Source organism: Streptomyces sp. NPDC111656, assembly GCF_055656965.1.
The window spans coordinates 1-57,671 of record NZ_JBVKCA010000032.1 but is presented as its reverse complement, the minus strand read 5'-3'; the positions used below and the strand labels follow the sequence as shown (position 1 = coordinate 57,671).

At 69.1% G+C, this 57,671-nt stretch carries 50 protein-coding genes and 1 pseudogene (1 of these 51 running past the window's edge); 34 read left to right on the top strand and 17 right to left on the bottom strand.

The window, feature by feature from the left end; translation table 11 throughout:
• The 7 genes from ACZ7M3_RS47895 to ACZ7M3_RS47865 all read right to left on the bottom strand — a co-directional run.
• Positions 1-1,294, bottom strand: partial view of an aminotransferase class III-fold pyridoxal phosphate-dependent enzyme gene (locus ACZ7M3_RS47895; RefSeq protein WP_472072412.1) — the 5' portion only. 11 nt of this gene lie to the left of the window's left edge; 1,294 of the gene's 1,305 nt are visible here — the first part of the coding sequence; its start codon is at positions 1,292-1,294; the stop codon falls past the left edge of the window.
• Between the two features lie 85 nt (positions 1,295-1,379).
• Positions 1,380-2,012, bottom strand: coding sequence for a class I SAM-dependent methyltransferase (locus tag ACZ7M3_RS47890; protein ID WP_472072410.1), 633 nt, complete (start codon positions 2,010-2,012; stop codon positions 1,380-1,382).
• The gene (locus tag ACZ7M3_RS47885; RefSeq protein WP_472072408.1) at positions 2,005-3,372 is read right to left on the bottom strand and encodes a glutamine synthetase family protein; all 1,368 of its coding nucleotides are present in this window, start codon (positions 3,370-3,372) and stop codon (positions 2,005-2,007) included. The genes ACZ7M3_RS47890 and ACZ7M3_RS47885 overlap by 8 nt, the downstream gene beginning before the upstream one ends.
• Positions 3,372-4,796: an amino acid permease gene (locus tag ACZ7M3_RS47880; protein WP_472072464.1), complete on the bottom strand. Its 1,425-nt coding sequence runs from the start codon at positions 4,794-4,796 to the stop codon at positions 3,372-3,374. The genes ACZ7M3_RS47885 and ACZ7M3_RS47880 overlap by 1 nt, the downstream gene beginning before the upstream one ends.
• Before the next feature lie 161 nt (positions 4,797-4,957).
• Positions 4,958-5,989, bottom strand: coding sequence for a hypothetical protein (locus tag ACZ7M3_RS47875; protein WP_472072406.1), 1,032 nt, complete (start codon positions 5,987-5,989; stop codon positions 4,958-4,960).
• Between the two features lie 338 nt (positions 5,990-6,327).
• A complete protein-coding gene (locus ACZ7M3_RS47870; protein ID WP_472072404.1) occupies positions 6,328-6,960 on the bottom strand; it encodes a DUF6302 family protein in 633 nt (210 codons plus the stop codon).
• 295 nt (positions 6,961-7,255) lie between these two features.
• On the bottom strand, positions 7,256-7,684 hold the full coding sequence (locus tag ACZ7M3_RS47865; RefSeq protein WP_472072462.1) for an ATP-binding protein: 429 nt from the start codon (positions 7,682-7,684) through the stop codon (positions 7,256-7,258).
• 272 nt (positions 7,685-7,956) lie between these two features.
• Here ACZ7M3_RS47865 and ACZ7M3_RS47860 point away from each other — a divergent pair, with 272 nt between their 5' ends.
• The 3 genes from ACZ7M3_RS47860 to ACZ7M3_RS47850 all read left to right on the top strand — a co-directional run bounded on the left by ACZ7M3_RS47860 (position 7,957) and on the right by ACZ7M3_RS47850 (position 10,336).
• On the top strand, positions 7,957-9,009 hold the full coding sequence (locus ACZ7M3_RS47860) for a helix-turn-helix domain-containing protein (RefSeq protein WP_472072402.1): 1,053 nt from the start codon (positions 7,957-7,959) through the stop codon (positions 9,007-9,009).
• A 17-nt stretch (positions 9,010-9,026) separates the two neighbouring features.
• A complete protein-coding gene (locus ACZ7M3_RS47855) occupies positions 9,027-9,251 on the top strand; it encodes a DUF397 domain-containing protein (RefSeq protein WP_472072400.1) in 225 nt (74 codons plus the stop codon).
• A 545-nt stretch (positions 9,252-9,796) separates the two neighbouring features.
• Positions 9,797-10,336 carry a hypothetical protein gene (locus ACZ7M3_RS47850; RefSeq protein WP_355312555.1) on the top strand — a complete coding sequence of 180 codons (540 nt, stop codon included), beginning with the start codon at positions 9,797-9,799 and terminating at the stop codon, positions 10,334-10,336.
• 296 nt (positions 10,337-10,632) lie between these two features.
• Here ACZ7M3_RS47850 and ACZ7M3_RS47845 read toward each other — a convergent pair whose 3' ends face one another.
• The 6 genes from ACZ7M3_RS47845 to ACZ7M3_RS47820 form a co-directional block, all read right to left on the bottom strand.
• A complete protein-coding gene (locus ACZ7M3_RS47845) occupies positions 10,633-11,907 on the bottom strand; it encodes a hypothetical protein (protein WP_472072398.1) in 1,275 nt (424 codons plus the stop codon).
• A complete protein-coding gene (locus tag ACZ7M3_RS47840; RefSeq protein WP_472072396.1) occupies positions 11,904-12,137 on the bottom strand; it encodes a hypothetical protein in 234 nt (77 codons plus the stop codon). Before ACZ7M3_RS47840 ends, ACZ7M3_RS47845 begins: the two co-directional genes overlap by 4 nt.
• A gap of 29 nt (positions 12,138-12,166) precedes the next feature.
• Complete coding sequence (locus tag ACZ7M3_RS47835) at positions 12,167-14,812, bottom strand: SUMF1/EgtB/PvdO family nonheme iron enzyme (RefSeq protein ID WP_472072460.1); 2,646 nt, start codon at positions 14,810-14,812, stop codon at positions 12,167-12,169.
• 5 nt (positions 14,813-14,817) lie between these two features.
• Complete coding sequence (locus ACZ7M3_RS47830; protein ID WP_472072394.1) at positions 14,818-15,594, bottom strand: class I SAM-dependent methyltransferase; 777 nt, start codon at positions 15,592-15,594, stop codon at positions 14,818-14,820.
• A gap of 276 nt (positions 15,595-15,870) precedes the next feature.
• A complete protein-coding gene (locus tag ACZ7M3_RS47825; protein WP_472072392.1) occupies positions 15,871-16,134 on the bottom strand; it encodes a hypothetical protein in 264 nt (87 codons plus the stop codon).
• Positions 16,135-16,146: 12 nt separating this feature from the next.
• Positions 16,147-16,392, bottom strand: coding sequence for a DUF3761 domain-containing protein (locus ACZ7M3_RS47820; protein ID WP_165854251.1), 246 nt, complete (start codon positions 16,390-16,392; stop codon positions 16,147-16,149).
• A 746-nt stretch (positions 16,393-17,138) separates the two neighbouring features.
• On the opposite strand from ACZ7M3_RS47820, the gene ACZ7M3_RS47815 reads away from it, so the two are divergent.
• From ACZ7M3_RS47815 to ACZ7M3_RS47760, 12 genes are all read left to right on the top strand, one after another.
• Positions 17,139-18,818 (top strand): DUF2637 domain-containing protein, encoded by a 1,680-nt coding sequence (locus ACZ7M3_RS47815; RefSeq protein WP_472072390.1) that lies wholly within the window; start codon positions 17,139-17,141, stop codon positions 18,816-18,818.
• Between the two features lie 722 nt (positions 18,819-19,540).
• Positions 19,541-20,434: a hypothetical protein gene (locus ACZ7M3_RS47810; RefSeq protein WP_472072388.1), complete on the top strand. Its 894-nt coding sequence runs from the start codon at positions 19,541-19,543 to the stop codon at positions 20,432-20,434.
• Positions 20,435-20,479: 45 nt separating this feature from the next.
• Entirely contained in the window at positions 20,480-20,746 is a 267-nt protein-coding gene (locus ACZ7M3_RS47805; protein WP_472072386.1) for a hypothetical protein, read from the top strand.
• Complete coding sequence (locus ACZ7M3_RS47800; RefSeq protein WP_472072384.1) at positions 20,743-21,837, top strand: conjugal transfer protein; 1,095 nt, start codon at positions 20,743-20,745, stop codon at positions 21,835-21,837. The genes ACZ7M3_RS47805 and ACZ7M3_RS47800 overlap by 4 nt, the downstream gene beginning before the upstream one ends.
• 17 nt (positions 21,838-21,854) lie before the next feature.
• Entirely contained in the window at positions 21,855-22,148 is a 294-nt protein-coding gene (locus tag ACZ7M3_RS47795; RefSeq protein ID WP_472072382.1) for a hypothetical protein, read from the top strand.
• Positions 22,145-22,753, top strand: a complete 609-nt coding sequence (locus ACZ7M3_RS47790) for a hypothetical protein (RefSeq protein ID WP_472072380.1) — start codon at positions 22,145-22,147, stop codon at positions 22,751-22,753. Before ACZ7M3_RS47795 ends, ACZ7M3_RS47790 begins: the two co-directional genes overlap by 4 nt.
• On the top strand, positions 22,753-25,296 hold the full coding sequence (locus ACZ7M3_RS47785; RefSeq protein ID WP_472072378.1) for an ATP-binding protein: 2,544 nt from the start codon (positions 22,753-22,755) through the stop codon (positions 25,294-25,296). The genes ACZ7M3_RS47790 and ACZ7M3_RS47785 overlap by 1 nt, the downstream gene beginning before the upstream one ends.
• Entirely contained in the window at positions 25,293-27,662 is a 2,370-nt protein-coding gene (locus ACZ7M3_RS47780) for a hypothetical protein (protein ID WP_472072376.1), read from the top strand. Before ACZ7M3_RS47785 ends, ACZ7M3_RS47780 begins: the two co-directional genes overlap by 4 nt.
• Positions 27,655-28,806, top strand: a complete 1,152-nt coding sequence (locus tag ACZ7M3_RS47775; RefSeq protein WP_472072374.1) for a C40 family peptidase — start codon at positions 27,655-27,657, stop codon at positions 28,804-28,806. The genes ACZ7M3_RS47780 and ACZ7M3_RS47775 overlap by 8 nt, the downstream gene beginning before the upstream one ends.
• A 192-nt stretch (positions 28,807-28,998) precedes the next feature.
• Positions 28,999-29,706 (top strand): RNA polymerase sigma factor, encoded by a 708-nt coding sequence (locus ACZ7M3_RS47770; RefSeq protein WP_472072372.1) that lies wholly within the window; start codon positions 28,999-29,001, stop codon positions 29,704-29,706.
• A 168-nt stretch (positions 29,707-29,874) separates the two neighbouring features.
• Positions 29,875-30,060 (top strand): hypothetical protein, encoded by a 186-nt coding sequence (locus ACZ7M3_RS47765; protein ID WP_472072370.1) that lies wholly within the window; start codon positions 29,875-29,877, stop codon positions 30,058-30,060.
• A 129-nt stretch (positions 30,061-30,189) separates the two neighbouring features.
• Positions 30,190-30,615 (top strand): hypothetical protein, encoded by a 426-nt coding sequence (locus ACZ7M3_RS47760; RefSeq protein ID WP_472072369.1) that lies wholly within the window; start codon positions 30,190-30,192, stop codon positions 30,613-30,615.
• A gap of 84 nt (positions 30,616-30,699) precedes the next feature.
• On the opposite strand, the gene ACZ7M3_RS47755 is transcribed toward ACZ7M3_RS47760, so the two are convergent.
• Complete coding sequence (locus ACZ7M3_RS47755; RefSeq protein WP_472072367.1) at positions 30,700-31,071, bottom strand: hypothetical protein; 372 nt, start codon at positions 31,069-31,071, stop codon at positions 30,700-30,702.
• 217 nt (positions 31,072-31,288) lie between these two features.
• Between ACZ7M3_RS47755 and ACZ7M3_RS47750 the strand changes: the two genes are divergently transcribed.
• From ACZ7M3_RS47750 to ACZ7M3_RS47675, 16 genes are all read left to right on the top strand, one after another.
• Positions 31,289-31,762, top strand: a complete 474-nt coding sequence (locus tag ACZ7M3_RS47750; protein ID WP_472072365.1) for a hypothetical protein — start codon at positions 31,289-31,291, stop codon at positions 31,760-31,762.
• Positions 31,759-33,939, top strand: coding sequence for a type IV secretory system conjugative DNA transfer family protein (locus tag ACZ7M3_RS47745; RefSeq protein WP_472072363.1), 2,181 nt, complete (start codon positions 31,759-31,761; stop codon positions 33,937-33,939). Before ACZ7M3_RS47750 ends, ACZ7M3_RS47745 begins: the two co-directional genes overlap by 4 nt.
• A 13-nt stretch (positions 33,940-33,952) precedes the next feature.
• Positions 33,953-34,912, top strand: a complete 960-nt coding sequence (locus ACZ7M3_RS47740; RefSeq protein WP_472072361.1) for a replication-relaxation family protein — start codon at positions 33,953-33,955, stop codon at positions 34,910-34,912.
• Positions 34,913-35,560: 648 nt separating this feature from the next.
• On the top strand, positions 35,561-36,088 hold the full coding sequence (locus ACZ7M3_RS47735; protein WP_472072359.1) for a hypothetical protein: 528 nt from the start codon (positions 35,561-35,563) through the stop codon (positions 36,086-36,088).
• A gap of 230 nt (positions 36,089-36,318) precedes the next feature.
• Positions 36,319-36,975: an ATP/GTP-binding protein gene (locus ACZ7M3_RS47730; RefSeq protein WP_472072357.1), complete on the top strand. Its 657-nt coding sequence runs from the start codon at positions 36,319-36,321 to the stop codon at positions 36,973-36,975.
• Between the two features lie 241 nt (positions 36,976-37,216).
• Positions 37,217-37,702 (top strand): SAF domain-containing protein, encoded by a 486-nt coding sequence (locus tag ACZ7M3_RS47725; protein WP_472072355.1) that lies wholly within the window; start codon positions 37,217-37,219, stop codon positions 37,700-37,702.
• A 2-nt stretch (positions 37,703-37,704) separates the two neighbouring features.
• On the top strand, positions 37,705-38,577 hold the full coding sequence (locus ACZ7M3_RS47720) for a hypothetical protein (RefSeq protein ID WP_472072353.1): 873 nt from the start codon (positions 37,705-37,707) through the stop codon (positions 38,575-38,577).
• Complete coding sequence (locus ACZ7M3_RS47715) at positions 38,570-40,135, top strand: CpaF family protein (RefSeq protein WP_472072351.1); 1,566 nt, start codon at positions 38,570-38,572, stop codon at positions 40,133-40,135. The genes ACZ7M3_RS47720 and ACZ7M3_RS47715 overlap by 8 nt, the downstream gene beginning before the upstream one ends.
• 49 nt (positions 40,136-40,184) lie before the next feature.
• Entirely contained in the window at positions 40,185-41,102 is a 918-nt protein-coding gene (locus ACZ7M3_RS47710; RefSeq protein WP_472072349.1) for a type II secretion system F family protein, read from the top strand.
• Positions 41,099-41,992 carry a type II secretion system F family protein gene (locus tag ACZ7M3_RS47705; RefSeq protein WP_472072347.1) on the top strand — a complete coding sequence of 298 codons (894 nt, stop codon included), beginning with the start codon at positions 41,099-41,101 and terminating at the stop codon, positions 41,990-41,992. The genes ACZ7M3_RS47710 and ACZ7M3_RS47705 overlap by 4 nt, the downstream gene beginning before the upstream one ends.
• Before the next feature lie 28 nt (positions 41,993-42,020).
• Positions 42,021-42,209: a hypothetical protein gene (locus tag ACZ7M3_RS47700; protein ID WP_329296065.1), complete on the top strand. Its 189-nt coding sequence runs from the start codon at positions 42,021-42,023 to the stop codon at positions 42,207-42,209.
• A 48-nt stretch (positions 42,210-42,257) separates the two neighbouring features.
• Complete coding sequence (locus ACZ7M3_RS47695; RefSeq protein ID WP_472072345.1) at positions 42,258-42,674, top strand: TadE family protein; 417 nt, start codon at positions 42,258-42,260, stop codon at positions 42,672-42,674.
• Positions 42,671-43,114 carry a TadE/TadG family type IV pilus assembly protein gene (locus ACZ7M3_RS47690; RefSeq protein WP_472072343.1) on the top strand — a complete coding sequence of 148 codons (444 nt, stop codon included), beginning with the start codon at positions 42,671-42,673 and terminating at the stop codon, positions 43,112-43,114. The genes ACZ7M3_RS47695 and ACZ7M3_RS47690 overlap by 4 nt, the downstream gene beginning before the upstream one ends.
• A gap of 14 nt (positions 43,115-43,128) precedes the next feature.
• Positions 43,129-43,566 carry a TadE/TadG family type IV pilus assembly protein gene (locus ACZ7M3_RS47685; RefSeq protein WP_472072341.1) on the top strand — a complete coding sequence of 146 codons (438 nt, stop codon included), beginning with the start codon at positions 43,129-43,131 and terminating at the stop codon, positions 43,564-43,566.
• An 8-nt stretch (positions 43,567-43,574) separates the two neighbouring features.
• Positions 43,575-47,102 (top strand): LysM peptidoglycan-binding domain-containing protein, encoded by a 3,528-nt coding sequence (locus ACZ7M3_RS47680; RefSeq protein ID WP_472072339.1) that lies wholly within the window; start codon positions 43,575-43,577, stop codon positions 47,100-47,102.
• Positions 47,103-47,441: 339 nt separating this feature from the next.
• Entirely contained in the window at positions 47,442-48,605 is a 1,164-nt protein-coding gene (locus tag ACZ7M3_RS47675; RefSeq protein WP_472072337.1) for a hypothetical protein, read from the top strand.
• A gap of 11 nt (positions 48,606-48,616) precedes the next feature.
• On the opposite strand, the gene ACZ7M3_RS47670 is transcribed toward ACZ7M3_RS47675, so the two are convergent.
• From ACZ7M3_RS47670 to ACZ7M3_RS47660, 3 genes and pseudogenes are all read right to left on the bottom strand, one after another.
• The gene (locus ACZ7M3_RS47670; protein ID WP_472072335.1) at positions 48,617-48,901 is read right to left on the bottom strand and encodes a hypothetical protein; all 285 of its coding nucleotides are present in this window, start codon (positions 48,899-48,901) and stop codon (positions 48,617-48,619) included.
• A gap of 257 nt (positions 48,902-49,158) precedes the next feature.
• A pseudogene (locus ACZ7M3_RS47665) lies at positions 49,159-50,610 on the bottom strand (PP2C family protein-serine/threonine phosphatase); the annotation flags it as partial.
• Between the two features lie 217 nt (positions 50,611-50,827).
• Positions 50,828-51,367, bottom strand: a complete 540-nt coding sequence (locus ACZ7M3_RS47660) for an RNA polymerase sigma factor (protein ID WP_472072333.1) — start codon at positions 51,365-51,367, stop codon at positions 50,828-50,830.
• A gap of 1,115 nt (positions 51,368-52,482) precedes the next feature.
• Here ACZ7M3_RS47660 and ACZ7M3_RS47655 point away from each other — a divergent pair.
• The 3 genes from ACZ7M3_RS47655 to ACZ7M3_RS47645 form a co-directional block, all read left to right on the top strand.
• Positions 52,483-55,833 (top strand): ATP-binding protein, encoded by a 3,351-nt coding sequence (locus tag ACZ7M3_RS47655; protein ID WP_472072331.1) that lies wholly within the window; start codon positions 52,483-52,485, stop codon positions 55,831-55,833.
• 184 nt (positions 55,834-56,017) lie between these two features.
• The gene (locus ACZ7M3_RS47650) at positions 56,018-56,854 is read left to right on the top strand and encodes a hypothetical protein (protein ID WP_472072329.1); all 837 of its coding nucleotides are present in this window, start codon (positions 56,018-56,020) and stop codon (positions 56,852-56,854) included.
• Between the two features lie 521 nt (positions 56,855-57,375).
• Positions 57,376-57,671, top strand: a 296-nt coding sequence (locus ACZ7M3_RS47645; protein ID WP_472072327.1) for a histidine phosphatase family protein, incomplete at its 3' end; no start/stop codon positions are given.

Here is a 57,671-nt window from a genome sequence, read left to right as displayed (position 1 = left end):
CGGCCACCGCGTCGGTGAGCGCGGAGGTCAGGAAGTCGATGTCCTCGCCGCTGGAGTTCAGCGGGGGCGCGACGACCAGGCCCTCGCTACGCGGGTCACCAGCTCCGGTGAACGGGTAGAAGAAGACGCCTCGCCGCTCGCACTCCTCCACCAAGGGCCAGAGCAGGCCCGGAGTGACCTCCACCCCGTACAGGTGGCCGACGCCACGGACGTCCCGCACCGGCGCCCAGGCGGCCAGGGATCGCAGAGACGTTCCGAGACGCTCTCCGCGAGCCGTGAAGGCTCCGAAGTCCAGGGATTCCAGCTCGTCCAGGACTCCAAGGCATGCCGCCGCCTGGAGCGGGTGGGTGGCCATGGTGCCCATCGCGGGCAGCGGGTCCGCGTCCTTGTGCCGCAGCAGCGGCGCGATCTCCGGCGACACCAGCACCGCGCCCACACCGACGTAGCCGGCACCCAAGCCCTTGGACAGGATGACCAGGTCGGGCTTGCATCCGTCCCAGTGATGACTTGCCAGAGGCGTGCCGGTGCGCCATAGCCCGGTCAAGACCTCGTCGTGGATGACCAGGACGCCCCGCTCCTGGCAGATCTCCGACACCCGCCGCAGGTAACCACCCGGGGGCACGAAGGCGCCGCCCGTGGTCCCGTTGATGGGCTCGATCAGGACAGCGGCGACGTTCTCCACGCCCCTGCTGTCGATTGCCCGTGCCACCTCGTTGGCGCACGAGGCATCACACCCATGCCCTTCGTGGGCGTGGCCGTGCGTCGGCGGGTAGGGCGCCGGGAAAGCGGGGCCGAGACCGAGCGAGTCCTCCGGCCGCGGTCGCCTGGCGTGATTCCCTGCGAGAGCGAGGGTCAACGTGCTGTTGCCGTGGTAACTCAAATCGGACGTCAGGATGTCCCCGCGCCGCTTCCCGTTGCGAACCCGCACGATGTTCCGTGCCAGGCCCACTGCGATCTCCACGCCGAGTGTCCCGCAGGTGGCCAGCGCGACTGAGTCGTCCGGGCGTCCAACGGCCACGCACAGGCGGTGCATCAGCTCCATCTGGATGTTGGGCTGTACGACGGCCGGGCCACCGAACGAGTAGGTGCGAAACTGCTGCTCGATACGGTTGAGTACCTTGCTGCTGCTCTGGCCCACGTTGGCACACAGAAGCCCGCTCGATCCGTCCATGATCCGGCTGCCGTCGCCGCGGTGGAGCCACGGTCCCACTGCGCGCTCGACGTCGAAGTCTGGCAGGGGGCGCGACGAAGTCAGCAGCCTTCCGCGGAGCTTGACCTGGGAATCCTGATCCACAGAGAGGTCCTTTCTCAGGTGGGACGGCCCGCACGTCTTTCTGCGGGGCCGGGCCGTTGATACGAGTCGGCCACCGGGCAGGGGTCTATGCCGCCGGAGCGTCTGCGTAGCCGCTGAGGACCACGCACACGTGGCTGGCGTCCAGTGGGTAGTCCGTTCTCGATCTCCAGCCCGCCCCCAGGTTGCGGATCTGCTCTGGGGTGAGGCCCCTTGCCCATCGTGGAGGGGGCGGGGCGCCTGGTTCGACGAGCGGCACTGTGAGGTGGAGTTGGCCCTTGGGGTTCAGCCAGCGGCCGGCGTCGACGAGGAACCGTTCCCGGTCCAGATAGGGCAGCGTGTTGCGGCACATGATCAGGTCGAATGTGCCGGGCTGCAGGCTGGCCGGGATGGACCGGGCGACGAAGTCGTGCTGTGCGTACATGAGGTGGGGTCCGGAGCCCTGCCATCGAGCCATGGCCAGGGCCGTGGGTGAAACGTCCATGCCCAGGACACCCAGGCCTGTCGCAGCCAGTCGACGTGACCAGTGGCCGGTCCCGCATCCTGCATCGAGCGCCAGCATTCCCGGGGCCGCGTCCACGTGCTGGTGGAAGAGTTCCATCTCCGCATCGGTGATGGGCACGCGCATCTTTGCGTCCCTGGCGTACCAGGCGTCCCACTCCGCAGCCGCAGGCAGCGGCACTGTCCCCGGGGCCGCGGGCACGGTCAGGAGGTCAGGCATGGAAGAACCCCCTCGCGCGGTCCACGTCCGTGACCTGGCCGTGGTGCGCGTCGATCTCGGCTCGGGCGGCGCGTGCGTAGTGCTGCACCACCGAGGGGCTGAAGGCGTGCGTGGCAAGCGAGCCCTCCGTGAATGCGGCCACGGCCTCGTCAAGGGTGCGCGGCACCGGCCTTGGGAGCGGGTCGGCCTTATAGGCGTCTCCGATGCAGGGGTCCGGCAGCAGCGGGTGTTTCGTGATGCCGTGGAGGATTCCCGCGAGGACCGCGGCGAGTGCGAGGTAGGGGTTGGCGTCGGCGCCGGGAAGCCGGACTTCCAGCCGGGTGTCCTTATGCCGGCCGGCGACCCTGACGGCACAGGTGCGGTTGTCGTACCCCCACGTGAAGTTCGTCGGTGCGAAGGAGTGGGGAGCGAATCGCCGGTAGGAGTTGGGATAGGGGGCGTACAGCGGTGTCATCTCGGGCAGCGCGTCGAGGAGTCCGGCAATGGACTGCCCGAGGGCCTCGGGAAGATCCGCGCCGAATGCCGTCTCGAACGCGGGCTCGCTGTCACGCCACAGGGACACGTGGAAGTGCAGGCCGGAGCCGATGCCTGTCTCGGGGGCGGCCATGAACGTCGGAGTCATACGCTGCTGCGCGGCAATGGCCCGAACGGCGTGCTTGTGCACGGTGTACGTGTCGCAGGCCCGCATCGCATCGCCGTACGGCCACGTGACCTCGAGCTGTCCCGGTGCCCCTTCCGTCTTGATGGCCTCGATCGGTGCGTCGGCCTGGTGCAGCGCGTCCCGGAGGGCGCCGAAGAACGCGGAGAGGCTGGGGGGATGGTCGAGGGCATAGTCGAGGTTGTGGGGCGACACGGGCCTCAGGCCCCGGTATCCCGCTCGGCGGCTGCGGTCCGCGCTGCCGCGGTAGAGCAGGAACTCACTCTCGATGCCCGCCCGGACCTCCCACCCGAGGTCTGCCAGGTACTTGATCTGTTGGCGCAGCATCTCCCGAGGAGCCACCGGGATGCGGTGGCCGTTGTGGTCGTGGGCGTCGCCGAAGACGAGAACGGTGCCGGGCAGGTAGCTCAGTCGCCGGATGGCATCCAGATCGGGGACGACCCTCAGGTCTCCGTAGCCTTCGTGCCAGCCGGTGAGCCCGAAGCCGTCCAGCGGGGTCATGTTGACGTCGGACGCCAGGATGTAGGCGCACATCTCCGACCCGGCAGGGAGCTGCGTGAGGAAGTGGAGAGCGTCGAAGCTCTTCCCCTTCAGGCGGCCCATCAGGTCCGGGACGCCGAGCATCACCGTGTTGATCTCGTGGGCCTGGACGAGCTCGCCGAGCCTTTCACGGGTGAGACGGTCGTTGATCTCGGCGGTCATCACAGCACATCCCCGGCAAGAGCAGCGTTCTGGGCAGCGGAGCCGAGCGGGGGCACCTTGTAGTCGCGCTTGCCCTTGGTGATCCACGTGATCCAGGCCAGGACCAGGACCACGGTGAGCGCGACGCCTGCGTAGTTGAACGACTCGGCGGTGATCGGGAAGGCCTGTGGCAGGCAGAACACGACCGTCAGGACGATCACGTACACCACGGAGAGGAGCCCAAGGGGGCGGCTCCAGCCTCCGAGGTGCCACGGGCCGGGCTGGAAAGCACGGCCTGCGCGGAGGCGAAGGTAGACGGGGATCGCGTAGGCGGGGGTGATCCCGATGACGTTGATCGCGGTGACGGCGGCGTACGCGGTCGGCGAGTACAGGCTCGGCAGCGCCAGGACCAGGGCGACGCCGACGGACAGCCATACCGCGGCGATGGGGGTGCGGGTGCGGTGGCTGACGCGTCGCCAGGTCGACGAGAACGGCAGGGCTCCGTCGCGGGAGAACGCGTACACCATCCGGCTGGCTGCGGCGGTCTCCGCGTTGCCGCAGAACAGCTGTGCGACGATCACGAGGACCAGCAGTCCCTTGGCCATGCCGGTACCGAGGACGTCGATGAAGATCTGCGCCGGGGGAACACCGGTGCTCGTGCCGAGGGTGCCGTTGTAGTCCTGGATCGCGAACAGCAGGCCTGCAAGGAGGACGAAGCCGGCCGCCCAGGACCAGGCGATCGAGCGGACGATGCCGCGGGGCGCCGCTATCTGTGCCTGAGTGGTCTCCTCCGACAGGTGGGAGGAGGCGTCATATCCGCAGAATGTGTACGCGGCCAGCAGGCAGCCGAGAGCGGCCACGTAGACGGGGCTGGAGAAGCCGGTGCCGTTGTTGTAGTGCCCGAACACGAAGGACACCGGCTGGTGCTGGGCCGGGGCCAGGGTGAGCGTCCCGACGATCAGAGTGACGCCGAAGAGCTGCCACCACACGGAGATGCTGTTGAGGACGTTGACCAGCCGGACCCCGGCGGCGTTCAGCGCGCCGTGCAGGACCAGGATGCCCGCGAAGATCAGGATCGTCGTCTCCGGCGTGGGCGTCAGACCCCACTGCAGGTTGGCGAACGCGCCGACGAACAGGGCACAGCCGTAGTCGATGCCGGCGATGGCACCGAGCAGACCCAGCAGGTTGAGCCAGCCGGTCACCCACGCCCAGCGGGGCCCGCCGAGACGGTGGGCCATGTAGTAGAGGCCGCCGGAGGTGGGGTAGGCGGACGTCACCTCGGCCAGGCACATCCCCAGAATTAAGGTCATGGCGCCGATGCCGGCCCAGCCCCAGATCATGACGGCGGGGCCGCCGGTATTCATGCCGTAGCCGAACAGCGTCATGCCGCCTGCCAGGATGCAGATCACGCTGAAGCTGATTGCGAAGTTGCCGAATCCTCCCATCCGGCGGGACAGTTCGGGCTGGTAGCCATGTGCGCGCAGTGCGGCATCATCGTCAAGGCGTGCACGGGCTCTTCTCGGAGACAACGGAGAAATCCTCTGGTTGCAGGGGGCGGAGTGGTGTGCCAGGTATGGCCCGCATGAGGGCGGAGGTGCCCGGCTGCTCATCGGCGACCGTTGCGGTCTTTGAGGGCTCTCTTGCGTGCGGAGCGGAAGTCGTCCTGCCACCACGCGGGGTTCTGGGTGACGTGGGCCCACGGTGCGGGGGTGGCGTAAGGGCCGATCGCGGTGAAGACGTCTGCGGCGTTTCCTACGCCGGTGGCGCTGAGGGCGTGTGCGAGATGGTTCAGATCCGCCAGCGAGTAGGTGCGCGGGTCGCGCGCCTGCCGCTTCTGGCCGGCTGATGTCGCTCCCGGCGCAGGTGCGTTGAACCACCACTCAAGGCCCCGCCGCGCGTAGTGGGCCTTCTGGTCGGTAGCCCAGAAGGCAATCACTTTGGCCGTCTGGCTGCGCGCGATGGAGCGCCGGTAGGTCTCGACGAATGCGTACAGGGGCAGCAGCGTCACCGCAGCGCCTTCGGGTGCTGTGCTTGCCACCCACAGAGCGAAGTCCAGGTCACCCGCCCCGCGGGCCTGCAGGACCTGAAGGACCCGGTGGTAAGCCTCCCGGTTGTACGGATCACGGACGTGGACCCAGTTCAGCACGGTCCACGGTCCTGGCGGCAGAAATCCGTCCCTGTGCACAAACCAGTTCAGCCGGCTGTGCGGCCATGACTGATCGACGTCGGTCTGCGCCAAAGCGAGGAAACAAACCCCCGGTACCGGATCCTCCGGCCACGCGCTGGCCGCGGCCCTGCACGCCTGGTCTGCGACAGAGGCCGCGCGGCGCAACGTCTCACCGCGCACGCCGTCACGGAAGGCGTAGAGCGCCCGCTGTGTCAGTACTCGGGCCCACATCATCAGCGCGCTCACACTGCCGGGCTCTTCTTCCCGCCATGCTTCGATGGCGTGGCTCCTGGCGGCGCCCACGGCCAGAGCCTGACTGCGCGACGTCCGTAACGCCCAGTTCGTTCCGGTGCTGCGAAGCAGCTGCTGCGCTGCGCGCCAGCGGTCCATTTGCAGGTCTTCCATGGCGAGACGCAGTTCGTGGTCCCGTCCTGCAGAGTGAACGATCAAGTCCATGACGTCGGCGACCATCAGCGCACCTCCGAGTGCACAGATGCGGATCCAGCCGTCTGCGGAACCGGGGTAAATAAGCGGGACATGGGGGTTGGTGTCCTCAAAACGGGATGGCGGAGCCGTCGGACCGCAGGAGGCTGAAGCTCTAGTTCTGGGGGAGCCAGAGCGGCTTCTGCGGCCCGAGGGCCGATCAGGCGGGTCCGGGAGCGGCCGCCGTGGAGACGCGCCGCTGGGAAGCGGCTGGCCATGGCTAGCGTTCGACGTGTTTGCAGCAGAGCCGAGGGCGAAGGGGGCCGTTGGTAGAGGGGCACGCCCCTGACGCGTACAACAAGGCCGTGGAACCTTGAGGCGTGCGGTCAGCGCTGGCCGAGAGGCGCAGACGACTGGACGTGAGCGGCGGTGTATTCGATGACCCCGGCTTCGTGGTAGCCGAACATGCGGCCTCGGACGGGCCAGTCATCGACGGGCGTAGGGGCACCCCAGCAGATGGTTCTCGGCTCCCACGGCGAGCCGAGTGGCTTACGCTGGCGGACCTTGGGATACCGCTCTGGATCTGCTTCCAGCTGCAGAATGACGATCAGTGCCTCGCTCCAGTTCCCGACGGTCACTTCCCCCGCCACACGAACCCCGCCCACCGGCACCGCCAGCCGGCTCACGCCTGCGCCGGACACCCGGGCTGAGCTGAGATCGAGGACGACGCTCTGCTCGAGCAGGCCGGGCTCCGCCAGACGCTGCGCAAGCGCCGCCCGTTCCCTCTCATCGACAGATGTCCCCTGCCCGGCTGCATGGGCAGTGCGTCCGCGCGTGCGCCGGGGTACGTCCCAGGCATCGAACTGCCGCCGCAGCCATCCGATTCCCACACCGTAGTCACGGCAGAGCGCCGCCAGCGACGCGCCTTCGTAGGTGTAGCGGCGGATGACCGTCGCCTTCTGGGCGATAACTGCTGCGCGATTTGCTGAGACCTCGCGCTTGGTGCGGTGATTCGTCATCAGTCTGTCTCCCGTGCGGCCTCGAAGAGACCTGACGGCTGCGGGAACTGGGTCGGGGAATGAGGTCTGTCGGGTGCGCACTGGGGTGGACACCCAACAGACCGGGCCCGCGCCGGGGGCACGCTGGGGCTTCGAATTATGGAAAGAGGAAGAAGGACGGCGGCTCGCTCGATACCGCGGGGGCCCGTGCTTTGCGAATGCCTGGGCGAGCGGACCAGCTCCGCGAAGTCACCCATCTCCATGGCCGGTGCGGCCGCTGACGTCTGCTGCGCTGGCGTGAACTCCAAAGCGGCCATCAGAGGGCAGGTTCCTTTGCTGCGGGCACTGTGAGAGAGCACCAGGTCTTCGTGCAGTCGGGGCTGACACCCCAGGAGCCCCCGTACTCGGAAGCGATGGACTCAACAATCCACAGCCCCCGCCCGCTCTCGGCATCCAGCTCCGGCGCTCCCAGCCGGGGACTCTCTCGCGAGCCGTCGTCGACCGTCAGCCGGACAGTCCCGCCTGAATAGGAGAGGAGCAGGGACACCCCAGGGCCGTCTCCGTGCTCCAGCGCGTTGGTGACCAACTCGCTTGCCAACAGCTCCATGGGCTCAACGAGTTCAGGTAATCCACACAGACGCAGCCGGGCGGCCACGAGCCGGCGCATCTGCGGAACGCGGCGAGCATCCTGCGCCGGGACCGGACGGCCTGCGATCCGATTCTGCCGCTCGAACCACACAGTCATGACGTCGGGCCCGTTCACCGTTGGGCGGGACACGAGGCGACCGGCCGGCGTGGTGAGTGTCACCTCGTACCGCCGCCCTGGCCAGAGGGCCCGACTTGCACTGCCGTGGGCATCGCCACGCACCTTCTTTCGTACCCGTCGCGGAGGGGGCGCGTGCGGGCCGCCGGGGGCTCCTGACAGGGGCCGATTGACGACGGGCCACATGCAGGGGCGCTTCGGCAGGAGAGAGCTGCCACGCTGGTCACGTCCCATGCGCTCCGAGCCTGAACGGGATGTCCGGTTCGGCGCGCACAACCACCGTGCTGCATCTGAGAATTAACCTGCAAGGAAATCTGCAAACACAGGAAAACTGGAATATGCCAGTGCACCTGCATGGCTTGTGGAAGGGGGGACTGGGAGTGGGACACTCGGCACACGCGCGCGCCATGGGTGGACACGGCTTCGGGGAGGACACAGAGGTGGCAGCACGACGGGGTCCGACATTCCGCAGGCGGGCACTGGGCAAGGAGCTTCGACGTCTGCGTGAGAAGGCTGACCTGACGATCCAGGACGCTGCTTCGGGACTCGGTTTCAGCGACACGAAGCTGGGCCGCGTCGAGACGGGGCACAACAGCCTTCCGCGCGTGGAGGATCTGGAGAAGTTGCTTGATCGGTATGGTGTCGACGACATCGACGACCGTGACAGCGTCCTGACCCTGCACCGTGACTCTCTGAGCCGTGACCCGTACACCCCCTACAGGGACACGATGCCGTCCGGCATGCCGATGTACGTTGGGTTGGAATCGGATGCGCGTGAGGTGCGAACGTGGCAGCCCATGTATGTTTTTGGACTCCTTCAGACCGAGAACTACGCGCGCGCTCAGTTCATGGCGGCGAAGCCGGTGGAGGAGACCACGACCGCGTTCGTTGAGAACAACGTTCGCCTGCGGATGGAACGCAAGCAACTCATCACCCGCGAGGACGGCCCGCTGACACTGCGGGTCATCCTGGACGAGTCGGCCCTGCGTCGCATGATCGGCGGTCCTGACGTGATGGGGGAGCAGTACGAGGAGATCAAGCGGCTCTCCGCGCTCGATAACGTGACGATTCAGGTTCTCCCGCAGAAGCTCGTCACCTTCCGCGCCGACATCAACTTCGCGGTGCTGGACTTCGATGCTCCAGTGGACCCGATCGCCCAGTCAGACATTCCAGGCACCATCACGGTCACCGACAAGCCGAGTGAGGTCTGGAAGTACAACCGGAGGTTCGACGCCATGCGCGACGAAGCTTTGGGGCCCTCGGCGACAGCCGGATTCCTGCACCAACTAGCGCGAGAGATCGAGTAGCCATTAACACTCATCTGTTGGCCCTTGAAGTGGCCGCCGAACGCATGTGGAAGAAGTCCTCCTACAGCGACAGCCAGGGGGGATCTTGTGTCGAGATGGCGAACCTGGCCAGCCGGGTCGGTATTCGCGACTCTAAAAACAAGCGGGGCCCGGCCTTGCTTGTCACCGCTACGGCCTGGACTGCCTTCGTCGGCCTCGTCCAATCCGGACAGGTCGGTTTCGACAGAGGAGAAATCGACTAGCCCCAAGCCATGAGGGGGCGGGTGGCGGATGCCTGGTACGGGGGTGCAACGGCGACCGCCGCTCTCGCCTTCAGAAGGCCGACGGTGGGAACTCCGGTGCGCGTGCTCGCTCTTCAGCGAATCAGCGGCTGCTCGACAACCGGCATGAGCCCGCGCTGCTTCCCGGCACGGCTCGCACGCGTACAGGCTCGGATGGCTTCGACGTCGGCAATCGGCCCCATCGAATTGGCCATCGCTGGCGCCGACACGTGTTCGATGACGGTCCGCGGTGGCCCCACCGCGTGGTCACCACCACAGGTGAGCAGCGGTGGGGCCGCTTCGAGACGTCACGCACCGTTCTCCAGGCAGGTGGGGCCAAGTGGCCAATATCGAGGGGCCGCTGAACGACGTCAGAGCCAGGCTCGGACCTGGGCCGGAGTCCTGCTCGATAGTGCACACCAGTGTTGGCGGCCAGTTAGTGGGGAGCTATCTGGCCGCCGAGGTCACGGCCAGTGATCGACTCGCGGGCTGTCTCACTTGCCCCCTGGCTGACAGACTCTTCGACCATGGCGAACAGCGGACTGTGGGTCGGCATCCTCACCGCGCTGACCGCACTCGGAGCCAGCTACATCACCGCGTGGGCGGCCTTGCGTGCAGCACAGGCCCAAGCCCGAACAGTCACGCGGGCGGAGGCCCTTCGTGAGCAGCGAGACCGGCGCAGATCCGCCTATCGGGAGTTGATGAGCTTCGCGCACGCGTTCTCAGCGATCACGTGGCAGATTGATGAAGTCGACGCGGCGCGCGATCGTGAGAGCAAGGACCGGCTCCTGAAGCAGATGTACGAGCGCATCGGTCCGGCCATCGGGGACATGAACAGGGCCATGCATGAGGTCCGGCTCGACGGTCCTCCTGCGGTCTCCGCCGCCGCGGACCATGTGCGGAATATGGCACGGCGCGTGCAGCCGCTCCTCAAGGCGCTCATCGGTGACGGCAGTCCCGAGCGGCGGGACGAGTACGACGCTGCCTACCGGGATTTCCGGGAAGCTTACGTCTCGTTCATCGGCCTGGCGCGAGGAGCACTGGAGGTCAAGGACGAGGACAGATAGACCCGTCTTCCTCGGCACGATCAGATGCGCGCAAGCCGAGCGATTCTTCGTCCGCCGTCGCCAGTTTCACTGAGGCGTGAGGCGGCGGCCGACCGCAAGGCACAACGTCCGGTGCATGCACAGAGTGACGCCGTAGCTGGCCGTACGTGGGGAATCCTAAGTGGCCGCTGTCACACCAGGTCCCCGGTCTGAGAGGACTCGTGGCGGGAGCCGAACAGCCAGAAGTCGGCCGTGGCCAGTTTCGAAACACGCCTTAGTTCGTCAAGGGGTGGCATCCCTGATGGTTTCAAGTCTTGTCATTCCCGCCCCCGCAGCGAGGACAGGACCAGGCGTCCATACCGTGTGGTGAGGGCTGCCGCTGTGGCGGCGATGGACAGTCCGAGTGCGGTGAGCAGGTGTGCAAGGGAGTTGTCGCCGAGGACCTGCAGGATGCTGAGGGCGGTGCCGAGGGGCAGGCCGAGGATGGTGAGGACGCCGAGGGCTCCGCTGATCTGCTGGCTTTCCTGTGTCTGTACGAGCCTGCTGTAGTCGGCTGCTTCGGCGAGGATCTCGTTGAAGCGGGTGGGGAGCCGGTGCTGGTTTTGGAAGGCGAGCAGCAGATCGTTCGCTGCGCCGTGTGCGGTGAGGTGTTGTCGCCAGTAGGTGCTGCGGAAGACAGCGATGTTCCTCTCCAGTATGGCGACGCGGCGTGCCAGCTGGGAGGAGTTGAATACCTCGGAGAGTTCGTCGGTGAGCTCGTCGATGTGGTCGCGTTGGAGCGAGCCGAGGAGCAGGGCGTCGAGATAGACGGTACGGGAGTGCAGCGCTCCGAACTCGAAGAAGTCGCCTGCACCGGTGTCCGGCCGGTGGCCGAGGAAGGCGGCCCCTTGGCGCAGCACCAGGGCGCTCCAGTCCGCCGAGATTCTTACGGCGTCCTTGAGCTGTTCGCCGGCCGTCTCCGGAGGGAGAGGGAAGTCCTCGGGTGTGGAGCGTGACGCCAGTTGCCACAACCAGCGGTCCGCAGTGGAGCTCAGTGCCCCTTCGGGGCCTGCACGGAGGGCGGGAGTGTGCTGCTGGGTAGGGGTCATGAAGGCGATGCTGTAAGGCCGGGCTATGGCGAGGGGTGCGTCGCGGGCGCGGACGTCGGCGATGCCGGCCAGAAGCCCGGCCGGGTCGAAGGGCCCGCTGAGGGGTTCGTTTGCGGGGTCCGGCCGCCGCCCGGCCAGGGCACGCAGGACGGGCAGCAGCGGTCTGTCCACGCTGAAGTGCAAGACGGCGAGGGCGTGTTCGGGATTTCGGGCGGTGGCCGCGTGCAGAAGCTCCATGCCAAGCAGGTGCAGCCCGTCACGCTTGACGTCCAGGGGCAGGTGCCAGCGACGCGGCCGTCCCGGCGCCCCGTAGAGGGCGCGGGCGGACGCGGGGGCGAAGTAGGTGGCCCGGGTCCGGGTGTCGGTGCGGCGGCTGCCCAGCTCGAACGGGAAGGGGCCTTCGGGCCAGTTGGGCAGGCGCCGCAGCCGCACGGGCAGGACGACGGTCAGTTCCTGGCGCGCTCCTGTGACATTCTCGAGCAGTGGAGCCCCATAGGCGGTCACCGGTAGTACTCGGCTGGGTCGGGCTGGTCGAGGCGAATGACGAACTCCGCCCTGTCGGGGCGTTCGGCGCTGACATGAAAGCGGACGTGTTCGCCCGTTCGGATGGTCCGGAACCCCTCGGTCACGATCTGCCGGTAGTCGAAGGTGTAGTACCGCTCGTCTTCGTTGTCCCGGACGATGTAGGAGCCGAGCGCACCGCTCAGCCCTCCGCCATTCGGGCGCCTGTCCACGATGGTTCCGTGACGCGGCCCGCCGCCGCTCATGCTGTCGTCTCCTTTATCGCGGACGTGTCGATGTCCTGCACGCAGCGGAAGCCGACCGCGTTGCTCCCGCCGCGCTTGCGGTAGATGCCTTTGCTGCTGGTCTGCACCGCACGCATCGGGTTGTCGTAGCTGCCGCCGCAGATGACGGCCTCGCCGGGGTCGTCCAGGCTGGTGGATGTCCATTCCCAGCAGTTGCCCACCATGTCGATGACACCGAACGGGGAGCGGTTGCCCGGCCGTTCGTCGATGCGTGTCGCCCCGGCCCGTCGAACGGCGTCGCCGGCGAAGTGGCGGTACCACGCCTGATACGTCACGACAGGCCGGCCGACCCAGGTGTCGGCGCAGTTGACGCAGACGCTGTCGGTTGTGTCGCCCCAGGGGAAAAGGCGCCCATCGGTGCCACGCGCGGCGGCCTCCCATTCCAGGGAGGTCGGCAGGCGCTTGCCTTCGAACGCGGCGAAGGCGTACGCACTCCACCAGTTGACGCAGATCGCCGGGTGGGCGTCGTAGCGCGGATTCTCGTAGTAGTCGGGCTGCCTCAGCCGGTCGGTCCAGGGGCGGTGTGTGACGTCGGCCGGCTGGTCGGGGTGGTCCCACTGCGATCTGCCGTCCGCGTCGAGGGCGTCGAGGAAGCAGCGGTAGCGTGCGACGGTCACAGCATGGCGATCGAAGCGCACGGGACGCTCGACACGGCGGATCAGTAGCCGTTCAGCCGGACCGACCAGGTACGCCCCGGCGGGCAGCACGCAGTCGTCATTCTCCGGACTGCCGGGCATTCCGGCGAGGAATGCGCGCACCTGCTCCGTGAGGAAAGCGCCGCCGAGAAGACCCGCTGCCAGGTCCCGGTTCGCCGGATCGGCCAGAAACCTGGCGGCCAGTAGTTCCTGGTACGCGGTGTGCACGAAGGCGACGTGATCGGGGCCGGCGGGCCGCAGCAGCGGAGCGAGGACACAGGCGTCGAGATCGAGGCGGCCGTCCGTGAAGGCGTCGGCCCCCAACTGCCGATGTACGTCGAGGAGGGAGAACACGGACCGATCGGTGAGAAAAGCGTGCCCGAACGCAGCGGGCAGCCGCTGTTCCAGACCGCCCTGCCCACGCCCGGCCAGCGTCCGCGTGATGTGAACGCCGAGGATGTCTGCGAGCGGCCCTCCCTCAGGAAGGTTCAGGGCTGTGGTGAGGCGCTTCTCAAGCGGGGTTGCCTCGGGTTCGGCCAGGCGTACGACGTGGAAGTGCGGCACCCGTGACGGGTCAACGCCGTTCGCGTACATCTGCTCGACCAGCTGCTCCGAGCGGCCCGCGCCGCTGTCCAGCAGCTGACGTACCTGCGGCGAGTCCGCGAGGAAGGACACCCGGGAACTCATGACGACGGCCGATTCGGCGGACAGGACGGCTGCGAGATCGGTGAAGAGCCGCAGGAAACCGGCAAGACTTGGTTCCTCGACGCCCTCGTCGACGGCATCAAGCACGCACAGCGCTGTCCCGGAACGGATGAGGTAAAGGAAGAGGTCGTAAGCGCGCGAACGGTCCGACGTCATGGCGGGCGCGAGGAGGCGGGCCGCGTACTCGGAGAACGGCTCGTCCTTCGGTTTGAGACCGAGGTCGAAGTAGAAGCGAAAGCGCCGGATCTCCGGGTTGGCAGCCAGCGAGCGCAGCAGCGTGCTCTTGCCGCTCCCCGGACGACCGGTGACCAGCACGTTCGCACTTCCGCGCGCTAGGTGCGTCAGTAACTCCGCCGCGTCGCCGGACTGCTCCATCTTCGACTCGCCGGTGCGTGGGTCAGTGGTCAGTGCCGCCGCGGCGACAGCAGCCCTTGGCTCCTTCGGGGTATCAGCGGAGGCGAGCTCGGCGAGGTGGGCGTCGATATTGACGAGGGTGTCGACGAAACCGTCGTAACGCACGATCCGGAAGTCCAGGCCCAGCATCTGGTGGAGCGCGCCCGGCGCCGCACCGCCGTCGTCGTCCAGGACAACGAACCGGGTGAGCTTGGGCAGCCGGGTGCGTAACAGCTCTCCACTGCTGGCGGCAAGCACGGTACTCAGGTCATCAGCATCACGGGAGAGCATCAGCTCCACGTACTCCAGCCGCATCCCCGACTCGCGGCAGAACAGCTGGTACACGGTGTCCGGGCTGAGAACGAACCGCTTCGCCTGCCGGTAGCCGAGGGTGACGTACAACCCGGCAAGAAACTCACAGCGACGCGCCACCTCAGGCGCCATGTCGGGCTCGCCGCCGAGAAGGGCCGCACTCCCGGTGTCGGTGAACCAGACCAGTACGTCTACGAGCCTGCGGACCGCCAGCAGCCCGTCCTCGTCACATATGTCGTACCCGTCGTGTGTCGACCGGTTGCGCAGCCGTCGAATGTCCTCGAGCGCATCGACAACGGTGCTGCTGCGGATATACGGGCGGCAGCGCTTGACCAGGTCGTTGAGGGCCTTCGTCGAAGGGTCGCCCTCGATTCCGTGGTGGCGCCACAGCTCCTTGAGTAGCTTCTCGGTCAGTTTCCCGACCAGGGCGACCGCGTTCTCGGGATAGCCGTCGTTGAGGGACCGTAACGGCCGTTCCAGATCAAGCCCCAGCCGATCGGCGATCCGCGAGTGGTCGTCGAGTTCACTCCGCAGGCGCCGCAACCGTTCGTCGACCATGGTGTTCACGCGAACTCCCCCCGTCGCCGACCGAGGACGAACGCGAACCGGTCCGGAAACCTCAACACGGGCTCCGGATGAGCGACTCGCATCTCTTCGATGCCCTTGTCGATCTCGCTGTCGCTGAAGGTGGAGAGCAGGGACATGTAGCGGGCGCGCACCATGCCGAAGTACTTGTCCCGGTCGATACGCAGCTCATGCTCGGCATAGGTGAGACCGGCTTCCAGCCCCGCGGCTCGCAAGTGTCCCTCGATAACGGCCGGGTCGGGCTGCAGCTCCTCGAAGCGCGTGAGGGCCGCCTCGAACAGCGGGTACTGGATGCTAGCCGGGAGCATCACCACCAGCAGCCGGCCTCCGGGCGCCAGCCGGTCGGCGAGGCCACGAAGCGTGTGCGCCGGATCGGCCACGTGGTGCACCGACTCTTTCAGCCACATCGCATCGAGCGGCTCATATGGCAGAGGTGTGCGTCCTTCGGCGATGTCCTCGGCGGAAGCAACGATCGGTGTCAGGACGGCCGGAGGCTGCGTCCCGAGCTGGCGCAGCATCGCCTCGGAGGGATCCACGCACAGAATGGGATGACGGGGCCGGAGCTGCTTGGCCACTTCCCTGGCGAACAGACCTGTCCCAGAGCCGACGTCGGCGATCCGGTCCATGCGGCCCAGCTGCAAAGCCTGGGCGATCCGGCCGGACATCCAGGGAACGTAGTCCGGGCCGTAGACCCAGTGCTCATCGTACTCAGCCGCCAACTCCTCGTAGTGCCCTCGCACGTCCCGCCGCTCCACGATCCCCCTTGTGCCACTCACCTGTGCCGTTTGTGTAGCACAGGGCACAGTGCAGGCTATCGCGGGTGCTTGGGCGGCAACAGTTTGTAACCGGACGGTTGTTGGGCTTGATCGACTTGCGCAGGCGCAGCGGGCTCAACAACAAGAAGGACCCGGTGGAGACGAAACGGCACACCGCGGTCTGCGCCGGCAAGGTCAGTCTCGCTGCCGCCCAGCAAGCGATCGTCACTGACTGCCTGGTCACCACGGTCAAGCGGGGGTTAGGCGCGTCTCCATCTACCGAGCAGCTTCCGCCGCGGCGGCATCTCCCAGCCCCAGCAGGTGCGCGACGTACAGCAGAGCGCGAGCTTCTCCGAGCGTCAGCAGCGGCAGCAACTCGCCGCCCTCGTCCAGCAGCGCCGACAGTTCCTCGTCTCCAGGTTCCACGCCGTGACAACGCAACATCGCCGGACGCGACAACGGGCCGCCGATCAGCCCGCTACGCCAAAAACCGGACAGCAAAAGGCCCGCCTCAACTTCCCTGAGGCGGGCCGACGTCATGCCGTTACCAGATCACCGGTACCAGTACTTCACCCCACGGTGATGCGAACACGTCCCCTGAAAGTGCGCCGAGTACGAGTAGCTGGCGTCCTTGCACTTCGCCATCGCACCACGCGGATGCGCACTGCCCGCCCGGCACGAGCCCGTCGTATGGTGCGCGCACGACGCGGCCGCCGCCGGCGTAGCCGCGGCTACGGGCGCCAGCAGAGCCCCGGCGACAACGAACGCCGCCAGCCCTGCCCTGAGTTTGGTGAGCACGGTGTCCCCTCCCGTTTGGTGAGCGCTGATCGTTTCAGGTGTGTTTGACGGCCGGGCTGCGGCAGGGGCCGGGTCACACGAAGAGGGGAAAGGGGCCTATCCCAGCAGGGTTTGCAGGGTGCGTGCGGTATGTGGCGCGGCATGGGCAGCAAACGACCGTCGTGTCCCACGACGTGGTGTGGCGGTTCAAGCGCCACGCGTTCCGGTACCAGGCCCATGACGATCTCCGGAGAGGTGATGGCCCGAGAAGCGGCCCGCTGAGGCGGCTTGAACGTCGGATCGGGCGGAGCCACCGTCCCCGACATGCGGGTTCCGGCGCCTTGATCCCTGCACCACCTGTCGGGACGCCATCCAAACTTGCTGGGCTCGATCCTGAGCCTGCGCAGGTCTGGATCCCGACTGCGGAGTTGATCGTGATCCGTTGCGACAATCAGATGTACGAGGGGGAGTCCTTCGCCACGGTGGCCGCTCGGCTGACGACTCTGCCTCCCTTGTATTTCATGCTGCCCCGAGATGCCCGTGCCGCCTGGCGGCCGCGTGGGCTCCCGGAGACCTGCTGATCCCTTGTCGGGCGCCGGCGCCCCGGTGCGAGGCAAGGTTTGGTGCAACAGTTGATGTGGGAGAGCAGTGCGTGTCACCGGGGAATACGGGTTTAGAGGAACGCTCGTGGGGGATGGGGCCATTTTGCGTGATGTGCGGCTGGGAACGGGCTCGGCGGCAGGGCGGAGTCTTGGAGGCGGGGGACGGTGGGGGAGCACCATCGGTTAACACGCGTGCAGCGGTCCTTGGTTGGTGTGGTCGTCGCCGGTGCGCTCGTCATCGCGGGTATCGGCTTCGCGGGTTCCTACGCGGCTGTGCGCGAGCTGGCTCTCAAGAAGGGCTTCGGGAACTTCGCGTACGTCTTCCCGATAGGCATCGACGCGGGCATCTGCGTCCTGCTCGCCCTGGATCTCCTGCTGACCTGGATCCGCATCCCCTTCCCGCTGCTGCGCCAGACGGCGTGGCTGCTGACGGTCGCGACGATCGCCTTCAACGGCGCGGCGGCCTGGCCGGACCCGCTGGGCGTCGGCATGCACGCCGTCATCCCGGTCCTGTTCGTGGTCTGTGTCGAGGCGGCCCGGCACGCGATCGGCCGGATCGCGGACATCACCGCCGACAAGCACATGGAGGGCGTCCGCCTCACCCGCTGGCTGCTCTCGCCCATCCCGACCTTCCTCCTCTGGCGCCGGATGAAGCTGTGGGAGCTGCGCTCCTACGAGCAGGTCATCAAGCTGGAGCAGGACCGCCTCGTCTACCAGGCCCGCCTCCACTCCCGCTTCGGGCGCGCCTGGCGCCGCAAGGCGCCGGTGGAGTCCATGATGCCGCTGCGCCTGGCCCGCTACGGCGTCCCCCTTGCCAAGACGGCACCTGCCGGACTTCTCGCCGCCGGTATCGACGAGCCCATGCCAGTTCTCTCGGCCCCGGAGGTCGACGAAGTTCCGGTGGCGCTCGCGCCGGAGAGTACGGAGCACCAGCGAGCCCTGGACCCGGGGGAGTCGAGCAACGAGGCGGCAGGCCATCAGGAGGATGCCGAGGCCGCCCCGGCTCCGCCTTCGGACATCGATGCCGATGCTGCTGTGCAGGGCAAGCAGTTCGCCTCGATTGACTATTCCGCGATGCACTTCTCCGGGTTCGCCGACGCGCACGTCGCGTACCTGGAGCAGTTCGGTGAGTATCCCAACGCTCGCCAGTTCGGACGCTACCTTGCCGAAGCCCGCGGAATCTTCGACCTGGCCACAGGCGGGCCTATCGCGGAGGCTCAACTCCTTCCGGTACTGCAGGAGCTGCGGCAACAGGCCGACAGTTTGGGGGAGCGGATGACCGATCCTTCGGTCGCGGAGTACAACGGCCGCGGTCTGATGACCGATCCGACCGGTCAAGTCGCCGCGACCGGCACGCACGGCTTCTTCGGTGTTCCGTCCTCGACGCAGATCTCCGCCTCGCAGGCCTTGCCCGTGGCCGAGCCGGTGCCGGCGCCCAGCGGGTCCGCACCCGACGCGTCGGTGGCAGCGCGCAGGGTGCCTCAGCAGGTTGTGGTGGAGGCGCCTACCGGATCGGTCACGAACCGCGGTGGTGGCGAGGCGTTGACGAGGGAGGCCATGGTGATAGGCACGGGCGAGGCGACCGCCCGCGTTCCAGAGCAGCAGACCGACACGCCCGTTGGTGAGCTGACCGAGGAGCAACGCATCGAGCGGATCGTCCAGTGGCTCGTCGAAGCCGAGGAGACCGGCACGAAGCTGTCCGGAGCTGAGGCGTCCCGCCGCAACGACGTCTCGCCCAGCACTGGGCAGCGGGACATGCGCAAGGCTCGGATTCGGTTCGAGGACCTGAAGCGCGAGAGGGGCCGAGGTCACCTTCGCTCGGTACGCAACAGCCCTCTGAGCTGACCCCTCGCCGGTCTCGCTTGCGAGGTCTGCGTATCTGCTGGAAACGTCGGAATGTGGTTGGGCCTGGACTGCAGAGTCCGGGCCCAACCACATTCATGGGCAGGCCCATAGCGTCACGCTCAGGAGCCGCTGGCCTTGGCTGCCGCGTCGCCGATGACCGGTCACGGACACGTGGACCGTGATCGATTCGCCGGGGGAGCGTCGCGTCACTGCTCGGCTTCGTGCGTGTCGGTCATGACCGATCCGGATCCCGTGACCGATGACCGATGGCCCTTCGACCGGTCATCGGTCATGACCGATCTGAGTGGATCGGTCACGCTTCCAAGAGCGACCCACCAGCCTTGATTCCACGTGCGCGACGCCCCCGATCCTGCCGTGAGCGTGGCTTGCCCGCCCCTGATCGGCTATCAACCGCGGCTTCCGAATCGGTCATGACCACCCTCATCGCGGGGCCCGTACCAGGACTGCCCCCAGGCGGCCGTCCGGTCACGGATCTCGGCCAGTCCACCGGCTTGCCCCGCCTGAGAGACGGGCTTGCCCAGGTTGCACAGCCCGGTCACCGCGGCTTACCCAGGCAATCCGGCGGCTTGCCCACCGGCGGCATGCCCGTCCCGATCTGAAATGGGCAAGCCTGCCACCTGGTCTTTCCGGGGTTTGGGCAAGCCTTCGGGCACGCATCGCTCAGGAGAGTTCACGGCACGAGATCTGAAAGGAGCTGTGCCGTGCTCAACCTGTTGCACCCCGCCCCGACCACTGGCGGGATCTTCGACCGCCTGGATGCGGAGTGGGCGGAGCTGTGCGCGGACTCCTCTGTCCGGGCCGTGGTGACCGACTGGCTGATGACCGATCACCTCGTCGCTGACGTCGCCGCCGTGACCGATTCCTGGGTGCGCACGCTCGGCCCCGAGCAACTCCTTGCCACCCTGCGCCCCGGCCGCGGCGTGCTCTCCGACACGCTGACCGACGCCGTGCTGCGCAGCCTCCTGGTCCGCGCGATCGGTCATGACCGATCGGCCGCGCTCGCCGCGCGCATCATCGTGCAAGCGATGATCCCTGCCGCGGTGCGTATGACCCGCGGCCAGATCCGAGGCTTCGGCGGCCGCTGCTGGGACGACGTCGGCCACATGGTTATCGCCGCGCTCTTCGAGGTCGCCCGCTCCGGACGCATCCACACCCGGCCCGGCCGGCCCGCCGCCAACCTCGCCCTGGATGCGCTCAACCGCGTCTGCCGCGAGCTCGCCGCCGACTCCGAGCAGGGCGGCGAGGACCTGTCCGCCGCCGAAGAAATGGTCGCCCCCGTCGCGGGCCCGGCCGAGCACGCGCACCACGCCGCCATCCGCGCGGCCGCGTTCCAAGCCGGCCTCGAGCCATACGCGGATGCCGACGGGGCGGAGGCAAGCAGCGCCCGCCTGGAACTCCTCGAACTGGTCCTGGACGCGATGGAGCACGGCTCGATCAGCCGGGCCGACGGCCAGGCCATCGCCTGGCACTACACCGCCGCCCCGGTCTCCGACGCCCACGCCGCACAACGCGCGGGCACCTCGGCTGCCGCCTGGCGCCGCCGCCGCAGCCGTGCGGTCGACCGGCTCAAATCCCGGCTGAGCCCCGCGGCCTGACCGCCCGTGACACCGACCCCGCATCCGACAGAAACGGAGAACTGCATGCCCGCCCTCATCAAGGCTCGGCTGGATGACGACGAAGAGCGCGTAACCCGCGCCCAGCGGCTGCTGATCGGCTTGGGTGCCGCCCTGGTCCACACCCCCTTCGACACGACCACCCACGACCAGCTCCGTGCCTTCCTCACCGACGACGCACCCCGCGTACTGGCCTCGCTGAAGGTGCTGCAGCAGCGGTCCGAACCCGAGCTGCGGGCCCGGATCGCCGAACTCGCCGGCCACAGCCTGCTGTCGTCCGGGGGTGTGGCATGAAGCCGCCGCTCAGCCGCCGCCCCGCCAAGACCACGGACCCCGCGCCCGCGGACGCGGTGCAGGAGGACTGGGACAGCGACGGGGGAGCGGAGTACGTCGGCGGCTGGTCGATCGGCGCCCGCGCCAACACCAGCGCGGTAGTGCGGTGGGCCGCCTGGGGCCTGCTGGTCCTCGGACCGGTCCTCGGCGCCGCCGCCTTCGCCAGGGTCTCCACCTCGGACAGAACCACGCCGGCCGTGACGGCGAGTGCGCCAACCGGAACCGGCTCTCAGGGAGCAGCCGGCTTCGCCACCCTGTTCGTCGCGGACTTCCTGCGGGCGGGGGACGGCGACCAGGACAAGCTCGCCGCGTACTACCCCGCCGCGGGCGAGGTGCGGCTGGAGGGCGACTCTGGTCGGCGCCACGGCGAACAGCTCACCGTGGTGCGGCTGCGCCAGACCGACCCCGACGTGTGGGCCGTGACGATCGCCGCCCGCATCGTCTCCGACAGCACGCCGGCCGCGACGAAGACAACCGCAGCCGACGGCCAGACCACCGCGCACGACACGGCCGCCCTCCACTACTTCCAGGTGCCCGTCGCTGTCGGTGCGGCAAGCGGCGGCGCGAGCGGCTACGTGGCCCTGTCGATGCCGGCCGAAGTCACCGCCCCCGCCCGGATCAAAATGCCCGAGCTGATTTACGGGCCGGCGCAGCCCGCCGTGCCGGCCGACCCGCGCACCCAGGCCGTCACCGCGTTCCTCGACGCCTACCTCGCCGGTTCGGGGGAGCTGGACCGCTACCTCGCCCCCGGCACGCACCTCACCCCGATCCGGCCCGCGCCCTACTCCGGCATCGCCGTCGACCAAATGGCCATCGAAGGCGACCAGGGCTCCGAGCCGATCACTACCGTGCCGGCGGACGGCACCCGGACACGCCTCGTGGTCACGCTCCGCGCCACCGGCCGCGACAAGGTCCGCGTCCCGCTCGCCTACGCGCTGACCCTTAAGGCCCGCGGCGGGCGCTGGGAGATCACCGCACTCGACGGTGCCCCGTCCACCGCGCTTCCCGTGAACACACCGGCCGTGAGTCCTGCCCCCACGCCCGCTTCCTGAACGAAGGAGACCCGATCATGCAGAGTTCGCCCGTCACGTCCGCCGCCGACTGGATCACCATCGGCACCGGACTCGGCACCGACATGAAGACCCTGATCTTCACCGTCCTAATCCCGTTGCTGTGCGGCGTTTTCATCCTCGTCGTCGGCTTCAAGACGAGGGCCCCGGGCCCGACGCTGATGGCAGTGATCTTCGCCGGGATCGTGCTGGGCCTGTCGCTGAGCCTCGGCGCTATTGGGGACAGCACCAAGGACACCATCAAGCAGTACAACGGCGGCGGCGGGTTCACCGTCATCCCGGGTGACCAGTGACCACCGCAGCCGGGGACCTGGACGACGAGGTGATCGGCCGCTGCTACACCAAGGCCCGGCGCGCCCCGCTGGTCCACGGAGTGATCCGCAGCGTCAACGGCGGCCCCAACATCCGCCTCCCGTTCGGCCCGTACACCCTCACCCAGCTCGCCGCGATCGTCGTCTCGGTCGGGTTGCTGATTCTGTCCCGCCCGCTGTGGGGCGGCCATGGGCTGGCCGACGTCGTCGTCCTCGTCGCCGTGCCGTTCGGCGCGGCCTTCGCGATGCGGCACCTCCACATCGACGGCCGCAACCCGGCCGCGGCCGCCGCCAGCGTCGCGCTGATGCTCGCCAGCCCGCGCTGGGGCCGCGTCCACGGCCGGCCTCTGCGGCCCGCCCGCTCCCAGCGGGACGCCCCACGCATAACGCTCGCCACGCCCGGCCCCGACGACGGCCCTGACCCCGCGCCCGCAGTTGTTGCGTCGCCTCCCGCGCGACGGCGGGCTCAACCGGCCGCGGCCACACGCGAGACGCCGACGCCCACGCCTGCCACGGCGCCGATGGCGTCCGGTGTGCAGGCCCTGCTCGCCCGCCGCACCTCGGCCCCCACTGACCTGGAGAACTGATGCGTCTGCCCATCCGCCACATCGCCGGAAACTTGATCTTCACCACGCACGGCACCGTGTGGGCGGTGTGGCGGGTGGCGGCCGCCAACTACTCGCACGCCCCCCAGACCGCGAAGAAGCGCCGTCTCAAGGCCCTCGAGTCGCTGTTCAAGTCGCTGACCGAGGAGCCGATGCTGCTCTCGCTGTGCCCGCAGGTCGACCCGATCGTCGTCGTCCGCGCGATGGTCGCCGACGTCGACCTGGCGCGCAGCCCGCGCTACGAGCAGCTCGGGCACGCCGTGCTCGACCAGCTCGAGGCGATGGAGCTGACCGGCCGCACCGACTGGCTGGCGGTGCCGCTGCCGGCGTCCTCCGGCAAGGAGATGCTCGCCTCCGCGTTCCGCGCGGCCAAGGCCGAAGTCGCCCTGGCCCTCGGCCTGATGCCTGCCCCGATCAGCGTCGAGGAGGTCGACGAGCGCACCGCGCAGGCCGAACGGATGCAGGCCCGCTGGCCCACCGGGGTCGCCATGCGCCCCGCGACCGAGGCGGAAATCCTGTGGATCTACGGGCACAGCGCACGCCGAGGCCTGGCCGAGCCGTTCCTCCCGGACGGCACCGAGCCGGGGGTACGCGGCCGCGGCCGTACGGTCGCCGCCCTGGGCGAGATCCTGCTCGCCGAGGGCGGCACCGACTTCGCCGAGCGGCGCAGTGTGCCCGGCAACCCATTCCAACAGCGCTTCTTGCAGATCAGCAGCGAGTGGGGCGACTCCTACCAGGGTCTGCTCGCCCTGTCGGAGATGCCGGAGGCGTTCGCGCTGCCGGGCGCGGCCTACCTGCAGCAACTCGACGACCTCGCCTATCCGGTGGACTGGGCGGCCCGCCTGGTCATCACTCCCGGCACGAAAGCGGAGGCCAAGAGCCGCCGTCGCGCACGGCACCTGCGCTCGCAGGCCGCCGAGTACGAGGGTGATCCGGCCGGCCCGCCCGCCTCGATCGCCAAGAACGAGGCCGACAACCAGGAGTTCCGCGACCGGGTGACCTCCTCCGCGCAGGAGGTCGAGATCCAGGCCATGGTCACGCTCGCCGTGTGGGGCTCCAGCCCGGACGACGTGCAGGACCGGGCGGCCGCGCTCGCCCACGACTTCGGTTCGACCGACTACACGTTCTCCCGCCCGGTGGGGGAGCAGACCAGCCTGTGGCAGGCCATGCTGCCCGGCTGCCGCACCCCGCGGGTGATGACCGGGTACGCGCAGACCCTCCTTGCCCATGACTTCGCGCTGGCCATGCCCTGGTGCGGCAGCGCGCTCGGCGATGACCGCGGCGGCCTGTTCGGACTGCAGCTCGCCTCCGGTGGCGCCCGCCCGGTGCTCGTCGACCCCTCCCGCGGACCCCGCGAGAACAGTTCCGCATGCATGGCGTTCATCGGCGAGCTCGGCGCAGGCAAGAGCGTGGCGATGAAGGCGGCCGTCTACAACGTGCTCGCGCGCGGCCACCAGCCGGGCCGGCCGGACTCCCGCGGCCGCGCCGTCATCGTGGACCGCACCAAGGAAGAGGAGTGGGCCCGGTTCGCGAAGGCGTGCCCGGGCACCACCCAGGTCATCCGCATCGACCAGCAGGCCGAGGTGAGCCTGGATCCGCTGAGGCTGTTCGTCACCGACAGCCCGAAGATCGCAGCCCGGTTCTGCGAGTCGTTCCTGACCCTGCTGCTCGGGGTCAAACCGATGGACCTCGAGGGCGTGGCCCTGTCCGAGGCGGTGGAAGCCGTCCTGGAGAGGCCGAACCCGTCGATGCGGGTCCTCGTCGACGAGCTCGTCGACCGCGGCACGGACGACGTGGCGGCCCGCACCTTGGCCCGCAAGCTCAAAGCGGTCGCGCGCAAGGACCTCGCCGCAGTCGTCTTTGACGACGCCCTGCCCGTGGTCGACACTCACCGCGCCGACGCGGTCGTGTTCAGCGTGAACAGCCTGCAGCTGCCGAAGAAGAGCGAGCTGGCCTCCGAACACCGCATTGAGCGCCTCGAGTTCGAAAAGGTCCTGGGCCGGGCGCTCATGTATCTGATCGCCGCCGTCGCCCGCGAGACGGCCATGGCCTCCAAGCAGGAGTTCGCGGTCGCGGTGTTCGACGAGTGCTGGTGGCTCACGAGCTCGGACGAAGGCCTGGAGCTGCTGCTGGAGCTGATGCGCGACGGCCGCAAGCACAACGCGGCCGCCTACGTCGGCTCCCACGACCCGGACGACATCGGGCCCGCCGGCTCCGAGAAGGGGCAGATCATCCGGGGCCTGATCCCGCACCGGCTGATGTTCCGGCAGACCACCCGCGCCCTGGCCGTACGCGGCCTGGACTTCCTCGGCGTCGACTCCACCGACCCCGACCTGCTCGACCTGGTCACCTCCGGCCTGTCCCCGATCGACCTGCCCGAAGAGGAGCGCCTGGCCCGCGCCGGCGAGTGCCTCTACCGCGACCTGGCCGGCCGCGTCGGGCTGATGAAGGTCCTCATCCCGTTCGACGCGGCCGTCATGCGCGCCATCCACACCACACCCGGCGACTACCGGACCGCGGCATGAACGCGCTCCGGCTCTGGCGGCTGCGCCTGCACACACTGGGCGGAGCCCGGCTGCGCATAGCCGTGCTGTTCGCCGCGCTCGCCGCGACCACGCTGACCATGCTCACCTCCCTGCCCGCGCACGCCGCCCCGTCGCCGACGCCGAGCGCCACCACCAGCACACCGGCCGCGGGCACCACCGGGCAGGACACGCCCACCCCGCAAGAGCTGGAGCAGATCCAGAAGTTCCTTGCCGAGACGCAGGAGAAGCTGTCCAAGTCCGCGCAGGCCGCGCTGCTCGAGGCCCAGGCGGACGATGTGCGCAAGCAGCTGCCCGACGAGGGCGGCATCCTCGGCGTCTTCAACGTCACCGACGCCAACAACCTGCCGATCAGCGTCTACTCGGTGAAGTCGGACACCGGCAGCTTCATGCGCTGGGACCTCGGCCTGATGAACTTCATGACCGAGGGCTGCTACATGGTCACCAAGTGGCTGATCGCCTTCTGCTGCTGGCTCATCCTCTGGTCCCTCAGCTTCGGACTGGCCAAGCTGCTGCTCACCCCGGCCCTGGCCATCTCCAACTCCCTGCACAGCCGCGTGATCATGGAGATGGGACTGCCCAGCCTGTTCCTCGCGGTGTGCGCCCTGATCTGCACCGGACGCATCTTCTTCGGGGACCGAGCCAAAGGCTGGGGAGACGCCGCGCTGTCCATCATCCTGGCCGCGCTCACCACCACACTGCTGTCCTCGACCCCACAGACCCTGCTCGGCGACGACAACGGAGCGATCGCCGTCACCCGCGGATTCGCCCTCGAAGTCGCCGATGTCATCCTCGACGCCGACCCGTCCACCCCATGGGCCAACAACAAGGTCACCACCCCCGCCACGTCGTTCACCCTGTCGCGGCCGATGACCGACGCACTGACCGACGCCTTCATCGTGCGCCCGGCCATGCTGCTGCAGTACGGCCAGGTCTTCGAAGGCGAATGCGCCACCAACTACACCCAGACCCGACTGGCCCAGCTCGCCTACGACCGGCAGATCGACAAGATCACCAAACAGGCCACCCGCATCAACGGCCTGGTGGACTTCACCCCCGGCGACGTCCTCACCAGCGGGCTCAGCTGGCAAGAGCAGTTCGCCATGAAGTGGGTCATCAACCACTACGGCGGCGTGCCGATGGAGTCCTTCGAGGACAAGTGCGTCAAGGGCGACGTCAACGCCGCAAAGAAGGCCAGCCTCGACAAGCTCGGCGGGAGCCTCTTCCTCCTCATCGCCGCGGCCATCGTGACCGTCCTCATCATCGGCCTCGCCGGCAGCTTCCTCACCGCCCAGTGCCGCATCGCCTGGGACGCCATCCGCGGCGAACCCGCCCTCCTCGCCGGCACCATCCCCGGCATCGGCCGCGCCTTCCTGTGGGACTGGGCCGCCTCCGTATGGCGCTCCCTGGCCGAGATGCTCATCGCGGTCACCTCGCTCGCGGTATTCATCCTCATCATCCAGACCGTCCTCGACCCCGTACAGACCGACTGGGGCCGCGAGCTGACCCTGCGGTTCCTCGCTGTCGACGTCGTATGCATCGCCGCCGTCAGGAAACGCAAACAGCTCCGGGCCCGTACACAGCAGATCGCAAACAACCTCAAGGCCAAAATGTCCGGCAGCCGCATCGGCGGCACCCACGGATCCATCTTCACCCCCGCAGCCACCCCGATCTCAAAGTCACCGCACCTGGGCCGCAAGACAGCCCGCTTCCTGGTCCGCGGCGCCCTGACGACCACCGCCCTCGCCACCGGCAACCCGCTCGCGGCAATCGGCTACGCGATGCCCCAGTCCATCGGCGCGACCGCGCTGATGTCCCGCCTCAGCCGCGGCGGCCGCCGCGGCAACCGCCCCCGCCCGGCCCGGCCCACCGGCCGCCGCGGTCCTACGCAACACGTGCCCGCACCGACGCCCCCGCCCGTCCCCACGCCCTCGTCTCCGGGGACCCCGGCCGTGCCATCGCGGCCGGCCAGCGCGCCACCGCGTCCCCTGTCCACGCCCCGGCCCACCCGGGCACCCCGCCCTGGCCTGCCACCGCGTCCCACGCACCGGCCCGGCAGCCAGTCCGCCCGACCCGCCGGCGCCCGCCCGGGCAGCACGGTGGGTCGGCAGCGGCCGAGGCACCAGCCCCCCACCCAGCCGGCCGCCTCCGCAGGCCAGCAGCAACTGCGCCGCCGACTGGACCGCGGCATCCGCCGCACGCCTCCCACCCCTCGCACACCTCCGCCCGCACCCCGCCGCAGCCTGCAGCCCAACCGTGCTTCGCGCGACGAGTACGAAGCGTGGCTGTCCGAGCGGGAGGAGGCCGAGCTGCGGCGCCGCGCATCGGAAGGGCCGGGGGATGGGTGACCGGCGCAAGAAGTGGCTGGCCGGCGGTACCGGCCTGGTCCTGGCTGGTGTGGTGTTCATGGGGGCGGTCGCCGCCCACGTCTCCGGCGTCGCGGAAGCCGCGGCGGCGGCCGCGGCGGCCAAGGTGCGTTGCCAGAGCGCGGGCGGCGCCGGCCTGGACGCAGACACGGCGCACCTCGCCCAGCAGGTCAACGCCGTCGTCTCCGGCAGCACCAACGTCCAGATGTCCGGGCTGCCCGATCCCAAGGAGCAGCTCCCCAACGCGAAGACGATCGTGGCGACCGGGATCCAGCTGGGCATTCCGGCCCGCGGGCAGGTCATCGCGCTCGCCACGGCCCTGCAGGAGTCCGGGCTGCGCAACCTCGACCACGGCGACCGCGACAGCATCGGGCTGTTCCAGCAGCGACCCTCCCAGGGCTGGGGCACCCGCGACCAGATCATGGATCCGGTCTACGCGAGCAAGAAGTTCTACAACGCGCTCAAGTCGCTGAAGGACTGGCAAGAGATGCCGGTCACGGTCGCCGCGCAGAAGGTACAGAAGAGCGGCATGCCCGACGCATACGCCAAGCACGAGCCCCTCGCGACCGCCCTGCAGCAGGCGATCGCCCCCTCGCTCGGCGCCTCCGTGGACAGCCCTACAGGGGCAGTCGCGAACCCGTACGGGCTGAACTGCGCACAGACCGACGGCACCCAGTACGGGGCGATCATGGCGGGCAAGCTGCCCGACGGCTACCAGATTCCCGCCAACACCAAGCCTGCCGTCCGCACCGCGATCCAGTGGGCGCTGCAGCAGCTCGGCACCCCCTACCAGTGGGGCGGCAGCTGCACCAACCCACACGGCGACGACCCCAGTGGGCGGTGCGACTGCTCCTCCCTGATGCAGCGCGCCTACGGCGTCGCCGGCATCGAGATCTCCCGCACCACCTACACCCAGATCCACGACGGGCGTGCCGTACCCGCGAACGCGACCGCCCTGCAGCCCGGCGACCTGATCTTCACCGAAGGCTCGGCGTCCCGGCCCGAACACGTCGCGATGGCGCTGGGTGACGGACTGCTCGTACAGGCCCCGCGTCCAGGCCGGGTGGTGGAGGTGGCCAAGGTCGCCACGCACGGCACGATCCTCATCGTTCGCCGCGTCGCCTAGCGATGGTGCCGTCGGCGGCGAGCGCGCCGGCCTGCACTGACCAGCGCGCCCCGCGCGCCGGAGCTCCGCCCCCGGGTGCTCTCCGACGGCTTCAAGGAACACCGGCTGAAAAAGCTCTCCCCATCCGTTGATATGGCGGCCATCCAGAACTCATAGGCGGTAACAACCCCTCGAGCACCTGGAGTAGCGACCATGACCGACCCGATGCAGGGGGGCAACAGCCCGGCATCCAACGAGGGGCCGACGCGGGCGCGTCCGCAGCCCGAGGGAGTCCAGCTCGATACGGCCGTGGCCGGCACGATCTCAGCGACCAGTCCGCGCGTCCTCTCGCCCGAGGCACGTCAGCAGCTGGACCGCGCGCTTGAACAGGAGGGTCTCCACCGGGGCCGCATGGCCCAATCGGCTGGCCGCCACCAGGCCGAAGAGATGTGGGCGAACATCACCAAGGGGCTCTACCTGCGCCTGTTGAGCCAGGGGCCGGTCGACAACCTCGACGCCTACCTCAACCGGTGCGCGACCAACCAGCTCCGCAACCTGCGCACCGTGGTCGAGGTACTCGTCGAGGACATCGACCTCGAGCTCCTCCGCGAGCGCCAGGGCGATCCCCAGTACGGCCAGGCCGTCGAGCTCAACCACGAGTTGATCGACGCCATCAAGGGCGTCCGCTCCCTGGGCATCCTGACCCTGCGCGAGTTGGAGGTCTACATCATGTGCCAGGCCCTCCAGATGGAGAACGAGCAGGTCGCGCAGTGGCTCGAGCCGCCGACCACCAAGGCGGCGGTCGCCTCGCTCCGCTACAAGGCCCTCAAGAAGCTCAACAAGGCGTGGCGCGCCGGGAAGATGGCGCACCTCGGATTCGAGGCCCCGCCGAAGCGCAGGTTCCGCAACCCGGAGCACTAGAGCACCCCGCTGCTTCTCGGGCCGTGACCACTCGGTCCGAGGAGCGGCGGGGAGGGCTAGCGCCCTTCCACGTCAGACGGCCCCGCGGAGGGCGGGGCCAGTGAGATCGGGGGTAGCCCGCTGCATTCCTGCGAGAGCGCAGCGGGCCGAACAGGACAAGGGGTTCTCGTGGACAGCAGTCTTGTCGCCGCATTCGTGGCGATCATCGTGCGCGTCACCAGCCAAGCGATCCAGTGGTTCTACCGGTTGATCACGCCGAAGCCGGCGTTCAACCTCCCGCGCGCAGTTCTTCCCGCCGAGGAAAACGGCTCTGCAACACAAGCGGGGCTGCCTGGGCAGGTCTTGCGCGTGTAGATCACGACGAGTAGAGAGGGGCTCCCGTTGATCGGGGGCCCTTCTCGCACTCATAGCCAGTACCAAGGCGCGCGGACCGGCCCACCTGGACCGGCGTCCCGCCCGCACCTGCCTTAAGAGGACGGCACCTTGAACGGCTTGATCTCCGACCTCCTCGCGATGGGCGCACCGCTGTGGCTCATCGGTCCGCTGCTCCTGCTGACGGCGCTCATCCTGGTCACCCGAGCCGTCGCCACCGCCGCCGCCACGGTCATCAAGGCCATGCACCCTGGCGAGTCCGCCGACGCGGTCCAGATGCAGGCCAACCGCATCCAGCACCGGCAGTGGAAAGCCCAGCGCCGCGACATCAACCGCCGGGCCCGCGTGGCACGACGAGCGATGATCCGCGCCGGTGTCCAGGCCCATCTGGCGCGCCGCCGTACCGCCCGCTATCTCGACGGCCCTGTCCTCCTGCCGCACGCCGTCCTGCCTCCCATCGAACCGCTCGCGCTGCCGGCGTCGTCCACACCAGTCATCACGGCGTCCCCGAGCGAAGGTGTTGCCGCGGCTGGTTGACAGGCGCCCGTACCAAGGCGGTACCCAGAGATGGCGGCCCCGGCAGCAGCAGCGCCGGGGCCGTACACGTTCGCCGCGGCGACGTCAGCGGTGGATGGTCGAGCAGGCTCGCTCTTCGTGCCCCGCGAACTCCACGCAGAGCTGGCTGTTGTTGGGGAAGGAGCGGTTGTGCAGCTTCCAGGAGGCGTACTCGTACTTGTATCCCGCCGTCTGCTTGGCGTCCGTGTACTTCCAGTTGCGTACGAGACGGACCCACTCGCCGTTCTTCCACAGCGAGACGAGAGCCTTCGCGCCGGCCTCGTGGCCATCCAGGAGGGCGCGTACCTCGTGCACCTTGAGCTTCTCGCCGATCACCCCGATGTGCACCGGGCCGGCGTCCCCCTTGCCGTTGGCGTGCGCGGGAGCGGTCGCGGCAAGGAGCGCGGCAGCGGTCGCGAGGTAGATCACTTTCTTCATGGTGTGCCCAACGCGCTTGCCGCAGGCCCAGGTCACGGCCTCCACGGAAGATCACCCGCCAACACCCGAAAGTAAAGGGGCGGCAAAGTATCGAGGGTGGTGTCACAACGGGTCCTCTGGCCGGACTTGGTCGGAGTGAAGGGAAGTTTTCCGCGACCACCACGGAGGCCACCATGAACCCCACCCACCGCCCGCGTACGAACCTCCGGACGCTGGCATGAGCGCCGCCCGTCTCCCGGACGGTGCGCAGACCCTGCTGGACACCGCGCACTGGATCGCCGTCGCCGCCCCCTACATGTCCGTCATCATCGCGGCTGGCTTCATCACCGCGATCGGGATCTCCTGGCGGCGCGCCCTCCAGGTCCGGGACGCCCTCAGCGGCCGTGTCCGTGTCGAAGCCGTGCCCACCACCACCTTCGACCCGTCCGAGGGCGAAGTGCGTCGATGGGCCCAGCACTTGGGCCGAGTCACCTACTCCGCAGGCGGGGTTCCGGGGCGTGGCGCCGCGGCCCGGCTGCGCTACAGCGCCGAGAACGGCCGCATGCACTGCTATCTCGAGGGCCCGGCCCGGTCCGCAGCCGTGCTGACCATGCCGGGCTTCGCCGAGGTCGAGATCCGTGCCGGCGGGGCCCGTACGGACATCCGCCCGGTCCGCTTCCCGCTGCCCGCCCAGCGCAAAGGCCGCTCGTGACCGCAACCGTAGACCTCGCCAAGCTGTCCGGCACCGCCGGAAGCAAGCACGCCAAGCCTCTGTATGTCGAGCGCGCCGAACTGGTCCTCGCTCTGCACGACCAGAAACCGCTCGCCGCCCTCGGCCTGCATCCCGACCCGCTGCAGCAGCTCGCGACCGCCCTGGCCGGAGTGCGCACCGAGGCCGGCGAGCGGGCGGACGTCGTCCTGGACCTGCTGCCCGTACGGGAGCGTCAACTGGTCCGCCGGCGCCGCAAGCTGCTGGCCGCCTCTCGCCGGCGCGGCCCGTCCGCGTACGGGGAGCGGCTCACCGGCTTGCTCGCTGGGGGAGGGGTGATGTCGTCGATGTCCGCGGCCTGGAGCGGCGGCAGGACCTTGGGCAGTTCTCGTGGTGAGCGGCTGCCGCGGATGACCGATCTGCGCGACGGCGTCGGCAAGTTCGAGCCCGCGGTCGGCCCGGTCTTCGCCGTTCAGCTCCTCCTGCGCACCGCCGCCGCGCACCCCCAGGCCGCGCTCGCCCGCATGCACCAGCTGCTCGCCGTGTTCGCCGCCACGTCCGGCGAGAACTACCTCAAGCCCCGCAAGCCGCGCACCCGCCGCGCCATCGCCTCCTTCGACCAGCGGTTCACCACGGGGGAGTTCCGCCCGCGCAGCCGCCAGTGGATGACCGTGCCGGAGCTGGTCGGCTTCCTCAAGCCGCCCACCGCCCGCTGCAACGCCTCGAGCGTCGTACGCTCCGGCGGCGTCGTCCCTCCTGCACCCGCGCACTTGCCCGTCTACACCGGGCAGCCAGACCTGGTACCGCTCGGCGCGGTCACCTACCCGGACGGCCGTGAGCGCATCGGTGCCGCCCGGGTACAGGACCTGCTGTTCGCGCTGGTGCTGGGCAAGTCCGGGCACGGCAAGACGGAAGAAGCACTCGTCCAGGCCATCGCGCTCGCCCACAACGGCTACGGCACATGGTTCCTTGATCCACACGGCGAGGCCTGGGCCCGCGCGAAGCCGTACCTCGCCCACCCCCACATCGCCGAGCGCATGTGGGAGATCAACCTGGCCGAGGCGGACGACGACCAGCTGGTCGTGTCCTGGAATCCGCTGTCCATGGAGGCGCGCAAGAAGGGAGACGTGCAGAAGATCGTGCGCGCCGTCACCGAGGGCATCGCAGCCGCCCAGGACTGGGGCGACCACGCCCCCCGCGCCCGCACCATCCTCGCCCGCGCTGCCCAGGCCCTCGCCCTGCTCAACCTCAAGGCCGTCACCGAAGGCCACCCCGACCGGCAGTGCACGGTATTCCAGATCCGCAAATGGCTGGTCGACGAAGAGTGGCGCGAGGCGCTTCTGCCCCAACTGCCCACCAGCGTGCGTGACTACTGGGAAAAGACCTTCCCCCGGGTCGCCGCCGACGCGGTGCCCACCGTCACCTACGCGATCGACCGCATCGACACCAGCCCTGCCCTGCAGGCCTTCTTCGGCAGCCCCACCTCCGGCTACGACGTACGCGAAGCCATGGACACCAGCCGCGTTGTTTTCGTCTGCCCATCCGGCTCGGAAGCCGACGCGCTGGTCGCCTGCCTGCTCATCCACGATCTGCACCGCGCCGGCCTGTCACGCCAGGACACCCCCCGGGACCAGCGCGCCACTTTCTGGGCGTGGATCGACGAGCTGACCGCGCTGGACGCCTCATCCAAGGGCTTCCTGGCCGCGATCTGCGAACAGCTCCGCAAATACGAAGTCCGGCTGACCGGCATGACCCAGATGGTGCTCCGGCTCAGCGCGGTCACCCGGCAGGCCCTGCTCCAGAACCGGTCGCTGCTGGCGACCTGCGCCGCCGACCACGACGAGGCCGACTTCGTTGCCCGCCGCTGGAACGGGCAAGTCAGCCCGGACACCATCACCGCGCTGCCCAAGTACCACTACCTCATGTCGCTCAACCTCGACGGGCAGCCCACGGCCCCGTTCAGGGTGCGCGGCCTCCCCGTCGAAGAGATCTTCGCCCACTACGACAACCCCGACAGCGTCGAGGACCTGGACAAGGCAATCGACACCAACATGCGGCGCCGTCCCGTTGGCGACATCCTCGCCGCCCTCGAGGGCCTCGACACAGCAATCCTCGCCCACCACACCCGCCACGGTCCTGGACCGGCCGCGTACAGCGATCCCACCAGCCTCGTCGACTGAATCGAGCACACCGATGCCCTACCCGACCCAGGCACCCGTCGGCGCCACCCTCATCGGACAGCACGCCCTGAACATTCTCTACCAGCACCGCCTCGTCTCCACACTCCAGCTGCACCAGATGCTCACCCCGCACCACACCCGCGCCGAATACCTGCGACGCCAGCTTCACAAGCTCCGCGACCAGGGCCTCGCCGAACGCGTCGGCCGGCGCGCCCACGGACAGACCGATCTGCTGTGGTGGCTCACTGAACAGGGCGCCACCTCCGTCGAGGCCACCGGCCTGCTGCCACAACGCCCCTACCGAATGAGCCCGGAAGCCGCCGCGGGCCCGCTGCAGGAACACACCCTCGCCACCGTGGAAGCCGGCCTGGGGTTCGTCATCCACGCCCGCGCCCTCGGCCACGAATGCGGACCGCTGGACTGGTCACCCGAGATCCCGCACACCTACCGCGACGACCAGCGCCCCGGTGAAGACCTGCGACTGATCCCGGACGCCGTCCTCAACTACGTCCACGTCGAGGGCCGTCAGCGCACCCTGCTCACCTTCATGATCGAAGTCGACCGTACACAGATGACCATCGCGCGGCTCGCCCAGAAACTCCACGCCTACGCCACCTACCAGCGCTACGCCCCACAGGCCGCTCCTGGCCGCGGCCCCAGACCTGCCCGCCGTGCAGCACCAGCGCCAGCCTGGCGCTCCCGCTACCCCTCCCAGGCCTTCCCGCGCGTGCTGCTGGTCCTCACCGGCGCCTCCGAGGAACGCCTGGAGCGGAGGATCGCCGACCTGCGCTGCCTCGCCGCCGCCGACCCCGTCCTCACCATCCCCACGGTGCGCGCCGGCGTCACCACCCTGGACCGCCTCCGTGAACACGGCCCCTTCGCCTGCATCTTCACACCCGTCCTCGGTCCCGCCGAGCCGACCGACGCCTGGCTGCGCCCTGCCCAGCAGGTCACGCAGGCTCCGGCCGCATGACTGCCCCGGGCCCGCAGGAAGGAGATTTGATGTCCGTCTGCCACCATTCTCTCGCTCTTCCCACGAACCGACGGGTTGGAGAGCGAGGTCTCGGTCTTCGCCGAACTGACCGCTGTTGGCAGCGGATTGGAGGTCGCGTGCAGGCTCGGCAAAAATTCGCCATGTTCCTTCTGCCGAACAGTGCCATGTCAGCGACGCTCAACTGCGCTTGTGGGTAGCCCAGCACACCGGCAACCTCCAGATTCTCCTTGACCAGCCCCACCGCTGCGCACACGGCCTCGCAGAACTGACCATTCGGTGGCGACGAAATTCGGCCGAAATCACGGCCTTCGATAAGTCGCAAATGCCTAGGGCAACTTGTCGACTTCATGGTGCTGTTGTGACCGGATTCGTGCCGAGTTGCGAGAGGTAACTTCCTTTACTTGTTGGGAAGTTGGCTGGCATATGCGTAACCTGGCGACTACAGAAAGCGCATCAGCGCAGCTCGACCAAGTTTCATCGGGCGAGTTTTGGGTGGGCGCGCCCGCGTCGGCTGCCCGTTCACGGCGCGCCAAACGGGGAGGCATCGTGAAACGCCGCGCACACCAGACCGTCCATTCCGCTGTTCGCTTCCGAAATTGGACCGCGACGGCCCTGGGAGTCTGTGCGGTGCTCGCTGTCTCCGCGTGCAGCTCCTCTGACAACAGCGACGAGTCGAAGCCCTCCTCGCCGACAACCTCCTCCGCGGCCGAGACGCCCTCGCCGTCGAGCACTGACCCTGCGGCTGCAGCCAAGGATGAACTCCTGGCTGCATACCAGCAGTACCTCGATGAGGTCGCCAAGTCGTACTCGCAGGCCGGTACTGAAGGCACGGAGATTAAGAAGTACGCCACCGGGGCGGCGCTGGCCACGGTGCAAAGCGAGACGAAGGCGATGGATAAGGCCGGGCAGGTCACCATCGGCAAGCCAGGGAGCATGCCTGAGGTCACTGCGATCAACCTCGACCGCAAGGTTCCCAAGGCGACTATCACCGATTGCATGGACGTTTCTCATTGGAAGCTCGTCGACCGCAAGACCAAGAACGAAGTTGAGCTGCCCAAGGAGCGCCTGACCAAGTACGTCGACGTCATCAGCGTGGAGAAGTGGGGGAAGCAGTGGGTCGTCCTCAAGGAGACACCGCAGGAACGCAAGTGCTGAGGCACTTAGCAGCCACGGCAGGGTCCGCTCTGCTGCTCCTAGGATCAGCGCACGCCACGGCCCGCGCGGCGGATGACCCGCACGTTGGCGCAGGCGAGTGCGAGATCGTGCGGTTCTGCGTGAACGTCCACACCGATCCCAAGCCGGGCAGCCAGGGGAATACCTCTGGGAAGCCGGCCAAGGGCGGCAAGGGCATACCTGCTGCGGCGCAGCCTTGCACCGTCAGCAAGTTGGACCCCCAGCCCCCGGCCGGAAGCGAGCTGTGGGAGGGGCACGACCCCAGCGAGGGGGCGATCTATGTGCGAGTCTGCCCCGCCCTGCAGGCTGCTGCGGGCGTCGCCGGCGTCGGCACGGCGATCGCCGGACCACAGGTCTTCTGGGCCGCTCAAGCACCCGCCGCCAACGTGGATCCCGCACAGCTGGCACAGGAGGCCCTGGACAAGATGACGCTCCTCGGCCCGGACATCGGGATCACCCCGAAGCCCGGCGGCAAAGGCGTGGTCGGCATGCCGGTGTACATGTGGACGGCCCAGACCGCCGAGACGTACGGCCCCAACAGCGCCTCCGCCTCCGCGGGAGGAGTCACGGTTACCGCCACCGCGAAGGTCAAACGGATCGTCTGGGACATGGGCGACGGCAACACCGTCACCTGCACCACCGCCGGTACCCCGTACAAGGCTGCGTTCGGGAAGAAGGCCTCACCGGACTGTGGATACCGCTACAACGAGCCCTCCTCTACACAGGCGGGCGGCCGCTACCACGTGACCGCCACCTCGACCTGGCAAGTCGACTGGCAGGTCAACGGCGGCGGCGAGACCGGACAGCTCGCTGCGACCCGAAACAACGCCGTGGACATCGACGTCGCCGAAGTCCAGGTCCTCAACTAACCGGCCCACGCACCCCAAACTCCCTGAAAGGCCCCAGCCTGTCATGGAAACTCCCGCCGCGCCGACGGTGCCGCGTCCGCAGGGCCCGGCCCGGCCCGAGATCCCCATCACGACCACTCCGCCGGTCAAGCGGCAACGCCGCTGGTCCGTGGCCGCGCTGTGCATCGTGCTTGCGGTTGTCGCTGCGCTTGGGGCGGCCGCCGCCGTTAACTCGGCCAGCGACCGCTCTCGGGTGTTGGCCGTGGCACGGGATGTACCGGCCGGCCGCGCGCTGTCGGACGCCGACCTCGTGGTCGCCGAGGTGTCTGCGGACTCCGCACTCACTCCTATCCCCGCCTTCCAGAAGGCCACGGTGCTGGGCAAGCGGCCAACCGTTGATCTGCGCAAGGGTGGGCTTCTGCTGACCTCTCAACTCGGCGCCAGTACGGGGCTGGGTGACAACCAGGAGCAGGTCGGCGTGCAGATCAAGCGTGGCATGGCACCGGCCGGGACGCTCGCCCCTGGCGACAAGGTTCGCGCGGTGACCACACCCGCCCAGGGCGACGAGCCCGCGAAGAAGGGCACCGTCCCGGAGACCGTCGACGCGACCGTCGTCTCCGTCTCCCGCCCGGACGCCACCGGCACCGTGGTCGTCAACCTTGCGGTTGCCCCCGACGACGGGCCGGTCCTGGCCAGCCGCGCCGCCCTGGGCCGCATCGCCCTGGTCCGCGAACCGCGGAGCAACTGACCATGCCCGTCACCTGCATCGCCTCCGCGAAGTCGTGCGGCGTCACCACCGCGGCGCTCGCTCTCACCCTGGCCTCCAGCCGTCCGTCCCTGCTCGCCGAGTGCGACCCGGCCGGCGGGACCATCCGCGCCGGGCTGCTGCAGGGCCAGATCAGCGCCGGATACGGCCTCTACCACCTCGCGGCCGCCGACCGCGTCGGACCAGTCGAGCTGGCCCAGGCGTTTGCCTCGCACCTGTGGCCGCTGGACGGCCAGACCGGCCACCGCAAGGTCCTGCCCGGGCTGACCGATCCCGCCCAGGCCGGATCCCTGAGCCGAACCTGGCCCGCCCTCGCCGACGTCCTGCACGTCATGGCCGACTCCGCCGGCCACGACGTGTTCGTTGACGCAGGGCGCCTGGCCCTGGAATCCGGCCACTTGCACCCCACTCTCACCCCGGCGCCCCTCCTGCACAGAGCCGACCTCGTCCTGCTCGCCGTCCGCGGCACCGAGCAGGGCCTCACCCTGGCCCGCCACCTCATGCGGCCCCTGCGCGCCGAACTCGACGAGCACGGCTCCGGATCCGACGCGCTCGGCCTACTCCTCATCGAGAACGGACCGTTCCGCTCGCACCAGGTCGCCGAGGCCCTCGAAGCCCCCGTGCTTGCCTCACTGCCATGGGACTCGGAGACTGCCGCCTACCTCACCACCGGGGGGAAGCCGCCGCGTGGCTTTGCCCGCAGCCCGCTGCTGCGCTACGCCCGCACCGCCACTGAGCAGTTCGGGGCGCTCGTCGCGCGCCGTCAGATTCAGCAGCACTACCCCAGCGCGCCGGCCCACCCGCAGTTCGCGGGTGTCTTGGACCGGCTGGCCCAGCGGGGAGGTGGCCGTGGCTGACACCCATCAGCGCGGGGGCGTCAACGGGCAGATCCCCCCGCCGATGGGCCGCGATGACATCGCCCATCTGCTCACCGGGAAGCTCGGCGAACGGCGGCCCGCACCGCCCACCGCCCCCACGGCGGCCGCGCCACCCGCGGTGCCCGGCGGCACCGTCAGCCCCACGGTCGTTCCCCGGCTGGCCGGGCTGCCGACGGAACTCCTGCCGGTCGGCTGGGAGGTCATCGAAGCCCTTCAGGCGGATGTGTCCGCCGAGCTGAGCAAGAGGGACCCCGAGCGCACCCTGGCCGAGCCGGACCGGCGCGCCCTGGCCCGCTCGCTGGCCAGCACCGCCGTTGCCGACTGGGCCACCAAGTACGCGCAGGGCAACACCCCGCTGACCCAGGACGAGGAAGGCCGCATCGCGACCGCGGTCTACGACGCCATGTTCCGCGGCGGACGCCTGCAGTCCCTCCTCGACGAGGACGGCGTCGAAGACGTCATGGTCGACGGTTTGACTGCGCACGTGGAGTACTACGACCGCCCGCGTCGCACGATCGACAAGGTCGCCGACTCCCACGACGAGCTGATCACGTGGGTCAACCGGATGGCCCGCCAGTCCGGCCAGGGCGAGCGTGCCCTGACGCAGGCGACGCCGATGGTCGGCTTCCGGATGCCCGACGGGTCCCGCGTCACCGCGAGCCTGCTCACCAGCCGCCCCTCGGTCGTCATCCGCAAGCACCGCATCCGCCAGCACGGCATCGGCGAGCTCGTACAGTGGCAGTCGATCAACCCGCTGCTGGAGCGGTTCCTCACGGCGTGCGTGCAGGCGCGGATGAACGTCCTCGTGGTCGGCGACATGGGCGCCGGCAAGACCAGCCTGCTGCGCGCCCTGGGCCGGGAAATCCCGCCCGCCGAACGGCTGGTGACCCTCGAATCCGACCGCGAGCTCTACCTGGACGAGCCCGGCCCGAAGCCCGGCCCGGTGACTTTCGCCTTCGAAGCGCGCCAGTCCAACGGCGAGCGCAGCACGGGTGACCGGCTCGCCGGGGAGGTCAGCATCGCCGACATGTTCGCGACCGCGCTGCGCTACAACGCCACCCGCGTCATCGTCGGCGAGGTCCGCTCCACCGAGATCGTCCCGATGCTGCAGGCGATGTCCGCCGGTGGGTCCGGGTCGATGTGCACCATGCACGTGCGGCGCCCGCACGCCATCGTCTCCCGCCTGGTGCAGCTGTGCACCGAGGCCGGCATGGCCACCGAGGCCGCCCACCACCTCATCGCCTCCGCCATCGACGTCGTCGTCTACCTCACCTACCTCGACGAAACCGGTGTCGGCGGCCGCAAGCACCGCTTCGTCTCCCACGTCTACGAGATCCACGACGTCGTCGGCGAAGCCGGCAGGCCCACCACCACCGAGTTGTTCGCCCCGGGCGGTGGCGACCCGCGCGCGGTCTACCAGAACATGCCGTCCTTCATCGACGAACTGGAGCGCACCGGCCTGATCGCCCGTTCGTGGCTGGCGGAGAACCCGCACGGGTGGTGGGGAGAGCCCCTGCAGACGGTGGGACGACGATGACCGTCCGCCACCTTGTCCCGTACCGGATCACGCTGCCCCGGAGAGATCAGTGACCACGTCTCAGCTCGCCCTGGTCGCGGCCTGCTGCGCCGTGCTGGCAGTCCTCGCCGCGATCGCCACTGCCCGCGAACTCCGCGGCAGCATCCCCGACCCCGTCAAACCGCCCTCCCGCATCGCCGCCCGGATGCGCCGTGCCAAGGCCGACCTGCCCGAGAGCTGGCAGCGCCGCTGGCGTCACCTGGTCATCACAGCCGCCGTCGTGACCTTGGTCGTATGGGCGTATACGGGCTGGCCCGTGCACGGCCTGCTCGCCGGCGCCGCCGTCCTGGGTCTGCCCTTCGTGCTGCACCCCGGCGGTGCCGCGCAGGCCCGCATCGAACGCCTTGAAGCGCTCGCCCAGTGGCTCAACCACCTCGCTGGCGTCCACACCGCGGGCATCTCCCTGACCCAGACCGTGCGGGCCTCCGCGAAGAACGCACCCGGCCCGATCGCGGGCAACGTGCAACGCCTCGCCGACCGGCTGCGCACCGGCATCGACGCCCACCTCGCGTTCGCGATGTTCGCGGACGAACTCGCCGACGGCGTCTCCGACCACGTCGTACTGCTCTTCCAGAGCCACGCCGTCTACAAGGGCCCCGGCCTGGCCGACGCCCTCGAAGCGCTCGCGATGACCATCCACCAGCAGGCAGCCGACGCCCGTGACGTCGAAGCCGACCGCGCCTCCGTCCGCAAGTCCTCCCGCCAGGTCTCCCTGGTCATCTGCATCGTGGTCATGGGCTGCATGCTGAACAACGCCTGGTCCGGCTGGTACGCCAGCCCGGTCGGACAGGTCGCGCTGATTGTCCTGGGCGGCCTGTTCGCGTGGACCCTGTCGTGGCTGCGCCGCATCGCCCGCACGAAGCCCGACCCGCGCCTGCTCGACCCGCTGCCCTCCCACCTGGCCGTCCTGGAAGGGGAGACCCGATGATCCCCATGAACGCGGTGCTGCCCGCGGCCGCAGCCGGCGTGATGATCGGCCTCGCCGTCCGTGCCGCCCTGCCCACCAAGCCGGACCTGGCCAGCGTCCTGGACCGCCTCGACGCCGCCCACTTCACCAACGCCATGCCCGTCGCCGCGCCGCCCGGCGCGCGTGGCGTGCCGGAACGGGTCGGCGCCCGGCTGCTCGACGAGTTCGGCGTCCGTATCCGCCTGCCGCTCAGCGACCTCAGACTGCTGCGGATCTCCCCGGCCGAACACCTCGGCAAGCGCGTCCTGTTCGCCCTGTACGGGGTGCTCGCCCCCCAGCTGCTGCAGGCGATGCTCGCCTTCGCCGGCACCCCGTTCCCGTTCGCCATCCCCGCAGGCGTCTCGCTCCTGCTCGGTGCGCTGTTCTGGTTCAGCCCCGGGCAGGACGTCAAGCGCGACGCGGCCGCCGCCCGCCTCATCGTGCGGCATGCCGCTGCCTCCTACCTCGAGCGTGTCGCCCTGGCCCGGCTCGCCAACAGCGGCGCCGGGCAGGCACTGACCCAGACCGCCGAGGTCGGCGACGGCTGGATCTTCCAGCGGATGCGTCAGGTCTTCGACCACGCCGAGCTCGCCGGCGTCACCCCGTGGGACGCCCTCAAGCAGCTCGGCGAGGAACTCGACATCCCCGAACTGACCCGGCCCGCCGACACCCTGGCCCTGGCCGGAGACGGCGCCGCCGTCTACACCACCCTGCAGTCCCAGGCCCGCCAGCTGCGCATCGCGCTGCTGGCCGACGCCAAAGCACAGGCCAACGAGGCCTCCGCGGCGATGGTCCTCCCGGTCACCCTCGCCGTGATCCTCATGCTGGCCTTCGTCATGATCCCGATCGTCAACACGATCCTCGCCAGCTGACCTGGCGACCGAAGGAGACCAACCCCTCATGGACATCCAGCTCCTCACCGTATGGATCCGCGCCCGCGCCGAGCAGCTGCGCACCGCCCGCGACAGAGGTGCCACCAGCACCGAACTCGCCGTCCTCGCCGGCGCCCTGCTCGTCGGCGCGGGCCTGCTCGTCGCCGCCATCCGCGCCAAACTCCTGGAGAAGATCGGCATCATCGACGGCGGCTGAGGACAACCACACGCGACCAGTTCAACACCGACGATCGAGGGGGAAACGGTGGGAAGCCGATCACGGCACCTCAAGGCCATCCGCGCACGCATCCGCCGCAGGGACGACGGCGTGCTGGGCCTCGAACTGGCCACCCTGGCCCTCGTGGTGCTGATGCTGGCCTTCACCACCATCCAGGTCGGCCTGTACTACCACGCCCGCAAGGTCGCCCAGTCCGCCGCACGGCAAGGCGTGGACGCCGGACGGCAGTTCGGCGCCGGCGAAGGCGACGGCGTGAATCAGGCCCAGGAATACCTCGCCCGCTTCGGCGGCTCCGTGAAAGACGCCCAGGTCTCGGCAAGCGGCAGCACCGCCCAGCAGATCCGCATCACCGTCACCGGCGACGTCGCCACCCTCGTTCCCGGCCTCACGCTGCACGTCATCCAGCACGCTGACGGACCGATCGAACGCTGGACCAACCCGTGACGCGCCCCCGCCCGCTCCGATGGCGGCGCCAGGACCGGGGCAGCTACGCACTGGAGACCGCGGTCCTCGCACCCGTCCTGATCATCATCCTCGGCCTCATGATCGCCTTCGGCCGGGTCACCGACGCGAAGGGCGCAGTCGACGCCGCTGCCCACGCAGCCGCCCGTGCCGCCTCCCTCGAGCGCGACGCCGGCACCGCGCAGACGGCAGCCCAGGAAGCGGTCACCCGCAGCCTCGACGGAGACGGCGTCACCTGCCAGACCTCGAGCGTCGCCATCGACACCTCCGGCTACGCCACCGACGTCGGCGAAGCCGCCACAGTCACCGCGACGATCTCGTGCACCGCGAACCTGTCCGACATCGGCGTGCCCGGCCTGCCCGGAGCCAAGACGATCACCGCGTCCTGGACCAGCCCGATCGACACCTACAGGGCCCGCTAATGATCTTGATTGCTGTGCTGAGGAGCCGTCTCGCCGCGCTGCGTGCGCGCCGCGACAACGGCTCGATGTCCCTGTTCTTCGCCGTGACCACCGTGGGACTGCTGATGGTCATGGGCCTGCTCGTCGACGGCGGCGGGGCACTCAACGCCTCCAACCGCGCAGAATCCCTCGCCCAGGAAGCCGCCCGCACCGCCGGACAGCAACTCAACCCCGCCCAGGCGATCGAGGGCACCGCCATCACCATCGACCCAGACGCCGCCCAGGCCGCCGCCCAGGACTACCTCGCCACCGCCGGCGTGCAAGGCGACGTCCAGATCACCGACAACGGACAGACCATGACGGTCACCGTCCACGACACCTACAACACCTACTTCGCGCAGCTGATCGGCAAGGGAACCATCAACGTGACCGGCACCGCGACCGCACACCTGCAGACCCAGGCTGGAGGCTGAGCCCCACCATGGCCTACCGAACCCTCGGACCCCTGCGCACCGTTGGCACCGTGGGGCGCGCGCTGCTCGGCCTCGCCCTGCTCGTTGCCCTTCTCGTCGGCACCCCGTACGTCCTGCTGCTCGTCGGCACGCAGCCCACCGACCTGTCCGGCGGTGTCGACGTCCTGCTCCGCCCGGACGACGGCACCCTCTTCTTCACCGCCATCACCTGCATCGGTTGGGTGGCCTGGGCCGCGTTCACCCTGTCGGTGATCCTGGAGATCACCGCCGTGACGCGGCGCCGCTCCGCGCCGCGCCTGCGCGGCCTGGGCGGCCTGCAGTCCATGGCCTCGTTCCTCGTCGGCGGGATCGTGTTGCTCGCCCCGACCGCCGCCTCCGCGGCGACCTCGGCGCCCGCCCACGCAGTGACCGCCACCCAGACCGCCAGCGACAGCACGCCCAGCGCCACGTCCTCCGCATCCCCGTCGGCCGAGGGCACCAACGGCCCGACACACACCGTCAGCTCTTCCACCGAGCTGCCATGGGACCTGGCGGAGAAGTACCTCGGCAGCGGACAGCGGTGGCAGGACATCGCCGCCCTCAACCCCGACATCCCGGGCCTCGCCGCCGGCGACCAGTACCTGCCCACGGGCGCGGTCATCAAGCTGCCCGCCGATGCACGCCCCGCCACCCCGGCCGCCAGCCCGAGCACCGGCCCCACCACCCCCGCGGCCGATGACCGCACGACGGACAGCACAGCCCACCAGAGTGAGGCGGAGCATGCCGCCAAGACCGGCCACACGGCCGCAGCAGACAAGAGCGAAGCGGCGGCGCGCCCCGACCACGTCACCGTGCACGAAGGCGACAGTCTCTGGTCCATCGCCGACCAGTACGGCGACCCCACCGACTGGCCGGAGATCTACGAGGCGAACCGAGGCGAAGCCCAGCCCGGCGGCGGCCACTTCACCAACCCTGACCTGATCTACCCCGGGCAGGAACTCGAGCTGCCCTCGCCGGACGAGCACGCCGAGCCCCCCGCGGACTCCAGCAAGGACCACGACACGGCGCCGCCCCGCGAGAATCCCGCGGACAACAACCAGGACACGAGCCCCGGCCCCGGCAGCCAGAAGCACGACAGCGGACACACAGACGACCGGCACGAAGCACCGGCCGCCACGACTCCGGCACCGTCGCCCAGCCGCACAGCGCAGCCCTCCACCACCGCACCCCAGACCCCGAGCGCGGCGCCCAACTCGCACGAGGCCCAGACCCCCTCTGCTGCGCCGCACGAGGAACCCGCCGCCGCGCCCGCCCTTGCCTCAGTTGCTATCTGGACGGGGACCGGAGTTGTAGCCGCGGCTTTGATTGGCACCCTCGCCGTACGCCGACGCCGACAGCAAAACCGGCGCCGGCCCGGTCGGCGCATCGCCATGCCGAAGGGCCGCGCGGCCGCCACCGAGCAGGGCCTGCGCAGCGTCCAGGCACCTACCGGTTTCGACCTGCTCAATGCGTCCCTGCGCTGTATGGCCCTCAATCTGGAAGCCGCCGACCGCGAGCTGCCTGCCCTGGACGCCGTCGTCCTGCACGACACCCGCCTCGAACTCCACCTCGCCGAATACGCGCTGCCCATCGCGCCGTTCACGGCGGCGCCCGGGCGACAGGACCTGTGGACCTGCTCGGCCAGCCACCCCGACCTGACCAACAGCGAAGAAGCCATCCAGGGGGCCGATGCCCCCTATCCGGCGCTCGTCTCGATCGGCTGGGACACCCAGGGCCGCTACGTCCTCGTCGACCTCGAGCACATCGGTCTGCTCAACCTGGCCGGCGACCCCGACTTCGCCCGCCAGGTCCTGCAGGCCGTCGCCGTGGAACTCGCCAACACCCCCGTCGCCGGCCACCTCGAAGTCACCGCCATCGGCCAAGCCGTCCCCGGCCTGGACACCGCCGTCCCCGAACGCGTCGCCTGCGCGGAGGACCTGGACGACGCCATCGCCGAGCTCGCTGCCCACACCGCCGGCCAGCGCCGCGCCCTGACCACCCTCGGCGTCACCTCGCCGCGCGCCGCCCGGCTACGCGACGACACCGGCGGCGACTGGACCCCCCACGTCGTCCTCGCCCAGGAGCTGCCCTACAACACGGCCACAAGGAACCTGCTCGACACCCTCACCGAGCAGCCCCGCACGGCAAGCGCGGTCATCACCGCCAGCGTCCCGCCCGACCTGCCAGCCGAGGCCTGGACACTCGACTGCCAAGGCCCCGACGACACCGTCGTCCTGCCCGGCTCCGGCTTGCCGATCCGTCTGCAGGCCCTGAGCGACGACCACTTTGCCGACGCCATCGAGCTGCTCACCACCGCCGACAGCGACGCCGACGTCCCCGCCCCCGGCTGGACGCACGACGAGAGTCAGGACAGCCTCCTCGAGGAAGACCCGGCCGAGGACGGGCTCCCCGGCGAGTACGCCGAGATGGAGCAGGAAGACCTCCCCGCGAAGCCGCCGACCCCAACCCCCGCCGCGCCGCCTTCTGCCGTAGTCCACCCGACGGCAGAAGGCACGCACGAGGAACCGGCCGCCCCCTCCGGGCCCTCGCTCGCCGACGTACTAGCCGAAGACAGCGAGACCGGCAGCGACCGCCCCACCGACACCAAGCCACCGGCCGCAGGCCCTGGCGACGTCTCCTTCACCCTTACCGCTCCCTGCACCAGCCCCGCACCAGCCGTCGTGCACCCCACCATCCCCGCCCCCGCAGAGGAGCCCCTCGAGCCCTCCGCGGAAAGGCCAGCCTCCGACGCCGGAGCGGTAGGGCCGTCCGTGCTCTTGCTGGGACCCATCACCATCGAAGGCGCCACCGGCCGCGTCGACTCCAACAGGAAGAGCGTCGGCACGGAACTGGCCGCCTACCTGGCGCTGCACCCCAGCAGCGACCACCACGCCATCGACGCCGCCCTCTGGCCCTCCTCACGCGTCAAGAAAGACATGCGCAACGCGGTCATTTCCCGCACCCGCTCCTGGCTCGGCACGGACCCCGACGGCAACCAACACTTCCCCCGCGTCCAGGACACCGACGACAAGCGATACTGCCTCGGCCCGCACGTCACCTGCGACTGGACCCAATTCCAGCGCCACGCCCGCAAGGGCCTCGCCGACCATGGAGAAGACGGCGACCTCGCCCTGCACCGTGCCCTCGCACTGGTCCGCGGCCGCCCCTTCACCGGCATGGACCCCCAGCGCTACGCATGGGCCGAGCCCACCGCACAGGAAATGGTCTCCGCCATCGTCGACGTCGCTTACGAACTGTCCACCCGCCGCCGCGAAGCCCACGACATGCCCGGCGCCCTGTGGGCCGCCCGACAGGGCCTGCTCGCCGTCGAAGAGAGCGAGACCCTCCACCGCGCCGTCTTCCTTGCGCACCACGCCGCCGGCGACACCGACGCGCTCCGGGAAGCCGCCGCCCGCCTCCGTAAGATCAACGAATCCATCGGTGGCGGCGTCGAAATGGAAGCCGACACCGCGGAACTTCTGCGCAACCTGCTCCCGCGGCCGATCCACGCTCGCTGAACGGCGACCTCAGTCTCGGTGGGTGGTTCTGTTCACGAGAACGCAGCACGTGTTCATCGGTACGGGAGTCAGAGGTAGGCGCGATGTAAATCGAACTGCTCACGAGGTTCGGCAGCACCGTGGGCTGTCAGTTTGGTAACCCCGGTAGCCTGGCGACTGCTCCGGGGAGTCCGGCCGTAATCCGGTCAGATGGTTTCGTCCACAACCGCAGCGAGGTTGCCAGGCAAAGAGGCGCTGCGCGGTAGCCACCTGTTCCGCAGCCCAGGGGCCACCTGCAGGACCGCCCGACGTACCCTCACCCTCCGAAGGCGGCCTTCGCCGCGTATGAAGGGGGATGTCGTGGGCGACCCGAGCACCACCGGACAGCCGGCCTGGTCTGCCAGGCTGTGGCGCTACCTGGACGACCCGCACCGCGGATGGGTGAGCCTGCTCTACTCCGACGCGAAGGTCTACGGCATCGACGGCACGGAAACGATCGGTCCCTACCGTCTCACGCCGCTTGCTGCAGCCGCTGGACACCAGTCGGGGCAGCTGCGCCCGGTGCTGGAGTTGGCCAGCTGGTTCCGTCATCCCGATCAGCAGTCCGTCACCTCGGGCAGTGCCAACTGGACCGGGCTGTCGATCCACCAGGAGATCGCTGCGCTGACATCGCTGATCCTCGGGATCAGGCTGCGCGGGGATGACCCACGTCCCCGCTATCAGCAGCAAGACGGCAGCATCAACACCTACGAGGTATCTGCGCAGGTTGTGCCCAGCGCGCCGTCCTCTCCTTGGTCCTCCCCGATCCTGCCCGGCTTGGCCGACGGCACGGTTGACCTCGAATCGCTGCGTCCGTACTTGGAGTCGCTGCCCCGCCTCGCTGCAGACCACACCGTCCATCTGGTGCGGGCTGCCCGGCAGTATGCCGACGCCTTGTGGATCGCCGAGGGCGAGCCGGAGCTGGCCTGGCTAATGCTAGTCAGCGCCGTCGAGGTCGCTGCGACCGCCCATCAGGCCGCCACCGAGGACTACACGCTGCTCGTGAGGGAAGCCTTCCCCCTCTCCGCCGAGGCTCTGGTCGCAACGGGTGGAGAAGAAAGGCTCACCGAGGCCGCCATCACCGAGTTCCACGGCCTTCTAGGGTCCACCCGCCGCTTTCTCGCCTTCGCCCTGCATTTCCTCCCCGACCCGCCGGACGGGCGCACGGCCGACTCAGACGGGCAGCTGCCCTGGTCCAGGACCAGGATGCGCAGGGCTCTGTCCGCTGTGTACCGGCTGCGCTCTACCCGCCTGCACGCCGGCACCGCCTTCCCCTGGCCGCTGCTCATCCCGCCACCCGCGGCGAGGGACGGCCTGCCCGCCGAAGTGTTCACCCAGGACACCTACGGCTCGGGGGACACCACGTGGTCAACAGCGGATCTGCCGATGACTCTGGCGGTCTTTGCGTACCTGGTGCGCGGCATGCTGTTGCGCTGGTGGGACTCGCTCACCGAAGAATCGGCTCGTTCGGACATTTCTGGGTAGTCAGGCGCCGGTCAGCCGCCCATCAGTGGTGATCCGGGCTTGCGTGCAATCTGGCGCAGCTGCCTCCCCTGTTGAGGCTTCTGCGTGTCCAGAATGAGCGCCGGGTGCAGCGATGCCAGATAGGCCTTCAGTAGATGTTCGCAGGCAACCCCGGCGTGCAAGACGGCAACGTCATATTCCTCATCTCCCTGAGTGAACGCCTCAAGCGCAGTACGGGCAAACCGGGCGGCAGAGGCCACAAGTCGGATCGGGTCTAGTGCCTCCGATGAGATCTTGCGAGCGTTGTCCGACAGCATCAGCGATCCCTGTCCCCTAGTGGGACGTCCTCGCGTTGAACGCCCCTCCACCATGCCATCGAACCTGGGGCAGCTCCGCAAGCTCCACGCGATCCGATGGCACGTTGGGGCCGAACACCAGCCGACGGACTGCGGGCAGACGCCCGCTGTTGGAGCTGGCCGAGAAGCGCTCGCTCAGGCAAGACCGCCGATGTGCTGGTCAAGTCGGCTCTACTCACAGAGGCCGGCCTCGACCGCTGTCAGCTCAGCCCCGTTCGATCGAAGCGGGCGGCGAGCAGCGCGATGTCGTCATCCCGGTCGCCCGGGCCAAGAATGTCGAGCACCTCGTCACAGAGCGCTTCCAGCGGCGGCGGATGGTCCGGGCCGGTGAGCTGCGCGGTGGCGGCGAGCTTCTCGCGCAGCTGCTCTATGCCGGTCCACACGTCCCTGAGGCGCGATTCGACCAGGCCGTCCGTGTACAGCAGGAGCGTCGCCCCGGCGGGCGCGTCCAGCTCGACCGCCTCGAAATCCACCCCGCCCACGCCGATGGGGGCACCCGGCGGCACATTCAGTACCTCGGTGCGGCCGCCCAGGTGCAGCAGGACGGGCGGCGGGTGGCCGGCGTTGGCGATGGTGATTCGGTGCGAGATCGGGTCGAACACCGCGTACAGGCAGGTCGCCACGTGGTCGGCGCCGAAATCTTCCATCAGATCGTTCAGGTGCCGCAGGAGCTCCGCGGGCTGGGGGACAGTTTTACTCAGGGCTCGGACGGTGGTGCGGAGTTGACCCATGATCGCGGCCGTGGTCATGGAGTGCCCCATGACGTCACCGACGACCAGCGCGATGCGGCTGCCGGACAGCGGGATCGCGTCGTACCAGTCGCCGCAGACCCGGGCCGTCTCAGCGGCGGGCAGATAGCGGGACGCCAGCCGTACGCCCGTCGCGTTCGGCAGAGTCTGGGGCAGCATCGTGCGCTGTAGTTCGTCCGCGATGTACGCCTCGCGGCTGTACAGGACCGCTTTGTCGATGCCGAGCGCGCTGTGCGTGGCGAGTTGCGCGGCGATCAGCCGGTCGTCGGCCTCGAACGCCATGCGTTCCGGGTAGCGCAGGAACAGGGCCGCGCCGACGACGCGCCGGCGGCCGCGCAGTGGGGCGAGGATCGCGCGCTGCCCGTCGGGCACCAGGAGGTCGTCGCCGAGCAGCTCGGGCAGCGCGGCCCGGGCGGCGGGCGCGTCCGCGAAGACCGGGCGCACGCCGCGCAGCACCTCGGCGAGGGCGCCGCCGGGGCGCACCTCGCACAGCTCGGCCGTCATCGCCGAAAGCTCGTTCGGCTCGGGCCGCAGCGCGGGCATGAAGCCGTTCTCGGTGTCCCGCTCCTCGGGGATCCGGTCGGTGCGCCGCAGCCGCAGCACGAGGGGCCCGGTGGGCTGCTCGTCGCCGACCGGCAGTGGGTCGCGCAGGTAGACGAGGATCGCGTCAGAGAAGGTCGGCACGGTGGCCCGGCACAGGCCCAGCACGATCTCGTCGAGGTCGATGCCACGGGCGATCCGCCGGGTCGCCGCGCCCACGAACCGCAGCCGGTTTCCGGCCTCGGCGCTCGGCTGGTCCGGGATGCTCTCGGGTGCGGGGCGCGGCCGGTGCGCACCGGGCTCGGTGGCCGCCGGCTGGGAGTGCTGGGAACGCGCAGGAAGCCTCTGTTTGAGTGCGGCCAGAGAGGCCTCGACGTCCAAGACTGGGGCCAGCGCCTCGCCCACGGCGGCCTCGGACGCCGTCGTCACCGACGTCAGAGCTGCTTCGTCTTCAGTCGGCGGCACGGCGGGCAACTGGACGTCGGCGGGGGGTACAGGTGGAACGGGCCGCGTTGCTGGCCTGGGCGGCTCGCCGCCCAGGCCAGCCCTCGGCTCGCCGCCCGTTGCCCGTTCGGAGGCGGCGAGTTCAGCAGGCCTCTCAGCCACGGCGTCCTCCCTCCTCGTCCTTCACGATGCCCAGCTCCTGCAGATCCACCCGCAAAGGCTCCAGCGCCCGGCGGGCCTCGGCAAGATGGACCCGTACCGTCGACTGCGTAATCCCCATCTCCTCTGCGACCTCGGCGGTGGTCAGTCCCGCGATACAACGCAAGGCCATTGCCTGGCGTGGCCGTTCCTTCAAGCGTGCCATCTCCTCGCACACCCTGCGGTAGACCTCCTTGAGCTGGACCTCAACGGCTAGGTCAGGCGCGTTGCCCGCAGTGTCGTGACGGCCCAGGTCGAAGGGAACTGCCGGACTGCGGCGCCGCAGCGCTTCGCGGACCACCGTGGCCGACAACCATGCACCCCAATGCTGTACAGGCTGTCCGTAGGGATCGTTCATCCGGCGCCAGCACTGCACAAAGGCCTCTTGCACCGCATCCTCCGCCACGTTGAGACGGCCCGCTGTGACCAGAAAGGCCTTGGCCACCAAAGCCCGGTACCACCTCCGGTAGAGGAAGTCGAAGGCGTCCTCGCTCACGCCTCGTCCCCCTCCCACCCACGGGACCGCAGCACCAAGGTGATCCCGTTCTCGTCGGTCACCTCAACGCTGCCGCCCCGCTGCGGCATTCTGGCCAGCACAGCCGTCATTGTCTTGCGCCGACTGCGCTCGCGCAGCTGAAAAGCCAAAGCCCGTAACACCGCAACCATCCCGGCGCCTCCCGCCATCGCCAGTGCGGGGCATACGGCCGACCACGCGACCACCGTCGTCCTCCTCGGTCACCGAACCTGCTCCATGACCTACAGAGGCCCCAGCGCCGAAAAGCGCTTGTGCTACCCCCCCGCGGTGACGGCCCTGGATCAAGGCGCACGGTCCGCCGGACGCCGCGTGCCTGTTCGGCGGTGTAGCCGAGGTCCCTGAAGATCACTTTTCCCTGGCTCGCCGGTCCCGTTGTTGGCTCGTCTTTCTCGGCCATCTCCATCAGCACAGCGCTCTGCGGGAGCGTCTTACAGAAGGTGGCGTACTCGTCGCGCAGCTCCGGCTGCCCTTTCTGGGGAGAGAGCTGAGGGTTGTGTCTTCAGGCCCCCGAATGGTGTTCCAGGTGGAGGGGTTGCTTCCTTAGGGGGCTGGACGGTTGCGTGGACCCTGGGCTGGAGGGTTGTACCGAGAGGTGTGCCGAAGGTTGCGGCACCCCTTTCGGCTGGTGCCGGGTTTCCCCTGGTCAGCCCCCGCGGGTAAGCCCCCTGGTCTCACCGACACCTCTTTCTCCGCGATAGCCGGAGGGAGATGCCTTATCTCAGCCCAGCCCAGGGGCTAGCCCAGCTCAATCCGGTCTAGTCCAGTGCGCTTCACGTCCCAGACGTCCGCTGCCCGGCTGACCCGCGCGGCCCGGGCGTCTGGCTGCGGGGGAGGGGGGTCGGCTCGGCGGGGCGAGGGCGTGGGCATGGCCTTCACTCGGTGTGACCAGCGGGAATTCCAGGATTCGGAGCGCCGCCATCCTGGCGTGCGTGATGAAAGTGCGGTATATTTCTATCGATGGTCGACAGTGACAGTCGGCCAACAACCGAGATCACACCCCACCCTTTCTTCCTCCGGAGTCCTGCATGGCTACCAGGTCCAATCGCTCTGTTACCGCACCGAGTTCGGAAGCTGGCGTGAAGATCAGCACCAACGTGCGCGGCACTCGCGAGTACGTGTCCAGTGCGGACGGACAGATGATGTTCACCCTGCCCATGCTTCCGCCTGCGGACCAAATCGCTCCCGAGGTCGCGGCAGCGCATGCCAGGCATCGCGCGGAACTGATCGCTGCAGTCGAAGACCGGGGCGCTGCGCGCACGCATCGGCAGCGCTGGGCCCGCTACCAGAAGGAAGTCCGTAAGCACCTCGGGCCGAAGACGATCGCCAAGCCTAAGCTGTCGAAGGATGCCGACGGGTCGGGCTACCAGCCTGCGCCGTTCGGACTGGGGGACTGGGTGGAATGGACCCCCGACGGGGCGGACACGCCTGTGACCGGATCGGTCTGGGCACAGGGTGGCACGCACGCGTGGTACGTCGTCACCGACCGGTCCGGGGTCACAGGGGAGTACCACTACCTGTCCCGCACCGGATCAAAGGACACCGGTTGGACGTACACGATCGACTCGGCACCGGTGCGCTCCCTGGGGAACAGCCCAACCGAGCAACTCCCGTTCGATGAACTGCCGGAGGTACCGGGCGCCAAGACGCCTGAGCGGCACCCCCAGTCTCCCGCGGCTGCAACCGCACGCGCTGAGGCTGGTCCTACGGTCACCTCTGCTCGTCGCTACGTCCCCGGTACGGCCACCACGCTGGACGAGTGGGATGTCATTGTCGGCGCAGCACCGTACACCCTGGAGTGGACGGGACCGGGCGGACACGTGGTGGTGCGCACTGGTGACGTCACCTACGGCGACAGCTGGATCATTGGTTTTGCCGAGGACATCGACGCTGCCCGCGAAATGTGTGTCCTGCACGCGAGCGGACAGCAGCGTGGACTCCTCGTTGGCCGGAGCGACGTTCTCTGGGACGTCGACTTTGGAGGAGCAAGCCCCTACGTGATCACGCGTGGAGGCAGCTACCCGTACCGGTACAGCGTTTCCTGGATCACGGACAAGGTGACGGCGAGCGCTGAGTCGCTGTGCGATGCCCTGGAAGCTGCGCGGGAGCACGCTGCACTGAACGAGGAGTCCGTCCAAGGGAAGAAGGCTCAGGGAGAGACTGAGGCCACAGACCACACGCCTGCTCCCACCGTTGGCGGCCGGACGGCGCGTCAGTGGGCGACTGTGGCCGAGACGCACGCCGTGCGCGCGACCGAAGCATACGAGACTGCCCGAGAGATCATCCGGACCCTTGACCGGGGTGACCGGTCGCTCCTGTCGAATGAGGAGTACGCAGAGACTCGCGCGGCGTACGCACGGATCGACCGGCGGTCGATGACCGCGCACACATGCGACAACCGGGCTCGCTGGTACGACTACGGGTCCGGGGACGTCAAAGCCGTGACCCCGGAGCGCGCGGCGCAATGGGCCGATCGTGCCCGAGTGCTGGCCGATGCGTGCGAGGCGGACGCACGCGCGATCGGTGAGGCTGTCGCCTGGCCCGAGGCTGCGGCAGACGCTGCAGACGTCTTACGCCGCGCGGAATGGTCCCTCGCGAGCGCTGCGGAGCAGTACCAAGCCACGCGCCGTTCCAACGCATGGACCGGGGCGCAGGGTGTAGACCGGCACATCGGCGAGACGAGCGCGCTGCGTCTGGTGTGGATCGCGCGACAGGCTCTTGCAGCCGTCAACGGCGCGCCGTACCTGGCCTATCCGGAACTCACCGACCGGGGGACCGCCAAGGGATGGAAGGTGGGTTACTGCACGTTCAGTCGAGATGCGGGAACGTCCGTGCGCATCGTCGACACATCCGCGGACGAATTCCGGGCGGAAGCACGTGCGGACCAACTGAACCGTGAGCACAGCGCGCGCACTCTGTGCGAGCAGATGGCGAGCGACCTGGTGATCATGCGCGCGCTCATGGATGACGCGCGGCACGCCGACACGCAGGCTCCGGGTGCCCGGAACCGGCAGGCATGGACGGCGCTGGACACAGCCGAGCGGATGCACGACGGCGCGGCGCGCGAGCGCGGTGCCGACGCGGCCGACCGCATCGCGCCCGTAGCCTCCAAGGTCAAGGCCATGCGGGTCACAGTGGAGGAGTACGCGCGGGACCGTGAGGGTTGGGCGCATGGTCAGCACGCGGCAGGAGCCGCGAAGACCATACGACGCACACTCGGGGCTAGTGCTGCACCGGCGCTGCTGTGCTCAATGAGTACATGTACCTTTACCAGTTCGGTGGAGGGATCGGCTCCCACCGGGATCGCCTTCCTGGAACAGGTCAACGCCGCCTCGGCTGTGGCTTCGGACGGTGTAAGCGACTTGGGCGCCGTCGACACCTGGGAGACCGAGGGCGGCGCCGTCCCTGCGGTCGAAGCGCCGCGCGCTGCAGGCGATATGGAATCGACTGATGCGCCTGACGCGGGTGGCCGTTGGGACGTCCTCCCTGCCGTGGCCGTCTGGACTCCGGTGCCGGACACTGGGCACAGCACGGCATTTCTCACCTGTGGCGGAGCGGAGTACCGCGTCATTCACGCCCCGGAGGCGGTCCTGCCCTACGCCATGCGACGGACCACCGGCGGCGCCGACATCGACCTGGGTGGTTGGGCCGGCCTAGACGACGTGCGCGCGATCGTCCGGGCGGACCGCCGCCGCACCGCCGCCCTGGAAGCTGGCCGCCTTCGTGCCGAGCGGGAACAGCGGCGCGCGGCCGACCGCTTGCAGGGGCAGCGGCTGCAGGCTCCTGTACAGCTGACAGCGGAGGACCGCCGAGAGATGGCCCGTCGATCGGAGGAATTGCACCGTCCCGTGGCCGCGGAGCTCTACGTGTCGCCGATCACGGGGAGCGCGGTGCTCACCTTCGTGTGCGGTACGTGCCCCACCCCGCACGCGGACACGGCGGGGCGGCCGCAGTCGATCGGCGGCAGCTACCGCAACCCGCTGTCCGTCGGGCGGGACACGCTCGTTGCCCTGGTGGAAAAGCGAGGCTGGACGATCACCGGCCCCTGGTCGGCACACGGGAGGCACGGGGACACCATGCGCGCGCCGATCGCGCCGGCACCGTCCTACCTCGCATGGCTGGACGCGCAGTACGGACCGGATCCGGAGACGCCCGAGGTGGAGCCAGGAGAGCGGATCACCCCCGTCCAGCAAGGGTGGTGGGAGTTCGTCAGCAAGGAAGGCCATCACTATGAACTCACCTGGCAGCCGACCCTGACGGGAGTGGCGTGGAGCGTGCGTCACCAGACATCTGACGGAAGTGAACTGATCGCCAGGACAGGCATCGCGAGCGCCGTACTGACGGGCCTGCGTGCGCACTCCGCAGAATGCGGGCATCAGCCCGCGGGCACCCGTACCCCTGAATCACTACATGTACCACTTGCCCGCTGAGGGCCCTGTTCTCCTGGGCCTGCCGCGTGAGGTGGGCCCAGGAGAACAGGCGGATCGGCGGACGCCGGCCCCGCGCCTCAGCCGGGCCGCGGAGCCCTCAGGGCAACGACGGAAGTGTCACGACAACCGGCATCCGCGGAAACAGAGTTGACCGCACCAGCGCAGTGACTGGTACATGTACCGGATGAGTGCCCGCATCAAATGGCAGGACATCATCGACCGCGCCCGCGACATCGTCGACGGCTACGACGGCGGCGTCACCCTGCGGCAGGTCATGTATCGGCTGGTTGCCGAAGGGCTCCTGCCGAACACCGCTCCCACCTACCGCAGGCTGTCCTCCCGGCTTGCCCAGGCCCGGCGGGACGGACTTTTTCCGGACCTCATCGACACGATTCGAGAGGTCCATGTCTCGCCCGCCTGGGAGGACGTCGCCGAGTTCGTGGCGGACATGCCGCAGTGGTTCCGCCTCGACCGCACCCGCGGACAGGAGTGGGCACTGTACGTGGCGGCCGAGAAAGACACCCTCCGGCAGCTCCTGACCGGCTGGCTTGCCGCGTACGGGGTCCCCGTCCTGGTCGTGCGCGGTTTCGGGAGCCAGTCCTACGCCGACGTCGTCCGCGAACGCGCGCGCAGCGACTCCCGCCCGGCAGCGCTGCTCTACATCGGGGATTTCGATTGCAGCGGGGCCGACATCGAACGGGACTGGGTGGAGCGTACGGACTGCTGGGAACGGGTGGAGCGGGTGCTGTTGACGCACGGCCAGGTCCGCGAGTACCAGCTGCCGCCAGCCGAGGGTAAGAAGGACGATCCGCGCTGGCCGCGCTTCGCCCGCCGCTACGGCTTCGACGTCGACCGCCCTGTCCAGTGGGAGGTGGAGGCACTCGAACCGGCCGAACTCAAGCGCCTCGTCCTGGAGGCCGTCGACACGTACATCGACCGGGAAGTCCTCGCTCAGGTCATGGCCGAGGAGGAGGTGCAGCGCGGTCGGCTTGTCGGCGTCCTCGGTCAGCAGGAGGGCTGAACGAGCGGACGAACTCGGCCATCGGAAAGACCTCGTGCCGCGAAAGCCGCAATGCGGCTGTCTTGGCCTGCGACACTGATTCTGCCCCGCCGTTCCCCCGTCGGCGGGGCACCTACGCTGCAGGGCAGCTGGCCGAGGAGCGGACAAAAAGCGGCCGGCGCCCAATCCGCCGAAGCGGGTGGCAAGGGCACCGGCCAACCGAAGACACACACCGTCCAGGAAGCCCGCACGGCCTGAGCCGTTTTCGAGTGTAGTTGTCCTGTCTCTGTGATGTCCGGGCAGTCTCGGAGATCTCCGGGCATCTGAGTTGACGTTTCACCGATTCGCGGGACCAGCCGCGTCTGGCTCACGAAGACTGTGAAGTCGTCTGCGGCGGAGATCGAGTATCGGCTCGGCAACCCCGAACGCGTCCCCACACTCATCGCCAGCTGGGCCAGCGCAGTCGCGACGGAACTATGCGCACAGAGCTCAGCGTCCATCCCTGACATACAAGATCACGGATGACGACGGAGACCCGGGACATGACAGACACAGCCACTCGATACCTCTACCTCGCCCGGCACGGTGAAGCGTCAGCAGATGAGACGACCCTGACGGAGAGCGGCCGGCGCCAAGCCGTTCTCCTCGGTGAACGGCTCCGGAACACCCCGCTTTCGGCGATCTACCACGGGCCGCTGTCCCGGGCGCAGCAGACGGCCCAGCTGATCAGCGCACAACTTGATGCCGTCCCACTGCACCAGTCGGAACTGGCCGGCGACTACATCCCCTACCTGCCTGCGAAGGAGGAGCTTCCGCCGGATTCGGCCGACGCCATGCT

Coding starts and splice junctions, on each gene's coding strand:
- ACZ7M3_RS47890 (WP_472072410.1), bottom strand. CDS start 2,012: ATGCCTGACCTCCTGACCGTGCCCGCGGCCCCGGGGACAGTGCCGCTG.
- ACZ7M3_RS47885 (WP_472072408.1), bottom strand. CDS start 3,372: ATGACCGCCGAGATCAACGACCGTCTCACCCGTGAAAGGCTCGGCGAG.
- ACZ7M3_RS47880 (WP_472072464.1), bottom strand. CDS start 4,796: ATGGGAGGATTCGGCAACTTCGCAATCAGCTTCAGCGTGATCTGCATC.
- ACZ7M3_RS47875 (WP_472072406.1), bottom strand. CDS start 5,989: ATGGTCGCCGACGTCATGGACTTGATCGTTCACTCTGCAGGACGGGAC.
- ACZ7M3_RS47870 (WP_472072404.1), bottom strand. CDS start 6,960: ATGACGAATCACCGCACCAAGCGCGAGGTCTCAGCAAATCGCGCAGCA.
- ACZ7M3_RS47865 (WP_472072462.1), bottom strand. CDS start 7,684: ATGACTGTGTGGTTCGAGCGGCAGAATCGGATCGCAGGCCGTCCGGTC.
- ACZ7M3_RS47860 (WP_472072402.1), top strand. CDS start 7,957: ATGTCCGGTTCGGCGCGCACAACCACCGTGCTGCATCTGAGAATTAAC.
- ACZ7M3_RS47850 (WP_355312555.1), top strand. CDS start 9,797: ATGGCGAACAGCGGACTGTGGGTCGGCATCCTCACCGCGCTGACCGCA.
- ACZ7M3_RS47835 (WP_472072460.1), bottom strand. CDS start 14,812: ATGGTCGACGAACGGTTGCGGCGCCTGCGGAGTGAACTCGACGACCAC.
- ACZ7M3_RS47825 (WP_472072392.1), bottom strand. CDS start 16,134: ATGACGTCGGCCCGCCTCAGGGAAGTTGAGGCGGGCCTTTTGCTGTCC.
- ACZ7M3_RS47805 (WP_472072386.1), top strand. CDS start 20,480: ATGCCCGCCCTCATCAAGGCTCGGCTGGATGACGACGAAGAGCGCGTA.
- ACZ7M3_RS47800 (WP_472072384.1), top strand. CDS start 20,743: ATGAAGCCGCCGCTCAGCCGCCGCCCCGCCAAGACCACGGACCCCGCG.
- ACZ7M3_RS47795 (WP_472072382.1), top strand. CDS start 21,855: ATGCAGAGTTCGCCCGTCACGTCCGCCGCCGACTGGATCACCATCGGC.
- ACZ7M3_RS47785 (WP_472072378.1), top strand. CDS start 22,753: ATGCGTCTGCCCATCCGCCACATCGCCGGAAACTTGATCTTCACCACG.
- ACZ7M3_RS47780 (WP_472072376.1), top strand. CDS start 25,293: ATGAACGCGCTCCGGCTCTGGCGGCTGCGCCTGCACACACTGGGCGGA.
- ACZ7M3_RS47775 (WP_472072374.1), top strand. CDS start 27,655: ATGGGTGACCGGCGCAAGAAGTGGCTGGCCGGCGGTACCGGCCTGGTC.
- ACZ7M3_RS47770 (WP_472072372.1), top strand. CDS start 28,999: ATGACCGACCCGATGCAGGGGGGCAACAGCCCGGCATCCAACGAGGGG.
- ACZ7M3_RS47755 (WP_472072367.1), bottom strand. CDS start 31,071: ATGAAGAAAGTGATCTACCTCGCGACCGCTGCCGCGCTCCTTGCCGCG.
- ACZ7M3_RS47750 (WP_472072365.1), top strand. CDS start 31,289: ATGAGCGCCGCCCGTCTCCCGGACGGTGCGCAGACCCTGCTGGACACC.
- ACZ7M3_RS47740 (WP_472072361.1), top strand. CDS start 33,953: ATGCCCTACCCGACCCAGGCACCCGTCGGCGCCACCCTCATCGGACAG.
- ACZ7M3_RS47720 (WP_472072353.1), top strand. CDS start 37,705: ATGCCCGTCACCTGCATCGCCTCCGCGAAGTCGTGCGGCGTCACCACC.
- ACZ7M3_RS47705 (WP_472072347.1), top strand. CDS start 41,099: ATGATCCCCATGAACGCGGTGCTGCCCGCGGCCGCAGCCGGCGTGATG.
- ACZ7M3_RS47700 (WP_329296065.1), top strand. CDS start 42,021: ATGGACATCCAGCTCCTCACCGTATGGATCCGCGCCCGCGCCGAGCAG.
- ACZ7M3_RS47680 (WP_472072339.1), top strand. CDS start 43,575: ATGGCCTACCGAACCCTCGGACCCCTGCGCACCGTTGGCACCGTGGGG.
- ACZ7M3_RS47670 (WP_472072335.1), bottom strand. CDS start 48,901: ATGCTGTCGGACAACGCTCGCAAGATCTCATCGGAGGCACTAGACCCG.
- ACZ7M3_RS47650 (WP_472072329.1), top strand. CDS start 56,018: ATGAGTGCCCGCATCAAATGGCAGGACATCATCGACCGCGCCCGCGAC.